Origin of the sequence: Gemmatimonas sp. (assembly GCF_027531815.1) — a bacterium.
Classification (GTDB): domain Bacteria; phylum Gemmatimonadota; class Gemmatimonadetes; order Gemmatimonadales; family Gemmatimonadaceae; genus Gemmatimonas.
On sequence record NZ_JAPZSK010000011.1, the window covers coordinates 56,799 to 114,469 of the forward strand.

Genomic DNA, 57,671 nt, shown 5'->3' on the forward strand with positions numbered 1-57,671 from the left:
ACGACCTCCTTGGCCCAGGCGGTGATCTTCTTGCGATCGGTGAGTGACACCCCGTTGATGTCGGCCTTGCCCGCCTTCACCCGCTCGTCGTACCGGATGCTCCGGGGGTCGTCGATGAACATGTTGAGCGAGATCTCCGGATCGTCGTGCAGGCCATCGGCCTTGGAGGGGTGCACCCCCTTGCTCTCCATGTGCTTGGCCACACTCGCGTAGTCGTAGTACTCCTGCACGTGGGCCACGATGGGCGCGCCCTTCCAGAGCATCGTGAGGGAGTCGGCCACGGCCCGCTGCCCCGCCTGATTGCCACCGCTGTCGCCAATGTAGATGATGGTTTCGAAGCCGTGCGCCTTGAGACTGGCGGCGATGTCGGTGAGCAGCGCGCGGAAGGTGCCTTCGCGCGCCGTGATCGTGCCCGGGCTCGTCATGTGCCCCGATGGCGGATCGTAGCTGCCCTCCGGCACGAACTTCACGATGGGCGCGCAGAGGGCGTTGCCCAGTTTGCGCGCAATGGCGTCACAGTTGGTGTGCAGCACGTAGTTGTGCTTGCCCGTCACGAGCCACGGGCCGTTGGGCTCCATGCCGCCGGTGGGCACGATCACCGTCTTCTTGCCGGCGGCGATGGCGTCGCGCACATCCATCCACGTCATTTCCTCGAGCCACACCGTGTTGGGGGCCGGCAGCGGGTTGGGCGTGTCCTTGCAGTTGTACGTGTTGTCGGCGCAGTTGCCACCGCCCATGCTGCGCGGGTCACGGGGACGCGGCTGCTGGGCGTCGGCTGCCGTGCTGACGAGGGTGAGGGCGCCAGCGGCCACGAGGGCGCGGCGCAGCAGCGTGCGGGACATGGGGAACGTGAACATCGCGGGCATGCGGGGAGCTCCCGAAGACGAGGGTGAAATCCGGACGCACGACAATGCGCCCCGCGCGGCATCTTCGCCAGAGTCGATGGGGGACAACGGCCGGTTGGCGAACGGCGTATTGCTGCGGGACACATGGCCCACGACCCTTTGCGCCGGAGACGGCTTTGCGCGAGCATTCAGCATGACCCGTACGCCCTCCCTCCCGTCGTACGCTGCCGCCGCGATGTTGGCCCTGATGCTTCCGGCCCTCGCCGCTGCGCAGTCCGCCACCGGCAGCGGCAGTGCTGCTGCTGCGCCCACCCGTCTCCCGTCGCTCGCCGAGGTGCGTCAGCTGGCCGAGATGCACCTCACGCTCAGCGCGGTGCACGATTCCGCCGACGCCAAGGCCGCACAGGCCAAGAACAAGACGCCTGATGCGCAGCTCGAGCTCGCCAAGCTGAAGCGGGAGGCGGTGTCGCGCGTGATCAAGGAACGCGGGCTTACCGATGAGCAGTACCAGCGGCTGCGTTTTCTCGTGAGCAGCAACGCCGAGGTGCGGGCCCAGTTCGATTCCATCGTGGGCAAGCTCACCGGCGCGCCGGTGCCCGGGCGGGTGGTCGCGGCGGCGGCGTCTGGGTTCGTGCCCGCCGCACAGCTGCCGGCCGGCCTGGTGGGCACGCACATCGGGCACGTCACCACCAGCTACGTGGACACGCCTGAAAAGGCCGGGCTGCTGGTGGTGGCCTTTGCCGAAGCGGCGGTCGCGTCGCAGCACGCCACGCTGGCCACCCGTACCCCCACCGATCTGGCGGCCATGAAGCTGCACGCGGGTCATGTGCTGCACGCACTCGACCCGTCGCTGCAGGCCACAGGACCGGGGAAGGGCTTCGGGCTGCGCAAGGCCGCCGGCGGCGTGGCGCAGCATATCGAGCTGGCTGCCAAGGAGAACGGCGCGTCGGGGAACGTGAAGATCCACGCCACGCACATTGCCGCGGCGGCGCGGGGTACGCTGTCGCGCGTGGATCAGGCGGTGGCGCTGATCAAGCAGATCCAGGAGGCCACCGAGGCGAAGGCGGCGGCTTCGCTCATTGCGCAGCTCGCCTCACTGTGCAGCCAGCTGGCCAGCGGCGCCGACAGCAACGCCGATGGGCGGGTGGACTGGGGCAATGGTGAGGGTGGCCTGCAGCAGGCGGAGGAGCATGTGAAGCTGATGATGGCGGGAGAGCGCAGGCCCTGAGATTGCGTGGGCGACTTCCTGCAGACCGCAGACGGCAGGAACCACAGGACGCAGAGCGCAGGAATTCGGAGAAAGAAAACGGGCGCCACCGCTTCGCGGGGCGCCCGATTTCCTTCTGCCGTTGAGAAGCGGAGACAGCCGAACGCCCCGCCCTCAGCAGCCCACGCACCGGTGATTGTTCCGTGCCCCCAGCTTCTCGAGCAGCTGGATGGTTTCGGGGAACGGACGCAGGCGCTGCACGGGACCATTGGCGAGGTCCACGGTGGTGCGGAAGTCGCGCCCCACCGCCTTGGGGTCGGCGCCCTTGCTCACGAGATACAGGATCATCTCGTTGTCGCCGCGCGACGCGGCGTGGTGGAGCGGCGTGTAGCCGTTCAGGTCGCGCTTGTTCACGTCGTGCCCCAGCTCTTCCACCAGGTACTTCAGGGCGGGCATCCAGCCGTCGGGCGCATGACGGTGTGCGTTACCGGCGAAGCCGTTGCCATACCCCACCCCCGCCGCAGCGTGAATGGGATACGTGCCGATCCCGGCCGGCACCGCCTTGGAGGCGCTGTCGAGCGAGGCGTCGGGCCGGAAGCCGCCACCCTCACCCTGCGTGGGCGGGCGACGACGTCCCAACTGCGGTGGCCGGTACGACGGCACCGTGTCGATGGCGCCCGCCTTCTTGAGGATCTTCATGGCCTCGAGATCGACCGCATACGTGGCACGCCAGAACGGTGACGTGCCGTCGAGCAGCTCGAGACCGCAGTTGGCGTTGCCGCAGTTGCTGTAGCCGAAGAACCAGATGTTCTTCTTCATGCGCACGTTCACATCGGCCCCGGCCTTGATGAGCGCGTTCATGAGTTCGTAGTGCGTCGTCTTCTGCAGCTGCACCGCCTGCGGCTGCGGGTAGCGCGACCGCGGATGCCAGAACGTGTTGATGGACGCGTACAGCGGCGACAGCCCGTGCGTGCTGGTGAGCTTCACGTTGGCGCCACGCTTCACCAGCTCCATCGCCAGGTCATAGTGCCCGTTGATGGTGGCGTGCAGCAGCGGCGTGACACTGTCGGTGGCCGACACTTCGTTGATGTCCGCGCCACCGTCGAGCAGCGCGAGCGCGGCGGCCATGTTCCCCTGACGCACGGCGTGGTGCATCGCGGTGAGTCCGCCCATGCTCCCCACGGTCGCCTCGTAGCCGGCCTGGAACCCGTTGGTGGTATCGCGCGGCACCACGGTCTCGGTAGTCTTGCCGAGATCCTTGCGCTCGTACATGGCGCGGCCGGCGAGAATGGCCTCCTCGATCTGCTTGGGCGTGAGCGCATTCACCGGCGGCGCAATGAGCCCGATGCGCGGGGTCCGCACGCTGTCCGCGCGCGGGGCCGCCGCGGCACGCGCGGCCGGAGCGGCCGGAGCGGCCGGAGCGGCCGTCGCCGCCGCGGGCGCCGCCTTCTTGGCCGTGTCCGCACCCGGCACCGGCTCCACGCCCAACCCGAACTGGCGGCGCAGCGCCGCCTGTTCGGCTTCCTGCTTCGCAATGGCCTTCATGGCCGAATCGCGCATCGCCGCCGGGAGGGCGGCGAAGAGCAGCTCGTTGCGCTTGCGGGCGGCTGCCTGCTGCCGCGCCAGCTCTTCCGTGAGATCGAGGGTGGTCGTCTTGAGCGACGGGTTGGCGCCGGCCTTGAGCAGCGCCGCCACGGCCCCCGGCCGGTCCGATGCGGCGGCGAACATGAGTGGCGTCTGCCCCCACGTCGTCTCGCGCGCATTGAGGTCGGCCTTCCTGGCCACCAGCGCGTTCACGCCGGCCACGTCCCCCGACTGTGCCGCCAGGTGCAGCGCCGTGACCCCGGTGGCGGTGAGCACCTTGTGGTCGGCGCCCCCCGCCAGCAGCGCCTGCACCACTGCGCCGTTGCCGGCCCGCGCCGCAATGTGCAGCGGCGTGTAGCCGCCATTGCGCGTCGTGGGCGTGACCTTGGCGCCGGCCTTGAGCAGCGCCGCCGTCATGGCGGCATCACCGCGCTCGGCGGCCCAGTGCAGCGCCGTCATGCCATCCCCCAGGGGGATGTTCACATCGTTGCGTTGCGCGACGAGCGCGCGCACCCGTTCGAGGTCACCCTGCCGGGCCGCCTCGGCCACCGCCGGCGACGCGTTGGTGGCGCGGGTGACACCGGCCGCCAGGCGCACCGGCCGTCGGCTGTCCCCCGCCGTGCCCTGCGCCAGCGCGGGCGCCGCGGCGAGCGCCAGGCTCGTCGCACCGACCATGCCGGTGCGCAGGTGATACCGCAACGATTTCGACATGCGGCGACTCCTCGGTCAGGCGTTGGTGTACAGCGCGAACGGCGTCACGCTGTCGCCGAAGCTCGGCGTGTCGATGTTGTACCGGTGCAGCAGCGAGAGGAACACATCGGCCATCGGGGTGCCGTCGGGCGCCTTGAGGTGCGTGTTGCCCGGGATCATGTTGCTGCCGCCCATCAGGATGAGCGGGCAGCGACGATGGTTGTGCACGTTGCCGTCGGCCATGGGCGAGCCGTACACGATGAGCGTGTTGTCCAACAGGTTGCTGTCCCCTTCCTGCGTCTCCTTGAGGCGCTTGAGGAAGTAGGGCATCATCGCCACGTGGTACTTGTTGATGAGGTTGAATTCCATGATGGCCGACTCGCGGCCGCCATGGTGCGACGCCGGGTGGAAGCCCTTGTTCGTGCCGCTCTCGGGATACACGCGGCTCGACGCGTCACGACCGGTCTTGAACGAGAAGACGCGCGTCATGTCGCTCTGGAAGGCGAGCACCTGGATGTCGAACATGAGCTTCATGTGCTCTTCGAACGAGTCGGGCACGCCCACGGGCGCCTCGGGCAGGGCGCGCTCCTCACCGCTCGAGTTCTTCGCCTCCACCTTCTGGATGCGACGCTCGAGCTCGCGCACGTTCTCGAGGTACTGATCCACCCGGCGACGATCGGTGGGGCCAAGCTGGCGCTTGAGCGCGCCCATTTCGCCCACCACCCAGTCGAGGATGCTGCCGTTGTCGCGGCGGCGCGCCGAGCGGTCGGCGTTGTCGCTGCCGGCACCGAAGAGCAGGTCGAAGGCTGCGCGCGGGTTGCGGATCATGGGCAGCGGCTCGTGCGGCGACGCCCAGCTGATCGTGTCGGTATAGGCGCACGAATAGTTGTACGTGCAGCCGCCGGCCTGGTCGAGGTTCTCGATGCACAGCTGCATGCTGGGGATCGGCGTGTCCTGTCCGATCTTGCGCGCCACGATCTGGTCGAAGCTGGTGCCCACGAACAGGTCACTCCCCTGCGTCTGCTTGGGGTGCGACTGCGTGAGGAACACGGCACTCGACCGGAAGTGGTCGCCCCCGATTTCCGGCGCCTCGAAGGCCTCGGCCATGCGACAGTCGGTGTTGCTGATGATCGAGAGGTGCTGCCGCCAGTCGGCGAGCGGTGAGAGCGCGCTGTCGTTGGACAACTCGAACTGCCGCCCCACCCCCTCGGGCGCCCACAGGTACTTGGACGCGCCCCACGTGTTGCTGCCGGCGGCGCCGTGCACCGACTCGATGCACACCAGGCGCTGGTGGCCGGCGGCCGCGGCGCGTCCCGAGCCGGCAAGGAATCGACCGGCCGGTTCCATGGCATCCAGGTATGGCAGCGCCACAGTGGCGCTCAATCCCTTCAGGAACGTGCGGCGTTCCAGTGTCTTCTGCGCGAGAAACTGCATCGTCGGTGCTCCGGAAAGGGTCAGTTCTGGTTCGCGTCGGCCGCGACCGGCTCGGCACGCTTGCTCTGGAAGGCCTTGCTGTTCACCACACCGATCACGAAGGCCGACATACGGTAGTTCTGCTTGGCGGCGTCGCGCACGATCGCGCGCACCGTGGTCATGTCATGGTCTTCCACGCGACGTCCGAGCGCGTAGGCCATGAGGTTCTCCGTGAAGTTCCGCATGAGCGGCAGGGGCCGCTTGAGCAGCGCCTTCGTGAGATCCGCCGTGGTGGTGATCGGCGTGCCGTCGTACAGGTTGCCCCGCGTGTCCAGCTGGGCGCCGTTCTCCCGGTAGCGGAGCTTGCCGGTCACGTCGAAGTTGTCGAGCGCGAGCCCAATGGGATCCATGAAGTTGTGGCACGACTTGCACGTGGGATTGTCGCGGTGCATCTCCATGCGCTCACGCGTGGTGAGCTGCTTGCCATCCTTCGCCCCCGCGGTCTGCTCGAGGTCGGGCACATTGGGCGGCGGCGGTGGCGGCGGCGCGCCCAGCAGCACTTCCATGACCCACTTGCCACGCAGCACCGGCGAGGTGCGGTTGCCCAGCGACGTTTGCACCAGCACGCTGCCGTGACCGAGCACGCCACGGCGCTGATCGTCGGCGTACGCCACCTTGCGGAAGTGCGTGCCACTGACACTGGGAATGCCGTAGTGCTTGGCCAGCCGCTCGTTCACGAACGTGGACTCGGCGGTGAAGGCGGTGAGCACGCTGCGGTCCCGGCGCACCATGTCCTCGAAGAACAGCTCCGTTTCCTTCTGCATCGCGTTGGCGAGCAGCTGGTCGAAGTCGGGGAAGAGGAACGCGTCGGGCTTCACCTTCTCGAGATCCTGCAGGCGCAACCATTGCGCGGCGAAGCGCGTGCTCAGCGCCTCGGCACGCGGGTCGGCGAGCATGCGCTTCACTTCGGCATTGAACACCACCGGCTGCGACAGGCGCTTCTGCCGGGCCAGGGTGAGCAGGCGCTCGTCGGGGATCGTGCTCCAGATGAAGAACGAGAGGCGCGTGGCCAACTCGAGATCGTCGATGCGGAAATCCTTCCCTTCGGCCACCCCGGCGGGCGTGCGCTCGAAGCGGAAGATGAAGTGCGGGCTGGCAAGCACGGCCTGCAGGCCGAGGCGCACACCATCCTCGAAGCCCTCCACGCCGCCCGTCTTGGCGCCGGTGTCGTAGAACTTCATGAGCGCCGCGCGATCGGTCTCGGTGAGCGGGCGGCGGTAGGCGCGCGTGGCCACCCGCTCGAGGATGCTCTGCGCGCAGACACGCTGCGCCGCCGGCGCGGTGGGAGCGCAGGTCAGGAGCTTGCGGCGGCTGGGCGAACTCGAGAGCCCGAGGATCTTGGTGGGCCCCGTGATGAGCACGTCCATGAGATACGCCGGCTCGGTGGTGCCGGCGGACCCGTTGCCCTGTGAGGCCCGCGACCACTCATGCGGCTTGATGAGATCCTCGTACGGACCGTCCACCTTCTTCACGAAGCTCACGCTCACCGTGCGCTGGCCGCCGGTGATGGTGAGCGGTTCGGTGAGCAGGTAGTCGGCACCGAGCGGCAGGTCGGCCGACTCGCTGTTGCGATTGACGCCGCGGTCGTAGCGCAGCAGCGCCACGCGCTCGCCATCGATGGAGACGTCGACATCCTCGATGGGGCGCCCCACACCGCCGCCCACGTTCACCCGCAGTTGATAGATGCCGTCGGCCGGGAAGGTGTGCTTGATCACCATACCGCCGCGCGTGCCATAGGGCGTGCCTTCGACCTGGTCCCACGGGTGCTGCGAGGTGAAGGGCGAGGTCTTGTAGAGCACCTGCGCCAGCCCCGCCTTGCGATCGCCGATCGCCATGCGGCTCACCGCCGACGCCGCGTTGAGGTAGCCCTCGAGCAGCGTGGGGGAGAGCGCCTGCACGTCGGAGATGTTGTCGAAGTTGGCGCTCTTCTGGTCGAGCGGCAGCCAGTCACCGGCGGTCACGTCGAGCCCAAGCAGGTCGCGCACCACGCGCTCGTACTCGGCACGATTGAGTCGCTGGAAGGAGCGTGTCCCCGGGTTGATGGGACGCGCGTCCATGGTCTGCTCGAGCGTTTCCGCGAGGGCGAGGAGTGTATCGCCGCCGGGGCGCTTGGAACCCGGCGGGGGCATCATCTCCGCGCGCAGCTTGCGAATGATCTTTTCGGTGGCGTCGCTCTCGGTGGCTGTCGCGAGGCTGTAGCCGCGCAGGTTGAGATTGCCGCGGCGCATGGTGGGGTTGTGGCAGGAGCCACAGTACTTCTGCACCGTGCTGTCGAGCGCGGCGATCGCCACGCCGCGCGCACCGAATTTCGCCGGCGCGCGCGTGGGGGTTATGGAACGCGACAGCACCGGATGCGTCGCTGCCACGCCGCCAGCGGCGGGACGGGCGGGCGCGCGATCACGAACTGCGGGGACCGGATTGGGGGTGAGCAGTGACGAGACCATCGTCACCGTCGCCGTGATACCCGACCATGCCAAGAGAACCTTCATGCCAACCACTCCACGGAGTGCGCATCCGCGTGGGTGTGCACCGGAGATGGTGGCACACGGCGAAACGGACGCGCGTCGTCTACCTGCGGGACCTGCTGCGGTGACACCGGTACCACGACCGGGAGGAAGGAGCCCGGTGTGGATGAAACACAGACACGTGGAACAGGCACCCCGTCACGACCGCATGGCCGCCGAGCATGTTCCACGACGAATTTACGCAGCAGGAGCCGAAGATGCTGCAACTGCCGTTGCGTACGCGTGTTACAGGAAACACGCGACGCCGCGGTGTGGTCTAGAGCGCGGCGATCACGCGCGGCCGCAGCAGGGCCGCGAGCACATCGTGCACCGGCGTGGGCACACCGAACGAGCGGCCAAGACGCCCCACCGCCGCGGTCTGCGCCTCGAATTCGCTGGGGCGCCGCGCCAGCAGGTCGCGCGCCATGCTCGTGCGTTCGTCCGGCGGCAAACCATCGTAGCGCTGCCACACCGTGCGCTTGGCATCGGCTGGCCACGTCACACCCACGGCCTGCCCCACGGCGATGACTTCATCCAGCGCCCGGTCCACCAGCTCGCGCGTCTCCGGCACGGTTCGTACGGGGCCGAACGATTCTCCCGTCGCGGCGCACACCACGCCAATGGGTTCGATGAAGAGGAATTTCTCCCAAAGCGCCACCGCCATGTCGGCCGGTATCAGCGCCTGGAGGCCGGCTCCTCGCACCGCCTCGGCGATGGCGGGAATGGCGGCCGCCACGGCCGGCGCCGGCGGGTGACCCGCCCGCGGACCGAACTCGAGCAGGGGGGTGACCGCCATATGGCGGACGTGACCGGGCGCCGCCTGCTCGGCGATGACCCGGCACAACCCCTCGAGGATGTGGTCATTTCCCAGCGCCGCCGCCAGCTGGACGCTGGCCTCCACCCCGTTCTGGAGGGGGATCACCGCGGTGGCGGGCCCCAGCAGCGGCGCCAGCGTGGGCGCGATGGCCACCACCTGCGTGGCCTTCACGCCCACCAGCACCAGGTCCACGGGCCCGACGCTCGAGGGATCGTCGGTGGCCTGCACCGCCGGCAGCTGCACGTCGCCGTGTACACTGTCGAGCTGCATCCCGCGCGCACGCAGCACCGCCAGCGTGGCGCCGCGCGCGATGAACGTCACGTCGTGGCCGGCGGCGGCGAGCCGAGCGCCGAACACGCCCCCCACCGCGCCGGCGCCAACCACGGCGATACGCATCAGCTCAGGGCGTCTTGGTGACGGCGAATCCGGCAATGTGCGCGTCGGTGTTGTGCCCCATACGGAAGCCCACCACACCGTCGGTGCCCTTCAGCTTGCCCGCGCCCACCACGTCGCTCTTGGGGTAGCTCGCCACTTCCTGCCCGTTGATGAGGCAGGAGACCTTGTCTCCCTTCACCTGCAGCGCGATCTCCTGCGTCACTGGCTTGCCCTTGGCTTCCGCCTTGTTCACCGCCGGGTGCGTGCCGCCGCGCGGGCCGTTGAGCTGGAAGGGCGCCGGGCCGAAGCCGCGCACGATGAAATTGCCGTTGCCGTAGGCGGCGCAGTACAGGTAGCTCGCGTTCTCGGTGCCCATGTCATTTCCGCCCATCACGATGCCGTACGGATGCGGGTGATTGTTGAGCCCCATGTACTCGCGCTCGGAGAAGGTGGCCTTCACCGTGTAGTCGCCGGTGCCCTTCATGCCGGGGTTCCAGTAGGTGATGGCCGGACCGGTGGTGGCATGCATGTCCTTGCCCATGCCCCAGAACTTGGCGCTGTCCACGGTAAGGCCCGCCTTGGCTTCCTTGGCGTCGACGACGCCCATCCAGCCCTTGAGCTGAATACCGCCCTTCACGGCAATCGACTTCTCGTTGTCTTGCGCGCTGGCGACAGACGAGGCGGCGGCAAGGGCCAGCAGGGCGGCGGGAATGATCCGCTTCATGGCAACTCCTGATTCGGTGGGAACAGCGGGAGGAGGAGGAGAGAAGGGGAATACACGTCGGCAATGGGAATTCGCGCAACTGGCGGAATTGACCCACGGCGTCCAGGCAGGCTCGGCTGCCGCGCCGTCAGCACCCCTCGCGCCGCCATCGTAGTCTCAGTGGCAGCGGCAGCCTCCCCACCTCCCCGACCTCCCACCGCCACGGCCATGCCCAACATCGACGCGCCCGTCGTGAACCGCCCTTGCTGGTTCGATCTGTCCACCGCGGACCTCAGCGCTGCCAAGGCGCTGTATGGTGAGCTGTTCGGGTGGAGCTACATGGATGGTGGCCCCGAGCTGGGGCACTACACCATGGCCTTCAACGCCGCCGGCCGCGCGACCGCGGCCCTCGCCCCCAAGATGCCCGGGCAGGAACAGATGCCCACCGTGTGGACCGTGTACTGGGGCACCGCCGATATCACGGACGCGGCGGCGCGGATCGTGGCGCACGGCGGCTCGATGATGGTGCCGCCCATGCACATTCCCGGCAACGGGCACATGGCCGTTGCGATCGATCCCGACGGCGCCGTCTTCGGTCTCTGGCAGGCCGACCCGTTCGGCGGCGCACAAGTGGAGGGCGAACACGGCGCCATGTGCTGGAGCGAAGTGAATTGCCGCGATGGCGCGGCGAACGCGGCGTTTTACGCCGCGGTGTTCGATCTCGACGTGCACAAAATGGACATGCCCGGCGTGGTCTACCACACACTGTATCCCAAGTGCGGCGGCGAGGCGGTGTGCGGCGTACTGCAGATGGATGAACGCTGGGTGGGAATCCCGCCCAACTGGATGCCGTACTTCGCCGTGGCCGATCTCGAGCGCGCCAACACCGTGTGGACCCAGCACGGCGGGACGCTCGTCACCGGACCCATCCCGTCACCCTACGGCCGGATCATGGTGGTGCAGGATCCGCAGGGGGCGTACCTGTCGTACATGGCGTCGTGAATTCGGAAGGTTTATGACAAGGGAGGGGGCAGGAGGCAGGGGGCAGGAGGCGGGAAGCAGGGGGCAGGGGGCAGGGGGCAGGGGGCGACTACGCGTTGGTGCTCCCTGCGACCCGCTCCCTGCCTCCTGCCCCCTCTCTTGTCAACCAAAACGGGGCGATCTCCGCAGGAGACCGCCCCGTCGTCCATCAATCCATCAATCCATCAATCCGCGCCCGCCGGCAGCTGCGGCACCCCATGCGCCGCATTGCTCTGCAGCAGCCCCGCTCCCGTGTAGATCGCCAGCTTGTCGCGCGTATCCACGATGTCGAGGTTCCGCATGGTCAGCTGCCCGATGCGATCGAGGGGCGAGAAGTACTCCTGCCCCTTCTCCATCGTCAGCCGCTCGGGCTTGTACGTGAGGTTCGGGCTCGTGGTGTCCATGATGCTGTAGTCGTTGCCACGACGCAGTTCGATGGTCACCTCGCCGGTCACGGCGCGCGCGACCCACCGCTGCGCGCTCTCGCGCAGCATGAGGCTCTGCGGGTCGAGCCAGCGTCCCTGATACAGCAGGCGCCCCAGCTTCTTGCCATTGATGCGGTACTGCTCGATGGTGTCTTCGTTGTGGATACCCGTAACCAGGCGCTCGTACGCGATGAACAGCAGTGCCAGCCCCGGCGCCTCGTAAATGCCGCGGCTCTTCGCCTCGATGATGCGGTTCTCGATCTGATCGGTCATGCCCAGCCCGTGGCGACCGCCGATCACGTTGGCTTCGGTGAAAAGCTCGAGCGCGCTGCCGAACTCCTGGCCGTTGATGGCCACCGGATACCCTTCCTCGAAACGGATCGACACGGTCTCCCGCGCGATTGACACCTCATCCTTCCAGAAGGCCACGCCCATGATGGGCTGCACGATGTGCATCCCCTTATTCAGGAACTCGAGGTCCTTGGCCTCGTGCGTCGCGCCCAGAATGTTGGAGTCGGTGGAGTACGCCTTTTCCACCGACATCTTGTATTCGAAGCCGCTCCGGATGAGGTACTCCGCCATCTCGGTACGGCCACCCAGTTCGTCGATGAACTGCTGGTCGAGCCACGGCTTGTACACACGCAGGTTGGGATTGGTGAGCAGCCCGTAGCGGTAGAAGCGCTCGATGTCGTTCCCCTTGAAGGTGCTGCCGTCGCCCCAGATGTTCACATCGTCGTCGCGCATGGCGGCCACGAGCATGGTGCCCGTCACGGCGCGGCCGAGCGGCGTGGTGTTGAAGTACGTCTGTCCGGCCGTGCTGATGTGAAACGCACCGCACTGCAGCGCCGCCAGCCCTTCGGCCACCAGCTGCGCGCGGCATTCGATCAGCCGCGCCTTCTCCGCGCCGTAGGCCATCGCCTTGCGCGGGATCTCCTCGTAATCCGACTCGTCGGGCTGGCCGAGATTGGCGGTGTAGGCGTAGGGCACGGCGCCCTTTTCGCGCATCCAATGGAGCGCGGCGCTGGTATCGAGACCGCCGGAAAAGGCGATCCCCACCTTTTCGCCCACGGGGAGACGCTGGAGAATGTTGGCCACGGGAAGACTCGGGTATCGGTGAGGGGCACCAGGGTGGGTGCCCGTCGGGCACAGCCTCGAAATTTAATTCGTTGGCCCCGAAACGCCGTCCGGGTGCGTCCTCGATATTCACCGTCGACGGACGCCCCGCCATCCCCCACGCGCCGCTCGTCACGCGGCAGGAATGCCTGCGGCGCCGCAAGTTGTGCCGGCCCCCCTGTGTCCCGCGCCCCGCACACCGCCCGCTGAGGAGCTGCCCCATGCCGCTGGAGCGTCCGTACTTCCCTATCATCTACGTACGCGGCTACGCCATGACCGGCGGCGAAGTGGAGCACACCGTGGCCGATCCGTACATGGGCTTCAACGTGGGCTCGACGAAGCTGCGCCAGCAGTACCCGCGGCGCGTCGTGCGCCACGTCTTCGAGTCGCCACTCGTGCGGCTCATGAAGGACGAGGGGTACGGCGACAGCTTCGTGGACGGCAGCGAGCTGCCGGCTCATGCGGTGCCCAACGCACGCGCGGTGTGGATCTACCGCTACTACGAGGACGCGTCGAAGGAGCTGGGCAGTGGCACACGCCACGACATCGAGACGTATGCGCGGGGATTGCTTGCGCTCATCGACGAGCTGCACGATCGCTACGTGCCCGGTGACCGCGCGCGGCACGGCGCGCGCTCGAATGCCTTTCGGGTGTATCTCGTGGCGCACTCCATGGGTGGGCTCATCTGTCGATGCCTGCTGCAGCAGCTGTCACGCCACGATGCCCGCATCGACAAGGTGTTCACCTACGCCACGCCGCACGGCGGCATCGATCTGCGCGGCATCGGCAACGTGCCGGGGTTCGGCATCAATCAGTCGGAGGGGTTCAACGAGGGGCGCATGCGCGAGTACCTGCAACTCGCGCCCGGCACGCCGGTCAACTCGCTCGACGGTGCCTTTCCCGAGGAGCGCTTCTTCAGTCTCGTGGGCACCAACCACGACGATTACGGTCTCGCGCGCCTCGCGGTGGGGCCCATGAGCGACGGCCTCGTGCGCATCCCCAACGCCTATGTGGCCGATGCGCCGCGCGCCTTCGTGCACCGCTCGCACTCGGGGCACTACGGCATCGTCAACTCCGAGGATGGCTACCAGAACCTGCGCCGCTTTCTCTTTGGCAACGTGCGCGTGGACGCCTTTCTCGACATCGAGGCGCTCACCCTGCCGCCCGCAGTGCAACGCGAGAAGGATGCGGGGCACGCCATTCGCGCCGACTATCACATCGACGTGATCGCCCGGGTGCGCGGCGCCCGCTGGGACCTGCACCGCCGCACCACCAACGAGGGGTCGGCCGTGCTGGTGGATTACGACCGCCACGTGAAGGGCCGTCAACCGCTGCATCTGGCCAGCGCCTTTCTCTCCAATCAGGCCCGGGTGGACCCGGCCCGTCCCACGCTGGGCTTCAGCCTCGACGTGGGCGTGCAGGTACCGGAGTACCAGATCGACGGCAAACCCTTCTGGACGCGCGATCACTACGACGGCGGGTTCCTCTTCCGCGACAAGGTGAACCTCGAGGCCATCGTCGACGACGACGGCCGCTGGTCGCTGCGCTACGGCTGGGACAGCGCGGCGCCCAATGCGGCGCAGCACGACGCCGTCGCGGTGTCGCCGATCCCCGGCAGCTGGACCTTTGCCGTCCCGGTGGTGCAGGACACCCAACCCGGGATCCGCGCCGTGCTGCGCCTCGAAACGCGCCCCTGGAACGAGGAGTAGCTTTCTCCGCATGTCTCTGTCGCGTCGTGATGCGCTGGCTCGGCTCAGCGCCCTGTTCACCGTCCCCCTCGCCGCGCGCGGCGCGTGGTGGTCTGCTGCCGAGTTCAGCGCGCACGCCGATGATCCGCTGCGCGGCACCATGGCCCTGTACCAGGCGGGAAGGCTGCGCGGTGAGTACTCCGCCGTGGAGGTCACCACCCAGGCGCTGGCGCGCTGCCGCACGCTTGGCGCACAGCTGCGCGCCATCGATCTGCTCGCCGAGACGGCGCTGGCCGAGGCGCGCGCCTCCGACGACCGCTTGCGGCAGCGTGCGCTGCGTGGCCCGCTCGATGGGGTGCCGCTGTTTGCCAAGTCGATTTACGACATGCAGGGACTGCCCACGACCGCATCGAGCAGCGCGTGGGCGCGGCTCTTTCCCGGCGCGGTGCCGCGTGACGCCATCGAAGTGGAGCGGCTGCGTACGGCCGGCGCCGTGCTGTTGGGCAAGACGGCCGCCGACGACTTCGCGTATCGCGGTAACGGCACCGCCAGCGCCACCGGCCAGGTGCTCAACCCGCACGATGCGGCCAGGCGCATCACCCCCGGCGGGTCGAGTGCCGGGTCGGCGGTGGCCGTGGCCTGCGGCATGGCGTTCTGCGCCCTGGGCACCGACGATGGCGGATCCAATCGCATTCCGGCGCAGTTCACCGGGGTAGTGGGGGTGAAGCCCACCTTCGGGCTGGTGCCGCGGACGGGCGTCATTCCCACCTGGCCGGTGCTCGACACGCACGGACCGCTGGCCCGTACGGTCGCCGATGCCGCGCTGATGCTCGATGCGCTCGCCGGACACGACGGGGGCGACGGCCTGTCGTTACGGACGCGCTGGCAGCGCGGCGCCCTGGGCGCACTCGATGCGAACGCGCTGCGGGGCGCGCGCCTGGGCGTAGTGGAGGTGCATGCGCCGCGGACGCAGATGACGGCCGAGTGTCTTGCGGTGTTCGACGGCGCCCTGGCCGACTGCGCACAGGCCGGCGGCATCATCGAGGCGTTCGTGCCGGCGGTGGATCGTACCAACTATCGTGAGCAGTTCGCGGCGGCGGCCACCGCTCGGGGCGATGTGCCCCCCAACGCCAATGCGCCGGGCGCCACCGCCAATGCCCTGCAGCGCTACTTCGAGCGGCAAGGGGTGAACGCCACCGAGGCCATGCAGCGCGGGCTCGAAGCGTATCGCGCCTTTTACGATGTGCTGCCCGCCAGCTGGCGCGACTTCGCGCCGCTCACGCGCGTGCCCTACGAGCGTGATGCGGCCTCGGTGAGCTTCCTCGCGTCACGCGAGACCGTGGTGGCGGCGCTGGCCCGCAGCATGACCGAGCGGCGCATCGACGCCATGATCTATCCCACGATGCCCTTCAAGGCGCCCGAGGCCACGCAGCCCTGGCCCGACGTGCGAACGCCATTGGGCTACGGCAACTGGCTTGGCTTGCCGGAAGTGTCGGTGCCGGCCGGATACGGCGCCGACGGGCTACCGGCGGGGAACCTGAGCTTCGTGGGACTCCCCGGCAGCGACGCCAGACTGTTTGCCCTGGCCCACGCCTACGAGCAGGCGAGTCGGCGCTTCCGCATGCCGAACGTGGGCTGACACGAAGCCGGCGCGGTTCAGAACACCGCGTGCTCGCCGCGGTCGTCGGCCACTTCGCCGCGTAGCAGGCGCGCGTAGTGCCCCTCGAGCGTATCGCGTCCGTAGGAGGGGGTGGCGTTGGCGTCGTAGCGCTGCGCCACCGGGTCCCAGAGCAGCATGGACTCCGTGGCGTAGTAGCGCCCGATGCGCGCGAACTCCGCCTTGTCGCGCAACGGCGGAATGACCGTGCCCAGAGCGCCAAGCACACCGGCAATCACATCGAAGAGCTTCACCGGCACGCTGGTGAAGCGCGGCGGCTTGCCGGCCACCCGAAAGAGCAATTCGCCCTGCTCGCGCAGGGTGATGGCGTCTCCAGGGCCACCGATGGGGAGGATCCGATTGGCCCGTGACGGGTCGGTGAGACAGCCGGCGAGATAGTCGGCCACGTCATCGTCGCTGATGGGCTTGCAGGCGGTGAGCGTGCCGTCGCCGAAGAGCAGGAACGGCTTGCCCTGCTGCACCCGCTTCACCTGCCCCGAAATGCTCTTGAAGAAGGCGGTGGGGCGCACGATCGACCAGGTGAGCCCCGAGGCCATGAGCGCCGCTTCGAAAGCCAGCTTGGCGTGCTGAAACGCGAGCCGTGGCTTCTGGACACAAATGGCCGACAGCAGCACGAAGTGCGTGACCCCCGCCGCGCGCGCCGCCTCGAGCACGTGCCGATGCGCCTGGTGGTCGATGGCCCAGGCGTCGGTGGGGCCGCCCGTACGCGAGGCAAGACAGCTCACCACGGCATCGAACGGTTCCCCGCGAAAGACCTCGCGCGCCAGGCTGGCGGGGCTGGTCACCTCCCCGGTGCGTACCGTGGTACCCGGAATGTCCGGGGCCGCGCCCGGCTTCGGCCGCACGACGCTCACCACCTCGTGACCGTGGCGCACCAGCGCCCGCGCCGTGGCCCGACCGATCGTACCGGTGGCACCCAACAGGAGAACTCGACGGGACATGGCAGCGGTGCGGCGAAGGCGGGCGAGGGGAGTGCGGTGCGACGCTCAGTGCGCGCCGGGAGCCGCGCGAGGCCGGGAAAGAATTCCGGCGACCTCGAGCACCAGCGCGCGCTCCGTGGCCGCACCGCGATTGGGGATCTTGTACCCGGTAATGAAGATCCAATCGCGGGGCAAATTGAACTGGACCGCTGGAATTGCCGCCGCCAGGTCATGCCGCCCCGAGTACCAGTCGGCCACGAGGCTCACGCGGCGGCGAAATGCGCCCCCCAGCGGCTGCTCGATGCCGGCCATCATCCCCAGCTTCTCCTTGCCGAACAGCTGCGGGGTGCCGTACGTGGGGCCGGCAGTCAGTCGCGTCTGGACGTGGGGCAGTCGCACACTGCCCGACGAGAAGATCCAGCTGCCGGCGCCGGCGCCGTCGAGTGAGACCGGAACAAGCGCCCCCAGCGTGCCGCGCACCTGCCAGGCCTTCCCGCGTCCGGAGGGGAGCTCATAGACCGACTTGAATCCGGCTGCGATGGTCCGGTTGCCGGTGGCCGGACGACCGAAGTTGACGAACGACAGGGCGATTTCGGTGTCGAAGCCGCCGGGAAGCAGCCCCTTGCCCAGATGTCCCGCGCCGTAGGTCAGGAACTGAAAGGTGTTCCAGGCATTGCGCTTCCCGCGCTCGATCTGGCTTTCGTGGGTGAAGAACCACGCGCCCTTCGGGGTGGCTTCGGCGTTGGGGATGCCCACGATGAGCGACTGTGCGGCGCCTCGGGCGAAGGGAACGGCAAGCAGCGTCGCAACGGCAACGGCGACGCAGCGCGATTTGAGGGTGGCAAACAGCATCCAGGCGGTCGGCGGCATGACATGAGGTGATATTCACCGACAGAATGTGTCGGATTTGCGCGAGATACGGTGTTTCGTGTCAGATTGTTCCCTCCGGGGAACGGCTTTCCGGATCCGTCGCCAGCAGGGCACCAGCCACCTCGAGACCTCGGAGTGCGACCATCGTGCTGCTCCTTCCCACGCCGCTCATAAGTACGAGCTGGCTCGCCACGCATCTCGGCCATCCGCAGCTGCGCGTGATCGACGCCAGCTGGTACCTGCCCGCCATGGGACGCAACGGCCGCCTCGAGTACAAGGCGGCGCACATCCCGGGCGCCATCTTCGCCGATCTGGAGCAGCTGGCCGACGAGACGGCCCCCTACCCGCACACCATGCCCGCCCCCACCGTGCTGGCGACCCGCCTGGGCGCCCTGGGCATTGGCGATGAACACGCAGTAGTCGTGTACGATGGTTCGGGGCAGAACTTTAGCGCTCCTCGGCTCTGGTGGATGCTGCGCACCATGGGACACGAGCAGGTGGCAGTGCTCGACGGCGGCCTCGACGCCTGGCAGCGGGCTGGGCACACGGTCTCGGCAGAGGCGACATCGTTCGCCCCCGCACAGTTCACACCCCGCTTCGACCCATCGCGCTGGCGCGACCTCGCCGCCATGCGCGCCACTATTGCCGCACGGGATGAGCAGGTAGTGGATGCCCGCTCGGCTGGCCGGTTCACCGGCACCGAAGCCGAACCGCGCGCCGGCGTACGCGGCGGACACATGCCGGGCGCCCATCACGTGCACTACGCCAGCCTCGTGCACCCGGACGGTACCATGAAGCCCGCCGAGGAGCTGCGCGCCACATTCGAGAAGGCGGGCGTGAATATCCACGCGCCCATCGCCGCCAGCTGTGGCACCGGCATCACCGCCTGCGCCGTGTTGCTGGGACTGGAGGTGGTGGGGGCACCGCACACCGCCCTGTACGACGGCAGCTGGACCGAATGGGGCAGCCAACCTGATACGCCGGTGGAGACCGGACCATGATCGCTCACGCCTTGTCCGCGGCCGCCGCCGCCCTCGTCGCGCTCGTCGGCTCCGCCGCCGTGCCGGCGATGCTGCACGCGCAGCCCACGCGCACCGCCGCCCTGCCGCTCTGGAAGCAGGGCGGCTCGGCCTTCGGCATCTTCGTGCCCAGCGAACGGGCCCCCAACGCCACCGACGCCGCCGGCAACCGGCTGCCGCCGCTCTACACCGAACTGGGGGCGCAGGCCCTCGGCGCGAACCCCCTGCTCGACTACCTGTTCCTCAATCTCGAGGGACAGTTCGACATGGGTGCCGTGAAGAACATGGTGGCCGGCCTGGCCCGGCACCCCGCCGGCGCTCGCCCAACGCTACTGGTGCGCATTCCCACCATCGAGGCGGCCGGGGCCGACAGCACCCGGGCGCGCGTGAAGGCCATTCTGTCGGCCGGCGCCGACGGTGTGGTCATTCCCCATGTGCGCACGGCGGCCGAAGCGCGCCTGGCGGCCGGGTTTTTCAAGGAGGCGGGCGCCAACGTGTGGTCACCGGCCAATCCGTCGGGCACCGTGGTGGCGATGCTCATGATCGAGGATCCCGGCGCCGTCGCGGAGATGGAGGCCATGGCGGCAATTCCCGGCTACAGCCTGCTCTCGTGCGGCATTGGCAGCCTCACCATGGCCATGGGCGGTCGCGAGAAGGCCCCCGACGCCGAGGCGGCCTGTCAGCGGGTGCGCGATGTAGCGCAGAAGGCCGGGATGCCCAGCATGATGACCGCCAATGCCGCCACCCTGCGTGACCGCATCACGCGTGGCTATCGGGGGCTGCTGCTCATGGGGGCTACGGCGCAGACCGACAGCCTCATTCGCGTGGGGCGCGAGACGGTGGGTCGCCGGTAGGCACCGACGGCTCGATGACCGCCGTGACGATGGAGTCGAGCGCCGGAAACCACTGCTGCAGGTAGCGGTTCCCCTGGCGCACGATGCGTGAGGGGTTGGGTTCCTCGCCGTACTCGGCGTTGAGCGCGCGCACCACCGCCATGCCGTCCACGACCGAGCCGAAGGGTGAGAACAAGCGCTGCCCATCGAGCTTGCGTGCGTTGTTGCCGGTGTTGATGAACAGCTGGGTGGCGCGCGTATTGGCGCCGCTCGCGGCAAAGGCGATGGTGCCGTCGGCGTTGCTGGAGCGGATGGGATCGTCGGGAATGGCTGCCGTGTCCCACAGGGTGTTCACGGCCGGGTCGCCGTGAATGCCGAACTGCACCACGAAGTTGGGCACCAGGCGAAAGAAGCGCACGCCGGTGAAGTAGCCAATGCGCACCAGCTCGTGAAAGCGATCGGCGCCGCGCGGCGCGAGTGAGCGTTTCACCTGCACCACGAATGCCCCCTTGCTCGTTTCGAAGCGCACGCGGTAGCTGTCGGGGCTGCGCTCCGGCTCGAGCGACGGTGGGGGAATGCGCGGCACCGCCGCGGCGCCGGCAGCGGTCGCCGCCACTGCGTTGTCGGCGGGGCGCGGCGCGTCACCGCCGCAGGCGCCCAGCAGCAGCAACAGGGGCGCAGGCACGAGCCGCGCAGCCAGCGAAGGGGGCAAATGGCGGTGCATCGGTGCAAGCTAAGGCGCCCGCAGCGCCAAGGCATGCGGCTACCGGCAATGGCGCGGTCGCGTTTTCGGTCGCGACGGCCAGGCCCCGTTACATTTGCTGCATGACCCAGCCCAAGCTCTATCGCCTCGTCGGTGCCGACGGCAGCACGGTGGCCAGCCCCACCCCCGGTACGCTGGGCGGACACCGGAAGACGCGCGTGTACGGCCGCCTCGACTGCAAGGCGGCGCGGCGGGCGCTTGGCACCGGCCGCAGCTACGAGCAGCAGCGCGTCTTCTTCGCCGACGAGGCCACCGCGGTGACCGCCGGATACCGTCCCTGCGCTTCCTGTTTGCCCGAGGCGTACGCGCAGTGGAAGGCCAGGGGCGGCAAGTAGCGCCTCAGCTGCGGCGACGTCGCTCCAGTTCCCGCCGTACGGCGCCGGCGCGAATCACGAAGGGCACCAGCGCGATCCCGGGCAGCAGCAGCACCGGAATGAGCGCCACGATGGGCGTCTGCGGTCGCGTGACGAGGATCCACACGAAGACCCCCACCACGACCGCATCGATGACGCCGATGTACACGATCCAGTTGGTGAGACGCGCCTTCATGGCCGACAGCGTCTCGGTCGACAGCGAAGCGAGGTCTTTCATGCGGTCAACGATGCATCTGGTGCAGCGCCCGTTCAAGGGAGCGGGGTGAGCGCCGAGCGCCAGGCGCCGGCCGCGGCCTGGCGGCCCAGACTCGCGTCGTTCCACCTGCGCGGAGAGCTGTTCGAAGTCGTCCGCGATGCAGTTGAAGGCAGGCACGACGCCGCTCACCGCCTTGGCGCGAAAGGCGGTTGGCATGGCGATGCCACAGCTCCTGCATGCGGGTATAGAGCCGCTGCCATGTATTGTGGTTCTCTGGCGAATAGAGCGCAGGAGGCTGTTCGCTGTTCCTGTGCCTCGTTGCCGCGATACGCGGCTCCCCAGTCTAGCGGGAAGAGCATGGCGCGTGATCCCGCTACCTTATCGGCATACCGCGTCGACGCCGCTTCGTCCCCCGGGCTTGGGTCGAACGGGTACCCTCCTGCATACCGTGCGCATGACGATTGCCAGCGACCGTGCCGTCTTCCACATCTGCTCGCGCACCGCGCTGCAGCACGCACGCGCAGCGGGCGTCTATCGCGCGGACAGCCTGCAGCACGAGGGGTTCATCCACCTGTCGCAGGCGCACCAGGTGTTGCCCACGGTGCAGGCCTACTTCGCCGGCGTGCCCGACCTGGTGGTGCTGGTCATCGATCCCACCCGGCTCACGTCACCCCTGCGCTACGAGCCACCGGCACCGCTGCCGTCCCACGCGCCCAAGCCCCCCAGCGACGACCTGTATCCGCACTGTTACGGTCCCCTCGACCTCGCGGCCATCGTGGACGCCGTGGAGGTGGCGCACTTCACCGGCGCGCCGGTGCACGCCGACACGATGGCCGTGCTGCGCCGGTATGCCTTCGAGCGCCTGCCCGTGGAGGGCACCCTCTTCCGCAGCAGTTGGCGATCATCGCGCGACGATGCGCAGGGCGCACCGGCCGGAACGGCCATGATCGGGCTCTATACCGACAGTCCGCGTAGCGTGTCGCTCTTTCACCGGCTCGCCCACGATGAAGTGTGGCACGCCTACGGCGGCGACCCGTTCGTGCTGCATCTGCTGTATGCCGACGGACGCACCGACACGGTGACCATGCACGCCAACGCGGGCGACGATGCGTTGGTGCAGTACGTCGTGCCGGCTGGCACCTGGCAGGCCGGTGAACTGGTGCCGGGTGGCCGCTACGCACTGTTCGGCTGCACCATGGCACCCGGCTTCACCGGCGCCTGCTTCGAGGCGGGGCGTCTGGATGACCTGCGCGAACGCTACCCTGCCGCCGCGGCTACGATCGAGCGCCTGGCGTTGGCCCACGGCGACACCCGCATGCCGGCGGATTTCGCGACGTAGGGTGGACGGGACGAGCCGTCCGTGTCGTCCGTGGTGCGGTACGGCGGCGGTGCGGGGGTGGTGCGGGGGTGGTGCGGCCATGCCCCAAGGCGGCGGAGTCGCGCTAGCTTGCGCGAGTGGCACGTCGCGAGTCCCCCTCTCCTCTCCCTGACGCATTCCATGGTCCTCACCAAAGACGAACTGATTGGCGCGCTCACGCACGAAGTGCAGGTGCTGCGCCATCTCCTCACCAAGATCGACGCCGAGGCGGTGAACTACCGCCCCACGCCGAAGCAGCGCAGCAGCATCGAAGTGGTGCGCTACCTCGTAGTGCAGGGGCCGGTACTCACGACCGCCATCAAGACCGGCACCTTCGACGGGGCGGCGTGGGGCGCCGCGCAGGCGGCGGCCGAACAGGCCGATCTCGCCGGGCTCGATGCCATGCTCGCCACGCAGCCGGCGATGTACGCCGAGCAGTTGGGCGCCATGACCGACGAAGACTTCCGCGGCACCATCCAGCTGTTCGGCGGCCCCATGTCACGCGGCCTGCACTTCGTGACGCTGGTCCTCGCCAACTACGCGGCGTACCGCACGCAGCTGTTCTGCTACCTCAAGCTGTGCGGACGTGAAGAGCTCGGTACCGCCAACCTGTGGCAGGGTCGCGACCCCAAGCCGGCGGCGTAAGCCCGTGCCCATCCCCACCGCCATGCCGGCGCGCATGCGGGCCGTGCGACTCGTGCGCCCCGGCCACCCCGTCGAGATGCAGGAGGTGGCCGTCCCGTCGGTTGGCCCGCACGACGTGCTGGTGCGCGTGCGCGCTGCCGGCATCTGCCACTCCGACGTACACTACCGCGCCGGACGCTCGCGGGTGGAGCCGTTGCCGCTCACCCTCGGGCACGAGGTGGCGGGCGACGTCGTGGCGGTGGGAAACGGGGTGCACACACACGCCGTGGGTGACCGGGTGTGTCTGCACTACCTGGTGATCTGCGGGCAATGTCCGCACTGCGTTGCCGGCCGGGAGCAGTTCTGTCCCACGGGGCTCATGCTGGGGCACTTCACCGACGGCGGGTGGGCCGAGTACATCGCCGTGCCGGCACGCAATGCCGTGCGCTTGCCCGCAACGGTGCCCTACGAACATGGCGCGGTGATGATGTGCTCTTCGTCCACCTCGCTGCACGCACTGCGCAAGGCACGATGCCTACCGGGCGACACGGTGCTGGTGGTGGGCGCCGGCGGCCTGGGGATGTCAGCCATCCAGATCGCGCAGCAGCTGGGGGCGACGCGGGTCATTGCCGCCGACCGCGATCCCACCAAGCTGGCGCTGGCGCAGCGTTTGGGGGCGGTGCCACTCGATGTGCGTGGCCTTGGTCCCGACGCAGGCGCCGCTGCTGTGCGCGCCCTCACCGAGGGACGCGGCGTGGATGTGGCGGTGGAGCTGGTGGGCCATGGGGACACCGTGCAGCTCGCCCTCAAGAGCGTGGCCCCGTTGGGACGCGCCGTGGTGGTGGGGCTCAACGATGTGCCCGTGCCCATCGACAGCTACCGCGATCTGATTGGCCGCGAGGCGGAGCTCATCGGCTCCAACGATCACCTGTTGGGTGAACTCGAGGAGCTCACCGAAATGGCCGCCCGCGGCGCGCTTGTACTGGACGACGTGGTCACCAACCGCGTGGCGCTCGACGCCGACGCCATCAACGCCGTGCTCGATGCCCTCGAGCAGCACCGCGCGCCGGTGCGCACGGTGATCGTGCCCGACTCCGCCGGATAGCGACTGGTGGTGGGCTGGAAGGTACGCCAGCTGTGCCAGAACTCCTGACTCGCCACCAACGCGGTGAGCGTGTCGCTCGCCCCCTGTCCATTGAAGGCGTACGCCCGTCGCGTGCCGCCCTCTCCGGTAACGAGGGAATCGTCTTCCACGCGGAACAGGGCGGTGGCACTCGGCCGCTCGAAGGCGAAGAAGCTGAGACTGTCGCTGGCCAGCGCGATCACCAGCGGCGTGCCGTCAAGCACATCGTTGATGGCCTTCGTGTGCTCGAGATGATTCCAATCGTAGGCGCGACTTTGTGCGCCGATCGTGATGCCCACCACCCAGCTCTTCTCGCCCCAGGAACTGGTGTCGGTGCCGGTGAGCTTCTTGCGACTGGTGCCGCGCTCGTAGGCATAGTCCTTGGCGTACTCGGTCAGGAAGGTGCTGTCCGCCTGCATGATGCGACTGGCCGGATACAGCGACAGCCAGCGCGCGAGCGTCATCTGGCGACTGGGAATCTCGGGGAGCACGGTCCCCTGGCGCGGGCCCACCACGGCTTCGCCGTTGGCCTGGCGCCACCAGCTGCCGGTGCGCTCATCCTCGAGCATGGCGTTGAAGTTGTCCATGCCCACCAGTCGAAACGTCTGCTCCTCGGCGCCCACGAACGGCGAGAAGACCCGGCCGGTCCGGCAGACCGTGCAGTAGGTGACCAGTACGTCCTGTCCACCCACCCGGTCGCGCAGGTGATGATGGTAGCCGATGTACTGGAGCGGGTAGGCACGCGCTTCACCATTCACCACCACGCCCACCACGAGGCGATCGAGCGCCACGCCGTTGTCGGCGGCACTGGCCATGCGCAGCACCGTGGGTGGGCGGAACATCTGGTCGGCCGCCATGCGGAAGTTCACGTACCACGCGAGAGCCGCCACCAGCCCGGTGAGCGGCGCCAGCACCCACCAGCGGCGGGCCGACCGGTCACGCAACAGCGCCAGCGCACCAAGCGCGAGCAGCGTGCCGGCGATACCGCGCACCACCCACCGCGCTGACCACAGCGTGTAGGCCAGGTCGAGACTGCGCATGCGCTGACTGCCCGGCAGCGGCATGATGAAGTACACATTGGCCAGCTCGAACAGGGCCAGCAGCGCCAGCCCTACGGCATAGAATCGTCGCATGCCGAAATGAATATCAGCGCATGCGCCGGTGCCACGCCCCTCCGGCAACACCCCCGTGCACGAACCGTCGCCGGCGTCGCCGGCCTGCGCTATTCCACGCGGAGACGGTCACGCCGATAGCGCTGCCGCAGTCCCCCCGGCACCCACATGGCGTGCTTGAGCAGAAAGACGATGAGCTTGAACCGCTTACCCGGCACACACACTACGGCGCCGCGGGATCGCGCCTGCGCGAGGCTCTCGTCCACCACCCGCTCGGCCGACAACCACGCCCACCCGGGGATCCCCTTGCGCCCACTCCCCAGCCGGTCGTGGAACTCCGTGTAGGTGAAGCCGGGGCACAACGCTTGAATGTGTACGCCGCTCCCCTCCAGTTCCGTGGCGGCGGCCTCGCAGTACACGCGCTGGTACGCCTTGGTGGCGTTGTAGTTCACGTTGCCGGCGGTGGGCGACCAGCTGGCGACACTGGCCACCACGATGATTGTGCCGGCGGCGCGCTCGGTCATGCCGGGCAACGCAGCGCTCACCAGCTCGTGCGTGCAGGTGACGTGCAGGCGCAGCATCTGCCGCTGCTTCTCCGGATCGGCGGTGAGCAGCGTCCCGCGCGTACCGAACCCGGCGTTGCTCACGAGAAAGGCCAGCCGCGGCTCCGCGCGCAGGCGGTCGGCAAGCCGCGCCATGTCGGTGTCGACGGAGAGGTCGGCCACGAAGGGCTCCGCCGCCACGCCGTGCGAGGCAGCAAGCGCGGCGCATACCGCATCGAGGCGCACGTGGTCACGCGCCACCAGCAGCAGGTCGTGTCCCGCGGCGGCCAGTCGCTGCGCGAAGACGTGCCCGATGCCGGCCGTGGCGCCGGTCACGACGGCGAGCGGCCGGGGTGACATCACGCGAGCTCCGCCGCGCACATCACTCCGGGCTCCAGCGCACCTGGAACTCCAGCTCCTCGGTTCCGTCGGTACGTTCGTGTTCGATGGTGAACTCCGCGTGCGCGGGAACACGCAACCGTTCACCGGCTACCTGGATGGTGAACGGCGCTTCCGACTCGATGGCGTCGGCAAGGCGGCGCAGCTTGGCAACGAACTGCGAGCGCGAGTAGTGGCGCTCGAGATCACGGTCACGGCGAGCGGGCATGGGCAGTGAAGAATGAGGAGCCGGGCCGTCGCCTCGTGCGACGGCAGGTGGTGGAAAGATGACGCCAACGCGTGCCGGAACCTACGTCGCCCCAGCGGCCCCCCGCCGCCTCACTCCTGCTGAAACTCCGCCACCACCAGGCGGCGCCGGTCCTGCGGGTGGGTGCGCACGACGATGGTTTCGGCGTTGATGGTGGCGCGAACGGTGCGGGCCGTATCGGCGGCGAACCAGCGAAGCGCCCGGTCGACGGTGGGCACCCCCGGGGTGATACCCGCCGCCGGGACCCCATCGAAGTGCACCGTATCGCGCGAGGCGCCCAGGTATCCGCGCGGCCGCGTCATGAGCACGCTCACGCTGTCGCGACGCGGTGCCAGTGGCGCCGGCAGGCGGAAGTTCACCACGGCGCTCGAGCGGGAAAAGCTGCTGCGATATACGTGCAGGATGACGCTGCTGTCGGGCATTGCCACTTCGAATTCGTACCGGGCGGTGGCGCTGGCCCGAAACGGGCCCCAGCGGCCGTCGTCGCGCGTGACGGCGCGATGCACGGCCACACGCGTACGTACCCCGCTGGCGGCATCCACCTCGTGCACCGTGACCACGGCGCGCGCGAGCGGCACGTTGGTGGGCTGGCCGCCGGCATTGGCGCTGACCATGCCATCGAGCACCACCGCGCTGTCGGGCACGATGGCGAGGGTTCGCGCAGGCCGCCCCACGATGAAGCGATACTGCGCGGCAAAGGCCGCCGCCCCGAAGGCCACTTCCCGATGATCGGTTCCGGGGAGCACCACGTTGGTCGCGCCTGCCAGTGCCGGCGAACGCGCGTCCACCCCGGTCGCCATGGTGGGCGCGCCCATGGCGGCACCGGTGGGCTGCGCGTACTTGTCGAGCGAGTCGCTGCGCAGGGCAAGAAAACGCACACCGGCCACCACTTCACTGCCCGCGTTGAGCGCGCGCAGATACGGGGACAGGCCGTTGAATTCACTCTCGGGCGTCATGGTGGCCAGCGCCATGACGCCATGATTGGGGGTGCCGCAGGTGATCACGTGCGACACGTGGGCCGCGCCGCCACCGAAGCGCACGTAATGGCGCATGGTGAGGCCGCCACGCGAACTGCCCACCAGCGCCACCCTGTTGGCGCCGGTGCGCAGCAGCACCCGCGTGACGAAGGCGGCGAGCGCGGCCGCCTGATCCTCGGGGGTACTGCGGTTGCTTTCGCGCGCGGTGGGGGTGCTGGACGCCGACGGATGCGGGAGGTCGACCGCAAAGAGCCGGTCGCGCGGATAGCCGTTGCTTTCGAAGCGCCAGATGGTGTTGTCCCACAAGCCGGCGTGGTCGCCGTTGCCGTGCACGAATACGATGGGAATGGGTGCCGCTGCGGCAGCACTCCGACGCGCGGGCGCCGGCCGCTGCGCCGCCTGCTGGGCCGTCAGCGGCGTGACCATGGCGCCCGGCGTGGCGACGCTCAGGGCAAGCAGTGCGCGGGTTCGTGCGACCCGCGACGCCCACCACCTCATGGCGCCACCGGCTGTACGCGCACGGCCGTGCCGTAGCAGAGCACCTCGGTGACGCCTGCCATGAGTTCGTTGGCGTCGTAGCGGATGCCGATCACCGCGTCGGCACCGGCCATCTCGGCCTGCACGATCATGGTGTCGAACGCCTGCTGCCGCGTACGCTCGGCCAGCTGCGTGAACAGCGAGATGTTGCCGCCGATGAGCGTCTGAAAGCTGGCGCCGATGGTCCCGAACACCGACCGGGAGCGCACGACCACGCCCCGCACCACCCCGAAGCTCTCGACGATGCGATACCCCGGCAGCTCGAAGGTGGTGCTCGTCATGTTGTACGGAATGTCGATGGCCTGCGCGTGTATCACGGAATCCATGGGGACCATCGGGTGTGAGTCAACGTGTGTGGCGAATCCATCGCCAGGTGTCCGCGAGCGAGGGTTCCTTGCCGTGCAGCAGAATGCCAAGGGCGAAGATCGTTCCCGCCGCGCGACGAAAGGCCCACGCCGCCGTGGCCAGGAGCAGCACGGCCAGGGTGGGCTCCCACCACGGCACGCTGGTAAGCAATAGCCGTACGGGAAGTACCGCCATGCTCGTGAGCGGAAAGACCGACAGGACCTGAGCCACGACCGTGTCGGGGCGCGAGAGCAGGCTGAACGCGAGACCCAACGGGAGCACGGGTACCAGCAGCAGCGACGAGCGCGGCGACGAGTTGGGATCGTCGATCGTGGCGGCGACGGCAGCCATGAAGGAGAACCACATGATGATGCCGAGGAGCGTCACGAGCGCCACCACCGCCACCATGCCAGCGTCCCCCGGCATGGCCGGCATGGTGAAGGTGCTGGAGCCAAGGAGCCGTGGCAGTGTGGCCAGCAGCACGAGACTGGTGGCGCCAAGCAGCAAGGTGCTCGCCAGCGCTGCACTGGCGAGTCCGAGGATCTTGCCATCCATCCAGGTTTGCGGCGTCACGATGGCAATGACCTGTTCGGTGATGCGCTGCTGCTTCTCCCCGGTGATGCCGGTGAAGAGTGAGGCGAAGCCGTTGAAGAGCACCAGGATGCCGCAGGCGAGAATGCCGCCGGTAATCAACCGACTGGACGCATCACTGCCCCCCTGCCCACGCGACACGGTGGAGACCGCAACGGAGAAGGGGGTGAGGAGCGACGCGCGCTGTGCGTCGGTGATGGGCAACGCGGCGAAGGCGGCGCCCTGGCGCGCGCCGGTGAGCGCCGTCTCCACGGCGCCGGTCCATGCCGCGCGCTTGCGGACCACGATTTCCGCGGCCTGGGCGCTGCGCACGAGCAGGACGCCGCCCACCGAATCGGCGGCAACGGCCGCACGCGCCGCCTCCTCCGTGGCGTAGCGGGCGGGGAGCCAGACCACGTCGTCCACCACGGGTAGCGGGAACCCCAGGGCGGCCCCGTTCACGACGGCCACCTCGGTGGCCTTGGCTTTGGCGTCGTTCACCAGCTTGGTGAGCACGCCCGAGGCGGTGCCCACCGCCGCCATGATGGCAATGCCGATGACCTGCTGCCGCCACTTCACGAACCGGTTGAACTCCCAGCTGGCGATGCGGCGCACCTGCTGCCACCGCGATTGCTCATGGCCGCTCGTGCTGCTCGTGCTGCTCATGCCACCTCCGCCAGAACGGGCGCCGGCACGGCGCCTACCGTGTTGATGTACACCTCATGCAGCGTCGGTTGCTCCGTGCGCACATCGACGATGGTGAACAGCTGGGCACAATGGGCCAGCAACTCGCCCACGGGCGAAGCCGCGCCCAGCGTGATCTCCATGCTGCCATCATCGTGGACCACCACACCCGTGGCCGCCGGGTGCGCCCGCACCTGTTGCACGGCCTCGGCGGTCACCGACGTCGCGTGAAGCACGACCTTGCGGTCGCCCCCCCACCGCGCGCGCACATCGGGAATGGTTCCGTGCAGAACCTCCCGTCCGTGCTGCATCACGAAGAGGCGGTCGGCCAGCCGTTCCACGAGCGCCATCTGGTGTGCGCTGAACAGCACGGTCGTGCCTTCGTCGCGCAGCCCCTGTACCAGCGACAGGAACAGCTCCTGATTGAGTGGATCGAGTCCGCTGAACGGTTCATCGAGGATCACGAAACGCGGCCGGTGCAGCACGGCGGCCGCGAACTGCACCTTCTGCTGGTTGCCCTTGGAGAGCGCGCCCACCTTGTCCTTGAGTCGGCCTCCCAGCTCGAGGCGCTCCAACCACGCGGTCGCCGAGGCGCGAGCGTCGGTGCGGGTCATGCCACGCAAGGTGCCGAAGTACTCGAGCACGGTGACGAGCGGCTGGTCCTGGTACAGGCCGCGATCTTCCGGCAGGTAGCCGATCTGACTGGCGGGCAGACGGGACGCGGTACTGCCGCCCTGCTGCCACTCAATGCGGCCGCTATCCGGGTACGTGATGCCCACCAGCATGCGCAGCAGAGTGGACTTGCCGGCACCGTTGGGGCCGAGCAGGGCAAAGATCTCGCCGGCCGTGACATGGAACGAGATGTCGTTCACCGCATGCACCTGCGCGAACCGCCGGTGCACGTGCGCTACGTTCAGCATGGTCGCTCGTGGAGGAGGAGTGGACGCGTTGAACCCGGAGATCATACGCGACAGGCCCCCCGCGGTTTCCAACGGTGCGCCGGAGTCGCGCCCCGACGGCGGCGACGCGACATTGCAGGCATGACCGCGCTGAGCGACGACCCCTCCTGCCCGGAGAGTGACCGATGAGCGAAGTGAAAGTGGCCGCGGACAAGCTCAAGTCCACCCTGAAGCAGCTGCTGCGCGAGGGGAACGTGCGGCGGGTGATCATTCGCAACGCCAGCGGCCGCACGCTGCTGGACATGCCGCTCACCGCCGGTGTGGCAGGGGCGGTGCTCATGCCGTTCTGGATGGCCGTGGCGGGCGTGGTTGCGCTGGCCAAGGAGTTCACCGTGGTGATCGAACGCGACCCGGATACCGCGGTGGTGCGGGCCGATCCGCCGTGAACGGCAACGCCGTGCGCGGCAACGCCGTGCGCGGCGCGCGGTGCCTCAGTCGGCCGCGCCCAGCAGCCGACGAATGGCCTGCGCCAGCCGCTCTGCCGCCGGTGGGTCCACGTTGGCCAGCACGATCACGTCGCGCCCGCCCGGCAGGTCCCCTTCGATGATGGCGTTCACCCCGGGGCTCCCGCCGGCCACGCCGATGCCGGGTGGTGGGGCCTGCGGCAGCCGGCGTTCGCGCAGCGCCTGCACGAAGCGCACGAGGTCGGCGGCCGACGCGTAGCCGCCGCCGGCCGACGACCCGCGCGCCGGCAGCGTGGCCACGTTGCTGCGCGGCGCCGAGGGGGGGACACCCGGTTCCGCGCCGCGCGTGCTCCCACGCGCCGCGAAGGCCGGCAGCGAATCGCGTCGCCAATGGGCGCTGCGGGTCATGCCGGCCGGCCCGTACACGCGCTCCGCGACCACGTCGAAGTACGAGCGCTGGGTCCGCTGCTCGATGAGCAACCCCAGCAGCACGTAGCCGGCATTGGAGTAGGCGTCGCGCGAACCGGGGGTGAACTGCAATGGTTCGTTGACGAACAGTGGCAGGAAGTCGCGCAGGGTGCGCAGCGAGGCACGCGCCGCCGAATCACCGGCGAAGATGTTCCCCTGGACGCCGCTGCGGTGCGTGAGGAGCTGGCGAATCGTGATGGCGCGCGCGACGGCGGCGTTGGGATATTGCGGCCAGAGCGCCGCCAGAGTGGTATCGAGCGACCACCCCTGTTCGGCCGCCAGCTGCCGCACGACGATCTGGGTGAACAGCTTGTTCACGGAACCCAGGTTGAAGGCGGTTTCTGCGGTCGGCGATGGCCCGCCCGGCGCGATGGTGCCCGCGGCAGCGAGGTGCACGACGACACCGCCACGACCGATCGCCACGACGCCGGAAAAGCCGGGGGTGGCCGCGACGAGTGAATCGACGCGGCGGAAGAGCTGGGAATCCGGGATTGCCGGCGGTTGAGGAACTGACTGGGCGCCGGCGAGCGTGGCGGGTGCCAGGAGACCGGCGAGAACACCGGTGCGGGCGAGCCAGCGCGCGGTGCGCGAGAGGGAGGAGGAGGGCCTTTCCGGAGGACCCTGAGGCCGTGCGCAGGAGTCGCCTCGCACCGACAGCGCCGGCACCAGGCGGTTCGCACGCCACCTGAACGGGCTACCGGTTCTCGCCATGTCCGCGAAAGCCGAGGCGGGTGTTTACGGCGCGGCGCTCGTCGAGGGACATGGCCGACCAGCGCGCAATCTCCGTTCGCGTGCGCCCGCAGCCATGGCAGCGGTCGTGCACGTCGAGACGGCACACCTTGATGCAGGGGGATTGCGTGGACGACGACGCGGCATTCAGCCGACCGCGGCTCGCTCCGACGTCCTGTTCAACCGGGGGTACCATCCTCGCAAGGTAGCGGGCGTCCATGTGGAATTCACGGCGGGGCGTGCGGGCGCAGCGCGTGGATGGTCACATCGACCGGCTGCGCCGCCAGCGCTGATGCGGGTGGCCCCTCGAGAGTGAACCCCGCCAGTGTCGCCGGTCCGGTATCGAACGCCTGCAAAGTGGGGGTGTGCACGGCGTACGGGGCGTGCGATACCGTTCCACGATAGAGGCGCTGCCGCGCGTTGGCGCAGTAGAGGGCATACCGCTCCACCAGGAAGTGCTCCAGTGAACCGACCATCACGGGCGCGCCGTCTTCGCGGGTACTCCATGCATAGCGCCATGGCGACCGCGCCTGCCCCCAACGGCGACACTGGTACTGGAGCGTTTCGCCCGCCTGGTCGCGCCCGCGTCGGGCGCGCATGCGCGCGTGCTGGTACGGCAAATGAAAGAGCGAGCGGGCGAGCGCCACGGCCACAGGCTGATTGCAGTCGAGCGAGTAGAACCACACCCCCGGGTTGCCGGCGCGGTCGCGCACGTAGGTGCGCACGTTCAGTTCGAGGAACCACGAAAGCCACGGCAGCGGCGGCAGGAAGCGCGGGCGCACGCGCGCCATGGCGAAGGGCACGATGCCCACCCACGCGTTCCCGTGGAACGTGTCCACGGAAAGACCGGGCGGCAGCGTGGCCTGCACGGCCGCCGGGTGTACCGGCCAATGCAGAAAGAGCAGGTCGCGCCATTGCTGCGTACCCACGGCGACCGTGCTGGGCAGGGCGGACCATGAGGGGGGTGCCGAACGCACGGCGGGCGCGGGAGTGGCAGGCATACGAAACCATGGGAAGGTACAGGGCGTCCTCCGTCCCGCCAGGCACAGGCGTCCGCGCGTTGTGCCGTCGGGTCGGCCCTGCCAGACGGGACAAAGCGTTTCGGAGACATCGTGTCGTCACCAACAACCAGACAGGACACTGCGTTGAGCGATACCCCCGACCGCCCTCGATCGTCTGACCGTTGTCCGCACTGAGTAATCTCGACATTACCCGGCACGCCATTCTCCGTCGCCTATGATTGCGCCTCCCGCTTCTGCCCAATGGTTGCGTCGAACCGAGCCGTCGGTTGCGGCCATCGGTGCGGCCATCGGCGCCGCCAGCGCAGCGAGCGACGGCGGTCGTCCGCCGATTACGGCGGCACCGGGGAGCGATCGGCACCCAGACGAGGTGGAGGCCGTCCGGGAGTGCCTCATGCTGCTCGGGAAGGCCGTGCGGTGTTTCCAGACCCTGCCCGCGAGCAGCCCGATTTGCGTGGCGGCTATCGCCGCGGTGCACGCGGCGCTCGGCCGGCTCCCCGGTGGCGAACCTCTGGCGTTCCGCGTGGGTGCCTCGTGGGTGACGATCCACGAGACGGTCACCATCACGCTCAACGGTGGCGAGGTCGATCTCGCGCGCCGCCTGCACCGCGCCCAGGTGGAGGCCGTGGAGATCGCGCGCTCCGTCACACCCGCCGAGCTGAGCCGCTTCTGTGCCGAGTTGGGAGGACTCAACGAGACTGCGCTGACTGCAGGCGCCTTCGCAAGCAGCTGGAGTGGGCAGCGGGGTGAATGGATCACCGTACGCGCGGCGCATCGCCCGGTGGTGATCGATGCCGGCACCCCACCAGCAGTGGTCCAGCGACTGGTTGACGCCGCGCAGCGCCAGCGACAGGAGCAGCAGGCCGACAGCGGATCGGTGCGTCATTGCTATCCGCCGCAGCGGGGATGGGTGCGCGTCGATCCCTCCGTGACCTGCGACGCCGTGACGATGGCCGACCTGGCGCTGCTGCTCGGTGATCCCGTGGAACTGGCAGTGGCCTTGACGCGCCTCACGGACGAGGGGCCAGCCACAGCCATCGATCGGCAGACCGCCTTTGCCGACCGGTTCACCGAGTTGGCGGCGCTGTTCGCGACCTTCGATCCGCAAATCGGGGAGCTGCTCTTCTCGAAACTGGCCCGGTCGCTGCTCGACCTCGACGAGAGTCGCCGGATCGCGCTGTTGCGAAACACAGTGCTCCCCGGCCTCCTCGATGGCGCGCTGGAGGGCTCCGTGCTTGCCAGCTTTCCTGATGTGGCCTTGGCCGACGCGCTTTGTCTGCTGCTCGACCTCGAGACGGCGGCCCCCGAGCTGCTGGCCACGGCGGTGGATCGCCTGGGCCTCCCCTCGGAACGGCGTGAGGCACTCGACCCGCTGCTCCGCGATCGCCTGGGGCGGCGCGTGGCCACCGGCCCGGCGGCATACGGGCCCGACAGCGCCATGGAGCGGTTTGCCCGGAGACTGATCGCGGTGGATCCCGCAGGCCGGCGCCACTTCGCCGACTATGTAGCGTTCGATCTCGCACTCACGGACGCGACGACTGAGGAGACGCGGTGCCTCGCACGCGACATCGCGGCCATGGATGAGACCGATACGCACCTCGAGACCGTCTCCCGCCTGTTGCGGGTCGTACCCGATTCCACCTCGGCGGCACGGTTGCTGGCGCAGGCGGATGCGTTGCTGGACACGCTTGGTCGGCAAGGGCGGTGGATGACGGTGGCGCAGTGGGGTTGCCACCTGCGCACGCTGGCCGAGAGCGACCAGCCATCGCATCCGGAGGTGATCGCGGAGATCACGGTCGCGTGGCGCCACTTCTGGACCCTCGATCGCCTCGCCCTGCTGGTGCGACAGGACGCGCACGAACGTCTTTCCCCAACCACCACCGGCGCGCTCCTCGACGGGTTCGGGGCGCACCTGATCACCGCGATCGTCGCCGGCTGCCATGATCCCGTCATGGCCGATCGCGCCCGCGCGTTGTTGGCCGGGTTGGACGACCATGCCTCCACCGTCGCGCCCATGCTGGCCCCACAGCTGACGTCGGCGAGGGGCGAGTTCCGCCTCGCGATCATCCGTTTTCTCGGTCGCGCGGGGACGGCCTATGGCAGCAAGGTTGCCGCCGAGCTGGCCTCGGGCGACGACAACGCGGTTCGGGAAGCGCTGGACGCGCTGGCCACGATGGGGAGCTCGGTGGCAGCAATCACGGTAGCGCGCCACCTGGTGACTGGTCCCGCGTCGACGCGGGACGCGGCCGCGGAGGCGCTGCTGCGCTTCGCACCAGCCCAGTTGCAGCCCCGTCTGCACGACCTGCTCGCCAATATGGAATTCGTTCGGCGACATCCCGGCCTGGCGCAGCAGTTGCTTGACCGCGTCAGCCGTCCCGTCTCCGCCGATATAGCGCCGGCGCTCCGTGCGCTGACGGCGTTGCGTTTCCACCTCTGGAACCCCGCCCTGGTTCGCGTAGCCCGCAGCGCCTCGCAGCTCCTGCGGGCATGACCCCCTGTCGATGACCCTTCCCGTTCGCCCGCCCACCCCAGTCGGCAGCGCGGCTCCCGCCGCCGGGCCAGTGGCCATTTTGCGAGGCATCGGCACCGTGCGCCGTCTGATTGGACTGTATCCGCACGGGCACCCGCTCGTGGAGGAGCGGCTGCGGGTGCTCCACGAGGCGATACGGGCGCAGCTGCGCCGCGAGTCGCCCGTCAGCATCGATATCGTCGAGGGGGGGATCACCGTCGACAGGGAGTCTGGGCCGCTGGAGCTGGAGACCGGCGGCCAGGTCATCGACGACCTCCTGGCCCTCGGCGTCCAGAGCATTCAGCTCGATGTGGGCGTGAACCACGAGGAATTGCGCGCGCTGGCCCAACTGCTCTGGGACATGCAGCACCATCCGATCGAGGGCACCGTCGCGGCCCAACTCGCCGACCGTGGGATACGACATGTTCGCCTGAGCCGGCTGGTGCCGCTCGACACGCGCCAGGTGGTGCCGGATTGGCCCGACGCGCCATCCGGGGTGCTCGATCCTGACTATGCGGAATCGATCATGATGTCCAAGGCGACCTTCGACGAGTTCTCCAGCGGCGGTGAGATCACGGCCAGCACCGTGCGGGACTTCGTCCAGCTGCTGATGTACAAGGTCTCGCGCAGCAACGCCGTGCTCAGCCAGATCCTCGCGGTGAAGAAGTACGAGAACCAGACGTGGCTCCACTCGGTGAATGTGGCGATGCTCAGCCTGCTGCTCGGACGGCAGGTCGGTCTCCGTGACGAGTTGTTGGGCGCGCTCGTCGAGGCGGCGCTCCTGCATGACATCGGAAAGACGCACGTGCCGCTCGATATCCTGCGGAAGCCGGGCGCACTGGACGACCGGGAACGACGCCTCGTCGAACGCCATCCCGCGCATGGCGCCGAGTTCCTGTTGCGCACGCCGGGATTGCATCCGCTCACGCCGCGCCTGGCGCTCGAGCATCACCGTACCGTGCGGGGGACCGGCTACCCGGATCTCGGCGACGGGGTCATTCCGCACCCCATGAGCCAGCTCCTCTCGGTGGTCGACATCTACGAAGCCGTCACGGGTGTGCGCACGTACCGCCGCCCTGCCCCACCCGAGCAGGCGTGCCTGCTGCTTGCCCGGCTCGCCGGCGACACCCTCAACACCTCGCTGGTCAAGACGTTCGTGAACGCGATCACGTTCTTTCCGCTGGGCTCGCTGGTCCGCACCAGCGACGAGCGGCTCGGGGTCGTGGTCCGTATCACCGAGGGCGACCTGCTGCATCCGGTCATTGTGCCGGTCAACGACCGGTTCGAGCGCGTGGGAGACGAAATCGACACGAGCTCCCGTGATGGGCGTGGGGCGTATCGCGTCCATATCGTCGAGAGCGTCGCCCCTCCGGACGAAACGTTCGACGTTGCCGCCTACCTGACCGATCGCGCCGCCTGATTCGTCGCTGGATGCGCCCCATGGCGCCGGTCACCCGCTCTCGTGAGCGGTGGCCCCGAACGTCTGGCCCCCCTCATCCGTTTGTTAATGGGCGCGTCGGGCCGCATAGTTTACCGACGGTTTGGTGCCCGTGCACCGCACGCGCCCCCGGCGCCGTGCTGCTTTTTCACCCCTCCGCCACTGACGGCGTGCCCCTGTGGGCGCCGTCTCGGGAGTCCTTCGTGAAAGTCGTCCGTTCCCTGTTGAGCCTGGCCCTCGTAGCCGGCGGCTCTCTCGAGGCCCAGCAAGCCACCCGCACCGAACCAATCGCCGGCCTGCGCGCCAACGCGACCGGCTTCCATGCGCTCATTGGCGCTCGTGTGGTCACCGCCCCGGGCCAGGTCCTCGACAACGCGACCATCGTGATCCGCAACGGTGTTGTGGCGGCGGTGGGGGCCGGTATGGCCCCGCCGGCGGGCGCCCGGGTTTGGGAGCTCAAGGGGCTTACGGTGTACCCGGGCTTCATCGATGCGCACGCCGATCTGGGCGGTGACGCCCCGCAGCAGGGGGGCGACGTTGGCCCCACGCACTGGAATCCACAGGTGCGTGCGTGGTTCAGCACCACAGCGAACCTCAAGGACGACACCACCCGCCGCACCGCGCTCCGCTCACTCGGCTTCGGCGCGGCACTTGCCGTGCCGCGTCAAGGGCTGTTCCGCGGGACCGCCTCCGTCGTACATCTCGGCGACGCCGGCGTCCGCGAGCGGGTGCTGCGCCCCGATCTCGCACAGAGCGTCGGCTTCTCACGGTCCTTCGCGCTCGGCGGCACCTACCCCAACTCGAGCATGGGGACGATCGCCCTCATGAAGCAGACACTCCTCGACGCGGAGTGGTACGGCCGCGCGTGGGGCGCCTACGAGACGAGCGGCCGCTCCATCCTGCCGCCCGAGACGAGCGAGGCGCTTGCGGCGCTCGGCAAGGCCGTGAAGGGACAGCAGCCGGTGGTCTTCCAGACCAACAACGAAGAGGAGTACCTGCGCGCGTTCAAGCTCGCGAGCGAGTACAAGCTCACACCATGGTTCCGCGGCAGCGGCCAGGAGTACCGTCTCGTCGACGTACTCAAGGGACGTGCGGAGCCGCTGATCGTACCGCTCAACTTCCCGGACGCGCCGAATGTGGCGAACCCCGAAGCGGCGAGCGACGTGTCGCTGGCCGACCTGCGGCACTGGTACCTCGCGCCCACCAACCCGGCGCAGCTGGCCACGAACGCCATCCCGTTCGCCATCACGGCCGACGGGTTATCGTCGCTCAACCAGTTCTTCCCCAACCTGCGGGTGGCCGTGGCACGTGGCCTCGCGCCCGAGCGGGCGCTGGCGGCCCTCACCACGGTACCGGCGGGCTTCCTGGGGATCGAGAAGACCCACGGTACGATCGCGGTGGGCAAGGTGGCCAACCTCGTGGTGAGCGAGGGCGATCTCTTTACGGAGGAGGGCGCCATCCGCGACGTGTGGGTGCAGGGTACCCGCTACGGCGTCACCCGTGCGCCGCAGGTCGACCCGCGCGGAACGTGGACGATCGCGTCCGAGGATCAGGGCACCTTCCGCAGCGCCACGCTGCGCCTCGAGGGACCGCTCAACCGCATCCGCGGCACCATTGAAATGCCGAGCCGCCGGCCGGTGAACCTCACCGGTGTGCGCATCATTGCCGAGACGGGCCGCCTTGAGGCGACGTTCAACGGCGAGCAACTGGGCCTCGAGGGCGCGGTCCTGCTCTCGGGCTCGGTGCGTGGCGAGGAGTTCTTCGGCTGGATGTCGCTCCCCACCGGCACCGATGCGAACTACAAGGGCACGCGCACCGAAGCCTATCAGGGGCCCGCGCGCGGCGCCGTCGCGGTGAAGGTCCCGAAGATCGACCTGCCGTTCATTCGCCCGTCCATGGAGTATGGACGGAGCGCGCCGCCCGCGCGGCCGGCGGCCGTGCTGGTGCGCAACGCCACCGTGTGGACGTCCGGTCCGCAGGGGAAACTCGAGAATGCGGACCTGCTCGTGCAAGCGGGCAAGGTCGTACGCGTGGGCAAGGGGCTCACTGCCCCCGCTGGGGCCACGGTGATCGACGCCACCGGCAAGCACGTCACGCCGGGGCTCATCGACCCGCACACGCATGGCGGCGTCACCGACATCAACGAGAGTGGGTTCGCGATCGTCCCCGAAGTGCAGATGGGCGACGTGGTCACGCACAACAATATCTGGTTCTATCGCCAGCTCGCCGGTGGCCTCACCACCACCATGATCAAGCACGGCTCCGCCAACCCGATCGGTGGCGAGAACGTGTTCGTGAAGACGCGCTGGGGCTCGCTCCCCGACGAGTACAAGATCCAGGGCGCGCCGCGCACCGTGAAGTTCGCGCTGGGGGAGAACCCGAAGCGCAGCCCGACGCGCTACCCGAACACGCGCATGGGTGTGCAGGAGATCATCCGTGACCATTTCATGGCCGCGCGTGATTACGAGAAAGAGTGGAAGAACTGGGAGAAGACAAAGACCGGCATTCCACCGCGCAGGGATCTGCGCATGGAGGCGTTGCTCGACATTCTCAACCGGAAGCTGCTCGTGTCGTCACACGGCTATCGCGCCGACGAATTCCTCGCGCTCGTGCGCCTGACCGAGGAGTTTGGTTTCAAGGTGCAGACGCTGCAGCACGGTGTGGAAGCGTACAAGATTGCCGACGAGCTGAAGAAGTCGGGCGTGGCCGCGGTGGTGTGGAGCGACTGGGGCGCGTTCAAGATGGAAGCATACGACGCGACCAGCTACAACGCGCGCCTGCTCATGGAGGCTGGCGTGGTCACGTCGCTGCACTCCGACGACAACGAGATCTCCACGCGCATGAACTGGGAGGCGGGCAAGCTGCTGCGCAGCGGCGTGAACGAGATCGACGCGCTCAACACGGTCACGATCAATGCGGCCAAGGCCGTCGCGATCGACAGCCGAATCGGCTCGCTCGAGTCCGGCAAGGATGCCGACTTCGTGATCTGGAACGGCAACCCGCTGTCGCAGTTCACCAAGGCCGAGCAGACCTGGGTCGACGGCCGCCGGTACTTCTCTCTCGACGAGGACAAGGTGCTGCGCGACGAGGTAGTGAAGCAGCGGGCGCAGCTGCTGCAGGCCGTGATCGCGGCGAGCGCCACCGACGCCCCGGCGGCGGGCGGCGCGCCGACGCGCGGCCGCGGTCCGGGAGGCCGCTGAGCATGCATCCCATCACGAAGCACTTCACGATCAGCTCCGGGGCCCACACCATGAACACTGCCGCGCGCGTAGCGGCCCTCTCCGCATCGCTGGTCGCGGGTGGGCTGCTCGCCACCGTCATCACGCCCCGGTTGGCCGAGGCGCAGGTCGTCATTCCCACGGCCGAGCAGAGCCAGCCGGTGGTGCTGAAGGGAGCGACGATCCACACGGTCACCAAGGGCGAGATCGCCAATGGCATCATCGTGATGGATCGCGGCAAGATCACCGCCATTGGTGGTCCCGAGGTGGCCGTGCCGCGCGGCGCGAAGGTGGTGGACTACACGGGCAAGCACATCTATCCCGGGCTCATCGACGCGTACAGCACGGTGGGCATCTCCGAGATCGGTGCAGTTGACATGTCCAACGACGTGAACGAACTCGGCGACTTCAACCCGAACGTGCGCGCGGAGGTGGCCGTGAATGCGGAGAGCCGGCACATCGGGACCACGCGCAATGCGGGTGTGCTGGTGGCCTTTGCCACACCGGGAGGCGGACTCATCTCCGGCCTGTCCAGTGCGATCTCGCTGGAAGGGTGGACGTGGGAGGAGATGAGCATGAAGGGCGCCGCCGCGCTCAACGTGAACTGGCCCGACCCCAACGCCCGGCCGCGGCGGTTCGGCGGCGGGCCGCCGCCGGGCATGGGCGGACGCGCGCAGCCGGCGCCCAAGACGTACGCCGAGCAGGTGGAGGAGATCCGCAATTTCTTCGGCGAGGCGCGCGCGTATCGCGACGCCATCAAGGCGGGGCAGATGGTGCGCACTGACTCGCGTTTTGCCGCCATGATCCCCGCACTCAACGGCGAGATGCCGGTGGTGGTGGCAGCCGAGGGTGTGGCGCAGATGAACGACGCGCTCACGTGGGCCCGGCAGGAAGGGGTGAAGCTGGTCATTCGCGGCGGTCGGGACGCCGTGAAGGTGGCACCGCGCCTCAAGGCGGAGAACGTGCCGGTCATTCTCACCTCCACCATGTCGGCGCCGGCGCGCAGCGACGACGGCTACGACGAGGCCTACGCCACCCCGGCCGCGCTCTTCAAGGCCGGGGTGCGCTTCGCCATCGCCGGTGAGGGGAATGCCCTGTACAGCTATCGGCTGCCATGGGATGCGGGCGTGGCCGTGGCGTTTGGCCTCCCCGAGGAGGAAGCGCTCAAGGCGGTGACCATCAATGCCGCCGAGTTCATGGGGGTGGCGGACAAGGTGGGATCCCTCGAGGTGGGCAAGGAAGCGACGCTGGTGATCACCACCGGGACGCCGCTGGACATGACGACCAACATCATTCAGTCGTATATCCAGGGGCGCGAGATCGACATGAACGACATCCAGAAGCAGTTCTTCAAGAAGTACCTGGAGAAGATCAACCAGCAGAAGAAGAAAATCGCCAGCTGATGTCGTGGTGCGCTTCTCCAGCCCCGTCCGGGGACTCGGCAGGGAGCGCGTGACCACACGGGTGCGGCAGCCAGCGTAGCGGACCGGTTCCCCCTCCTCAGCCGTCGTTCGTGCGACTAGGGGCGGGGGGCATGGCGCTGGACCTGCTCGGCCATAAGGCGCAGCAGCTCCTGGTTGCTCCACGGCTGCCATCCGTGCGGCTTGAGCGGGCGGCCGTAGTCGAAGCGGCCGGCGTAGTATGGCCCCTTCCCCGGCTCCTTCGTGCTCTCGAGAAACGCTTCGAGCTTGTAGACGGCGAGGTTGAGGAAGTAGTTGTCCATGTCCCCCACGGCGACATGCAGCTTGCCCACCAGCTGCGGCCCCACGGTGGACCAGTGGCGCTCGAGGTAGTCGCGCAGATCGTAGCCTCTGGCGCGCATTGATTCGGCCACACGGTGGTCGAGGACCCCGGTGCGCTTGTCCCAGAGCGGCTTGGGGTAGCCATCGGTGCCCACGGGCGCCCACGCCGCCTGCCAGCCATCCCATTGCCCGCCCGAACGCCCCTTGCTGGCGATCACCGCCTCCGCCGCGTTCTCCTCGCGCATGGTGAGTTCGGTGAGCCCTTCCGGCGTGCGGTTGGCAGGAATCTCCCGGGGTGGCAGCCACGCGTTGTCGCGCACCGCGTAAGCGTTGGAGTCGGCGTACACGTTGCCGAACTGGTAGTGGCGAAAGTCCACCTGATCAGGATACAGCGACCAGGCACCCCCGAAGACGCCGGGATAGTGAATCTGCAGCGCCAGCACATCCCACCCACCGGTGGAGCCACCGGTGAGCGTGCGCGCGTACGCACTGGGAATCGTGCGATAGCGACGGTCAACCTCAGGGATGAGCTCCTGCGTGATGGCGTCGCCATACGGGCCGTTGTTGGCCGAATTGAGAACGTAGCTGTCGTCGTAGAAGGGCGTGGGGTGCTGAATGAATACCGCAATGAATTCGGGTACGCGGCCACTCGTCCACGCCTGTTGGAACTCGCATCCCGGCTCGCGCGCGCTGCGGGCCAGACGCGCGGCGCGTGCGGCTGGCGCCTCGGGACGATCACAGCCGTCGAAGGTGAAGCCGAAGGGCGCGCGCTCGCTGAAGTGCCCCACCGTGTACACCACCGGGTAGCGCTTGCCGGGATTCTGGGCGTACCCCTTGGGGAGCAGCACCACCGCGCCCAGCGGCATGTCATGACGCCAGAAGGCGCTCACCCGCTTGGAGGTGATGCGGAACCGCTGCACCCACTCGGTGTCGGCGATTCTGGGCACGGGCGGTAGCGTACGCACCAGCGGCAGCGCGAGGTGCGTGGCCGCGTCGATGCGCACCTTCTGTACGGCGCTGACGAACGAGCCCGGGGCGTCGTTGAAGCGCTGCCCTTCCCACTGATCCATGTGCGCCCATATGGTGTGGCCGTCGGCGCGCGCGAACTGCGTATACGGCAGCAGCAGCCCCTGCACGTAGTACTCACCGGGCGGCAGCTGACCCAGCGATGCCACCGGGAAACCCGGCACCTCGGGGCCGATGCGCACGCTACGCCCGGGAGCCAGCTGCTCCACATCCACGCCGAAGAACGGTTCGCTGGCGCGGCGTGCTCCCGCCTGCAGGCGCGGCTCGGCGCGGTCGGTGCGCGCCACAAACACGAAGGCGCGCCCCGTGACCGGCGCGGCGCTGCTCCCGGCCGGCAGCGTGAGCGTGACCGTTTGCGCGGCGGCCCGCGACGACGGCGCGAGGGCCAGCAACGAGGCCAGTGTCGAGGCTCGCACCGCTGCAAGCACGGCGGGAAGTAAGGCGGGCAGCGCGACGGGAAGCCGCCGGACTGCGCGGCGGCTGAGCAGGGCAGAGCGAAGGGGACGCATGCGGAAAAGATGCACCCGCATGGCGTTTGCCGCCCTGACGTTACGGCGCCGAGTTCCGCACCCGGAAGAGATAGCTGAACTTCACGAAGGCGCCGTCGCTGGTACGCTCGATATCGCCGGGGCGCATGGTGTCGGAGGCATCGACGGCGGTGCCGTACCCAAAGAAGACCACGGTGCCTGGGCTCGGCAGATAACTCACCAGCCAGTCCGCGCGCCCGAGGAACGACTTGCGCGCCCCCTGCGCCGTGAGCGCGCCGGTGGATGACCGGCGGAAGAGCGGCTGTTCGGTGCGCGGGTCGCGCAGCGCCGTGCGATCGCGTGATTCCACCTGCCCGATGAAGCGCAGGAAGAGGGCGCGAGAGAACTGATACTCGAGTCGCAACCGCGGCACGACCTGCGTGCTGAACACCGAACCGTCACGCTCCCGAACAAACCGCTGATAGCGCAGCAGCGCTCCCACGCGCACCTGCGAGGATGGACGCAGATCCACCTGTGCCTCCACTTCGCGTCGCCGCACGGTGGATGTCTCGAAGAACTCCGGTTCGGTGCCCATCGTGGCGGTGAGACTGGCGCCCGCCTTGCGCCACTGCGGGGTATTCACCGCCAGGGCCGTGTTGCTGGTGATCTGCGCACCGCTGGGGGTGAAGCGCAGCGTGTCCCGGCCATTGGCTCCTAGTACGGCGTACGAGGCGTAGCGCCGCGGATCGAAGGCGACCCGCTGCAGATCGGGGGTGACGCTCACCCGCCAGCCGCCGCGAATGGTCATGGAGTTGTCGAGCGACACGCGCGCCTCAAGCGGCGTATCGCGGCTGGCGAATCCATTGTAATTCCACAACGAACTCGCGCTCACGAAGTGCTGCCGCTGATCCCACCAGCCACCCTTGGCGCCGAACATGGTGAAGCGCTGGTTCACCTGGGCGCGCACGAAATCCACGCGGTTGACGAACCCGGTTTGTGTTTCGAACTCGGGGCTGAACCCCTGCAGGTTGTAGCGGTAGCCGTAGCCGCGCCCGGTGCGCCCGTGGCTCACTTCCCAGAGCGACCCGGTGCGCGTGCTGCTGTCGCGGGTCATGCTGGCCGCGAAGCGAATGTCGGCGCTGTACACCTTGGCGAACTGCAGGCGGGTGTCGAAACCGGCCACGCGGTTGAAGCGCGCCCCTTCGCTGCGATCGGTGAAGACGATGCCGGCGGTGCTCTGCTCCCCAAGATCGCGGCGCAACCGCACGATGTTGAAGCGCGGGCTCGTCGTGCCATCGCTGCCGCTGGTCGGCGCGTCGATGGCCGACAGCAGCCCCACGTCGGTACGCGGAATCTTCCCCGTGAGCTTGAGCGCGCCGAGCGGTTGCACGATGGCGCGCGTGTTGACGAGGCGGTTGGGGGCGTCGAACTGCTCGCTCCCTTCCACGAAGAAGGGACGCAGTTCCGGGAAGAAGAGCGCGAAGCGCACGTCGCCCGGAATCTGCCCGACGTCGGTCTCTACCTGGGAAAAGTCGGGATTGGCGGTGGCGTTGACGGTGAAGTTGGAGGTAATCCCCCACCGCACGTCGCCACCGAACTCCCCGCGGGTCCCGTAGCGCCACGACTCGGGTGCGGCGCCAGCGGCCGGCGCGCCCGTGGTGGAGGTGACCGAGGTGGGGGTGAGGTCGAGCACCAGTCCCCGCTTCATGCCCGTGAGCCCGCGCAGGAACCCGCTCTGCGGCGTGAACGCCTGCAAGGCCCGGGACGTGGGCGCCCAGGTGTCCTGATACCCGGTGCGCTGCGTCTGGCGCACGACCTGCACGCCCCAGTCCTGCGTATTGCCCATCTGGTACCGGATGGACTTGAAGGGAATGCGCAGCTCCACCACGAATCCGTCGTCGAGCAACTGTCCCTTGGATTGCCACACGTAGTCCTGCGACAGATCGACCGCCTGCAGCGACGCGCGCGACACGCCGGGCCCCGCCGACACATCGCTACGCATACCATCGGCCTGCACCCCGTACGCGTTCACCGCGAAGACGAACGAGCGCCTCCGGTCGAGGAAGGTGTCCAGATGCAGAGCCACCCAGTCCTCACTGCCAATGCGGTCGCGTTCGGCCAACGTGGCGCGCACCGTGCCCGGCGGTGCCCAGGCGCGGATCGCCACGTACAGGGCATCCTCGGCATACCAGACGCGCACCTCGGTGTTGTCCTGGGCCGGGCGGCCGTCCACCGGGCTGTACGACGTGAAGTCGGTCAGCACGGTGGCCTGCTTCCAGACCGGCTCGGAGAGCGTCCCGTCGATGGTCACGGACTCGCGCAGCCGAGGCGCCTGCGCCGACAGCTCGCGGGCGCGCCCCGAGAACGAGCGCGCGACGACCGGCGTGGGGTCTGGCGCCGGCGCAGCGGGGGCGGTCGCGGGGCCGTTCAGTTGTTGGATCAGCGCCAGCAGGACCGGAAGCATTGTGGGATGTTAACGCCCCCCCGAACCCCAACGTTGCCTTTTTCCGTTTTTTAGAACGTCAGAATCCTTGGACAGTCGGCGCGTCGGTCGTGCATGATCTGTCCCATGACCCGACTTCGTTCTGCACTTGCCGGCGGCCTGGTGGCCGCCCTGTTCCTCCAGACGGATGCCGCGGCGGCACAGGGGAGTACCCCCGCAGCCCCCCCGGTGCGGGTGGCGCCCGTGGACGCCGCTCTGCGCGACCCCGGGGTGACACGGGCGCTGGCGGCACTCGACGCCGGGGCGCCGGGCATGGCCGCCGGGCTGGCAGCGCTGGGGGCCATCGAATCGCCCTCGGGGCGCGAACACGAGCGGGCGGCCGAGGTGGCCCGGCGCCTGCGCGCGATGGGGATGCCGGAGGTGCAGCTCGACAGCCTCCCCAACGTGGTGGCGCGCATTCCCGGGCGATCGGGGCGCGCCATCGTGTTCGTCTCCACGCTCGACGATCTGGGCTCCATTCCGGCGCTGCAGCGCGCGGCGGGCACACCGCCACGGGTGGAGGGCAACCGCGTGGTGGGGCCGGGGACCAACACGTCGGCCACGACCGAGGCGATGCTCGCGGCGGCCCAGGCTTACCTGGCCACGGGGCGCCGGCCGCAGCACGACCTCGTTTTTGCCGCCGTGGCGCAGGAAGAAACCGGACTGGTGGGGATGAAGGCGTTGTATGCCCGGTATCGCGCGTCGGCGCTGGCGTTCGTGGATATCCTGGGCGACGGCCGCTCCATTACCTACGGGGCGCTGGGCATCCACTGGTGGCGCGTGGTCGCCCGGGGGCCCGGCGGCCACTCGCTGGGCGGGGGCACGCCCAACGTGAACCAGGCCATTGGCCGTGCGGTGGATCGCATCCTGTCGCTGCCGCAGCCGCCCGCGAGTGACAATCCGCAGCGCACCATTCTCAACGTGGCCATGCTGCAGAGCGGCGCCGTGTTCAACCACAAGCCCGACAGCGGCTGGTTCTCGGTGGATATCCGCTCGCTCGACGCGGGGGTGATTGCCCGCACTGAAGCCGAGGTGCAGCGCATCATGGCGGAGGTGGCGCGGGAGACCGGGCTGTCGCTCAGCCTGCAGCCGGTGAGCCGCACGCCGGGCGGGCAGATCGCCGGCGCCGACACGTCGTTGCTGGTGCGCGCCTCGACGGCCATTGCGCAGGCGCTGGGGCTGTCGCCGCGACTGGGGAATGCCGGCTCCGCCAACCTCAACGTGCCCATCGGCGGCGGCTCGCTCGCCATTGGTCTGGGTGGCGAACGCGGGGGCGCGCGCGGCCAGCCTGGCGAGTTCGCCGACATCCCCGCCATGGTGCGGACCGCCAAGCACGTGCTGCTGCTGGCGGTGGTGCTGGGCGACGCGGGCAGCTGAGCGTCTTTACCGGATCGCCGCCGCGACACCAGCGGACACATGACCGTATCGTTCCCGGAGGAAGTCGCCAGCCCCATCGGCCGTGGCTTCCTCGTCGAGTTCCATTCATTTCCCAGGGTATCCACATGCGCCACCTCCGCGCGCTGGTCGCCGGACTGCTCACCGCCTCGCTCGCGTTCGCGCCACGACCCGCTGCGGCGCAGCCGCGCACGCTGACCCCCGGCGACCTCTTCGACCTCGAGTACGTTGCGGAACCGGCCATTTCGCCGGACGGCGAGTGGATCGTGTACGTGCGTCGCTGGAGTGATCGCGCCACCGACCGCCGATACGGCAATCTCTGGATCGTGCGCAGCGATGGCACCGGACACCGGCCGCTCACCACCGGCCGCACGACCGAAAGCGCCCCCGTGTGGTCACCCGACGGGTCACGCCTCGCCTTCATCTCCACCCGCGGCGGGACGCCGCAGCTGTGGGTGCGATGGATGGATCGCGGTGACGAGCTGCCGCTCACGCACGGGGCGGAAGCGCCCAGTGCCCCCGCGTGGTCGCCCGACGGGCGACAGCTGGCGTTCCTGCAGCTGGTGCGCACGCCGCCGCTGGTCATCGGGACACCACTCACGCCGCCGCCGGGCGCCACGTGGGCCGCGCCGCCCAAGTACACCGACCGTCTCGTCTTTCGGCAGGACCAGATCGGTGAGCTGCCAACGGGCTTCGTGCATGCCTTCGTGATTCCCGCCGATGGCGGAACGCCGCGCCAGGTGACCCGCGGCGACTACCACCACGGGGGCAATGTGTACGGTGGCGGCGCGGTCACGTGGAGCGCCGACGGTGCGGAGCTGCTCATGGCCGCGCGGCGCGGTGACAACCCGGAGTGGAATGCCCGCGAGACCGACCTCTTTGCCTTCACCGTGGCGAGTGGCGAGGTGCGCCGCCTCACCCAGCGCTTCGGGCCCGACCAAAGCCCGGCCGTCTCGCCCGATGGCCGCTGGATTGCCTACACCAGCTTCGACGATCGCAAGCAGGGCTACCAGAACACGCAGTTGCACCTCATGGCGCGCGACGGCTCGGGCATGCGCGTGCTTTCGGCACGGCTCGACCGGAGCGTGTCCGCCCCCGTGTGGAGCAGCGACAGCCGGACGATCTACGCCCAGGTGGACGACGAAGGCAACACCAAGGTGGCCCGCTTCTCCCTCGACGGGGCCTTCGAGTATGTCGCGCGCAACCTTGGCAACGGGAACTCGGCCTACAGCGGCGGCAGCTTCTCCGTGGCGCGCGACGGCCGACTGGTAGTCACGGCAAGCACGCCCGCCATGCCCTCCGAACTCGTGCTGGTGACACCCGGCACCGTACGCGGCGGCAAGACAGTGCCGCCACGCACGCTCACCGCGATCAACGACGACGTGCTGAACGGCAAGACGCTCGGCGCGGTGGAAGAGATCTGGTACACATCGGCGAAGGATGGACGCCGCGTGCAGGGGTGGATCATCAAGCCGCCGGGGTTTGCGCCTGACCGCAAGTATCCCCTCATGCTCGAGATCCACGGCGGCCCCTTTGCCAATTACGGCGACCGCTTCGACGAAGAGAAGCAGCTCATGGCGGCAGCAGGCTACGTGGTGCTGTACACCAATCCGCGCGGCAGCACGAGCTACGGCGAGGAGTTCGGCAACCTCATTCACCACGCCTATCCCGGTGACGACTTCGATGACCTCAACAGTGGCGTCGATGCCGTGGTCGCCAAGGGGTATGTGGACGCGAACAACCTGTTCGTGACGGGGGGCAGCGGCGGCGGCGTCCTCACCGCGTGGATGATTGGCCGCACGAACCGCTTTCGCGCGGCGCTCGCTTTCTATCCGGTCATCAACTGGGAGAGTTTTGTGCTCACGGCCGACATGTCGTCCATGGCCGTCAACAACTGGTTCCCCGGTTTCCCGTGGGACCACCCTGAGAACTACGCCAAGCGTTCGCTGCTCTCCGTCGTCAAGCAGGTGCGCACCCCCACGCTCATCATGACCGGCGAGGAAGACTTCCGCACGCCCATGTCGGAGTCGGAGCAGTACTACAAGGCGCTCAAGATGCAGGGCGTGGAAACGGTGCTCGTGCGCGTCCCCGACGAGCCGCACGGCATTCGGCGATATCCCAGCCACGAGGCCGCCAAGATCACGACGATGGTGGGGTGGTTCGCGAAGCACCGCGCAACGGTACCCTGATACCGCAAGAACGCGCAGCGGGAGAGCGCGCCGTCAGACAACGACCCGGCGGCGGTTACCGTCGCCGCCGGCCACTGCACTTCACCTCCACCAGCGCGGTCGGCCGCGGCAGCGCCGTCACGGCCAGCGTGGCGCGCGCCGGTGGATTGCTGGGGAAGAACTTCATGTACTCCGTGTTCATGGCCGCGTAGTCGGCGATGTCCTTGAGGTACACGGTGCACTCGGCCACATCGGCCATGCGGACGCCGCCCGACTCCATCGCCACCCGGATGTTCTCCATCGTCTGACGTGTCTGCGCCGCGATCCCGCCCCCCACGATGTCCTGAGTACCAGGCGCGATCCCGGTCATGCCGGACACGAACACCCATTCGCCTTCGCGAATGGCCACCGAGTAGGCAGGGACCAGCGGGGCGAGCCCCGGCGGGTTGAGCACCGTGCGCTCGGATTGCGCCGCGAGGGGCGCCGCGAGCCCCACCCACCCTGCAAGCAGAACCGCACCAGCAACACGACTGAACATCGGACACACTCCGGAGAGGGGAAGCGCAACGCCGACCACGGCACCAACACGCCCCGAAGGTACCTCTCACGTCCGACGATGCCAGACGCCACAATACAGCAGCGCCGGTTGTTCGCGTCCCGCTCACCCGAGTCCCCATGCCCGCTGTGCGTTTTCCGGCCATCGCCGGCCTGCTGCTGTGCATGTCCGCCGCGCCGCGGCTGCGGGCACAGCCGGTCGACCTCGATGCGGCCACCATTCAGCAACTTGCCGCGGCTCTCGATGCCGGAACGCTGACCAGCGAACGACTGGTCACGCTCAGCCTGGCGCGCCTCGCCGCCTACGACGACAAGGGGCCCCGACTCAACAGCATGCTGGCGATGAACCGCAGCGCGCTGGCCCAGGCACGGGCGCTCGACGCCGAGCGCCGCGCCACGGGAAAGCGATCGCTGCTGCACGGCATTCCGGTCATCGTCAAGGACAACTACGACACCAAGGACCTGCCCACGACTGGCGGGTCGATTCTGCTCGAGGGGTCGATCCCGCCCGACGACGCGTTTCTCGTGAAGAAGCTGCGCGACGCGGGGGCGGTGATTCTCGGCAAGGCCAACCTTTCGGAGTTCGCCTCCGGCAGCGCCTTCAGTTCGCTGGGTGGACAGACGCGCAATCCGCACGATCCACTGCGTACACCGTCCGGATCGTCGGGGGGTACGGGGGCCTCCATCGCCGCCGCGTTCGCGACGCTGGGCATGGGCACCGACACCGGCGGCTCCATTCGCGGACCCTCCACGGTGAATGGCATCGTGGGGCTCAAGCCTACTCTGGGGTTGTTGAGCCGCGATGGCATCATTCCGCTGGCGCTCAGCTTCGACACCGGCGGTCCCATGGCGCGTCACGTGAGCGACATCGCCGTCGCCCTCGATCTGCTGGCTGGCGTCGACGACGCCGACACGGTGACCTGGCGCAGTCGCGGCAAAGCGGACACCGCGTACGTGCGGCACCTGCGGGCCAACGCGCTGGCGGGAGCGCGCATTGGGGTGGCGCGCGACTTCATGGGGCACGACGCCGAGGTGGACTGGGTCACGGAAGCGGCGCTGGCCGGCATGCGGGCGGCCGGCGCGACGATCGTGGACGTGCGGTTGCCACGATGGCTCATCGACGCCAAGGGAGAGTTCTACAGCGCGGTGCGGTACCCCGAGTTCGCCGCACAGATTGCCACGTATCTGGCCACGTTGTCACCGGGGTATCCGCGTTCCCTGACCGCGTTGAGTGCGCGCGCTGACAGCATCGTGGCGCCGCGCGCCGACGGCGCCGGCCCCAACGCCATGCGCTGGTCGCTCTTCAAGCGCGAACTGGCGAGCGGCACGCTCAGCGATCCGCGGTACACCGCGGTGCGCGAGCAGGCGTTGCCGCTGGTCCGTGCGCTGCTCGATGGGCTGTTCGCATCACAGCGGCTCAACGCCATCGTATATCCCACCGGCTCGCGTCGCCCGGATCTCATCAGCGCGCCCCCCGAACCGCCGGGTGGTGGCGCCGCGAGCGGCTCCAACCTCGCCAATCTGTCGGGGTTTCCCGAACTCGTGGTGCCCGCCGGCTTCACCACGGATCAGTTGCCCGTTGGCGTGTCATTTCTCGGGCCTGCGTTCAGTGAGGGCACGCTCCTTGGCCTGGGGTTTGCGTTCGAGCAGCGCACGCGCGCGCGGCGCCTGCCGCGCTTCACGCCGCCGTTGCCGGGGGAGAAACTGATCATTCGGTGAGGCCGTGCAGGTGGCGCTTCAATGTGCGCCTGGGCGCGCTCCGCGAACGCGCTCCGCGAACGCGCCACGTGAGCGTGACGGGCGTGCGGACGGATCGCGGAGGGGGGATATCACGGGTGGTACGCGTCGGCAACGTCTTCGTACACCCGCTTCGACTCGACGATCGCGCCCAGATCACGCAGCGTCTTGCCGTCCACGAGGACGGGGGTGTGGGCGCGACGGATCGTTTCGAAAGCCTCCGCGATACCATCGTAGCCCCGGGCGTCCGTGTACGTCACCGCCACCAGCACATTCCACGGCCCGTCGTCGGTCCCGGTGTCCATCACCGTAAAGCCGCGCATGAGTCCCTGCTCCACCGCAATCCGGTCCATCGCAAACCAGTTGCGCACGATGAACTGTTTCAGCGGCTCGCGCTGTCCCGGGGTGGACTTGAGAAAAGTCAGTTCGACGGCGCGGCGGTCCTGCGGCGGCGTCGCGCGGGCTGGCGGCGCCCTTGCTGAGGCCCGAGTTTCGACGGCGGTCCCCTTCTGGTTCTTCCGGCTGACCGGGCCCTGATCCGGTCCGCGCATGGGTCTACCGGACTCAGCCATTACCGTGAAGGGGCATAGGACCAACTGGTCATACTCGTCGGCTCGGGTGTGGTGATGGTGATCGTGTCCGGATTCGCCGGCACGGCCTGACCATCTCCCGTTGATGATCACCATGCTCCAATCCTTGAAGTTGCTTTCGCGGCGCGCGGCCGTGGCGTTCTCTCTTGCAGCGCTGACCTCCACCCTGGTGGCGTGCGGCGACGACAGCGACACCCCCGTCGCTCCGGCGGGCCAGACGATCACGCAGACGGCGGCGGCCACGCCGCAGCTCTCGACACTCGTTTCCGCCCTGCAGGCGGCCGAGCTCACGGCCACCCTGAATGGCCCCGGGCCGTTCACGGTGTTCGCCCCGATCAACCCCGCCTTCAGCGCCCTCCCGGCCGACGTGCTGCAGCGCCTGCTGGAGTCGGGGAACCGCGCGATCCTGACCAAGCTGCTCACGTTCCATGTGGTCCCCGGGCGCCTCACCGCCAGCCAGCTGCAGAACGGCCAGACGCTGACCACGGTGGAAGGCACCACGCTCCCGGTGACGGTGGCCGGCGGGGTGGTCACGGTGGGTGGCGCGCGCGTCACCACCGCTGACATCAGCGCGTCCAATGGCGTCGTGCACCTCATCGACGGCGTGCTGCTCGGCAGCCTGGACATCGTGGACAACGCCATCATTCGCGGGTTCAGCTCGCTGGTGAGCGCCGTGACCACCGCGAACCTCGCCGGTGCGCTGCGCGGCGGAAACCTCACGGTGTTCGCCCCCACCAACGCGGCGTTCGCCGCCATCCCCGGTGGCGCCCCCACCACGGCCGCGGCGCTGACCCCGGTACTGCAGCTGCACGTGATCGGCTCGCGCGCGCTCTCCACGCAGCTCACCAACGGGCAGCAGCTGCCCACGCTGCTCACGGGCGCCAATCTCACCGTCGGTCTCGCGGGCGGCACGGTGCGCCTTACGGGCCCGCGCAACACGGTGCAGGTGGTCACCGCAGACATCGTGGCCAAGAACGGCGTGATCCACGTGATTGACAACGTGCTGCTCCCGGCTGCCGCACCGCAGACCATCACGCAGACCGCCATTGCCACGCCGCAGCTGTCGACACTGGTCGCGGCGCTGCAGGCCGCTGAACTCACCGGCACGCTGAGTGGCACCGGCCCGTTCACGGTGTTCGCCCCGGTGAACGACGCCTTCGCCGCGCTTCCCGCCGGCGTCGTGCAGCGTCTGCTCGAGACGGGCAACCGCGCCATTCTCAGCAAGCTGCTCACGTTCCACGTAGTCCCCGGCCGCATTACCGCGAGCCAGCTGCAGAACGGCCAGACGCTTACCACGGTGGAAGGCACCACGCTCCCGGTGACGGTCGCCGGCGGTGTCGTCACGGTTGGTGGCGCCCGTGTGACCACCGCCGACATCAACGCCTCCAACGGCGTCGTGCACCTCATCGACGGCGTGCTGCTGGGCAGCCTGGACATCGTGGACAACGCGATCATCCGCGGCCTCAGCTCGCTGGTGAGCGCGGTCACGGCGGCCAACCTTGGCACCGCCCTCCGCGGCGGCAATCTCACCGTGTTCGCGCCCACCAACGCGGCGTTCGCGGCAATTCCGGGTGGCGCCCCCAGCGATGTGGCGGCGCTGACGCGCGTGCTGCAGCTGCACGTGGTGGGCGCGCGCGCGCTCTCCACGCAGCTCACCAACGGTCAGCAGCTGCCCACGTTGCTCGCGGGCTCGAGCCTCTCCGTCGGACTCGTGGGTGGTGGCGTGCGCATCACCGGTCCGCGCAACACGGTGTCGGTCGTCTCGGCAGATATCGTGGCCAAGAACGGCGTCATCCACGTGATCGACAACGTGCTGCTCCCCGCGCCGCCGCAGCAAACCATCACGCAGACGGCCGTCGCCACGGCGCAGCTCTCCACGCTGGTCGCAGCGCTGCAGGCCGCCGAACTCACCGGCACGCTGAGCGGCACGGGGCCGTTCACCGTCTTCGCCCCGGTCAATCAGGCGTTTGCCGGCCTGCCGGCGGGTGTGCTGCAGCGTCTGCTCGAGACCGGAAATCGCGCCATCCTCAGCAAGCTGCTCACGTTCCATGTCGTACCGGGACGCATCACCGCCAGCCAGCTGCGGAATGGCCAGACGCTCACCACGGTCGAAGGCACGACGCTGCCGGTGACGGTCGCCAGCGGGTTCATCTTCGTGGGCGGCGCGCAGGTGACCACCGCCGATATCGAAGCCTCCAACGGGGTGGTGCACCTCATCGACGGCGTGCTGCTGGGCAGCCTCGACATCGTCGACAACGCCATCATCCGCGGCTTCACGTCGCTGGTCGGCGCCGTGACGGCGGCGGGGCTTACCAATGCCCTGCGCGGTGACAACCTCACGGTGTTCGCCCCCACCAACGCCGCGTTCGCTGCCATTCCCGGTGGCGCGCCCAGCAACACCGCTACGCTGGCGAACGTGCTGCAGCTGCACGTGACGGGGTCGCGGGCCCTGGCAGCCCAGTTGACCAACGGGCGGCAGGTGCCCACGCTGCTCGCGAACACCAACCTGTCCGTGGGGCTCATCGGCGGCACGGTGCGGCTCACCGGACCGCGCAACTTTGCGACGGTACTGACCGCCGATATCGTGACGAAGAACGGCATCATTCACGTGATCGACACCGTGCTGCTGCCCTGAGCATTGGCACGCGTCTCGCGCCCTGACGCGTGGAACGGCCACCCGGCATGTCAGCCGGGTGGCCGTTCGTGTGTGAAGCGCCGATGGCCCCACAGCAGCTCTTGCTGCTGACTATCCCGATGGGCACTATTCCGGACAGTAGAACCAATGCCCCGCGGGCAAGGTTCTCTGCGCTCGGCCGGTGGGCGAAGTCTCCTCATGTGAGGTCTGTTGCCATGACCAATGTCAGAACCACCGCGCACCGCGTGGCGTCAATGCTGCTCGCCGCCGGGGCCGGCGCCGTTGCCGCCTGTGGTGACTCGCCCGTCGGCCCGACGCCGCCACGCGTGGTGCGCAGCATCCTGGATACGCTCACGCCGAGAGGGTACGTGTCCATCGCGGTCGACTCCATGCGCGGGCGCTCCGTGAACACGGCGCGCGTGAACTGGACCGATTTTCGCAGCCGATATCTGGCCCGGGCGGCCGCCGTGCCGACCCTGCGAGACAGCTACTCGATCATCTCCGCGGCGCTGCGCGAACTCGATCCGCACAGCAGCATTTCGCCCCCCAATCAGCTGCCCGGCTCGACCGACGCACCGACCGATCGCCCGGACCAGCGTGTGAACGGACGCATGATCACGCCGCGCCTGGGCTACGTGTGGATTCCCGGTTTCATCGGTCGCAGCCAGTCGGGACGGGTGGACACCACGCACACGCTGTTGCGCGAACTCGACGCCAACCGCCCCTGCGGATGGATCGTGGACCTGCGGCACAACAGCGGCGGATTCGTCTTTGCCCTCATGGCGAGCGTGGGGCCGCTGTGGAACACCGACAACGGCTTCGCGGGCGGGCTGCAGTACAGCGGTACCTATCGCGAGCTCTGGTACTATCGCGATCGCGGGAACAATGGGGTCTTCGGCCTCAGTAACCTGCGCGACTCGGCGGAGTTGGTGGTGCCCAACCCGTTCCGCCCCACGCGACGCGGGCTGCCGGTGGCCGTGCTCATTGGCAGTTCGCAGGTCACCTTGCCCGACGGCCGTGTCGCGCGCTCCGTAACGGCCAGTGCGGCGGAAGCCATCACGCTCGCCTTCCGCGGCGGCCCGCCGTCACGCGTGTTCGGGCTTCCCAGCATCGGTGTCGCCAGCGGGCGCGACTTCTTTTTCATGCCCGACACGGCGCGCGTGGATATCACCGACTCGTACATGTTCGCGCGCGACGGCTTCACCCCAGGCGACCGACCGATTGCGCCGGATCAGGAGGTGGCGGGCGGCATTGCGCGGACCATCACCGGCGATCCCGCCGATCCCACCGTGGCTGCAGCAATCACGTGGCTCCAGGCCCGCAACGAGTGCACCGGCTCGACCGCGACCCCGCCGCAACGGGATGCCGGCGTCCGCTCGGCGCTCGACCTGCTGCAGACCGCTCCGCCGGCAGCCACCGACCGTCGGCGACCCAAGGGCGTGGACGTGGTGTTTCGGCGTGGCGGGACGTCGTAGGGTCCCCACCGGTCGGTTCACTCAGCCACGGCGGGCCGTGTCGCACTACACCAAGGTCGCCCGTTACGATGGCGCCGAGTGTCGTGCCAAGGCGGATGATGCAGGCGACGGCCGATCACCACGTTCGCGTAAGTTGCCCATACTTGGCTGTGAATGTGCCATCCCCTCTGTCCGATCTCGTGTCCATGCCCACTCCCCCGTCTGCTCGTCTGGTTCGTCCGCGTCGCTGGCTCACCTGCTCTCTGCTGGTGCTCGCCGCCACCACTGCCTGCGGAGGCGGGGATCCGTCGACGTCGGCGCCGCCAGCGCCCACCCCGCCGCCGCCCCCGGCGCTCACGGGGGCCACGGCGTCGGTGAATGCGCTGACGCTTACCGCGGGGCAGTCGGGATCGCTGACGATTACCGCCACCGTCGCCGCCGGCGCGACCGCGACCTTTGCCCTTGTCTCGGCCAACACGGCGGTCGCCACCGTGTCGGGGAGCGCGGGCCAGTATACGATCACGGCCGTGAGCCCCGGCAGCACGACGCTCACGGCCCAGATAAGCGCGGCGGGGCCAGCACTTGCCAGTGCAACGCGCACGCTGGACATCCCGGTGACCGTCGTCGCGCCCGTGGCGGTGACGCTGACGCCCGGCACACTGGCGCTGCGTCCCGGCGGCTCAGGCGTGTTGACGGTCGCCATCTCCGGTGGTTCGCCGACCCCCACGGTGCAGGCGTGTACCTCCGGGAACGTGGCGGTGGCGACGACCGCGTTGAGTGGAAGCGCGTGCACCGTGACCGCGGTGGGGCCGGGGAGTGCGACGATCACCGCGGCCGCCTCCACCGGCCAGTCGGCGCAAGCCACCGTTTCAGTGGCCGCGGAGTCGGCGATCACCGCGCTGACGGTCGCCCCGGCCTCGCCCGCGCTCACGATCGGCCAGCAGCTCACACTCGTGCCGTCGGTCACGCGCGCATCGAGCACCGTGGACGTCACGTATGGCTTTCGGGCCGTGGGCACCGCGGCCAGCGTCAGCGCGAGTGGTGTGGTCACCGCACTCACCG

General features: G+C 68.8%; 45 protein-coding genes and 1 pseudogene (2 of these 46 cut by a window edge). 21 read left to right on the forward strand and 25 right to left on the reverse strand.

Translation table 11 applies throughout. The features are described from left to right. Positions 1 to 866: the 5' portion of a creatininase family protein gene (locus O9271_RS14330; protein ID WP_298271020.1), read on the reverse strand. The gene continues 94 nt to the left of window position 1, outside the view; only the first 866 of its 960 coding nucleotides appear in the window; it begins with the start codon at positions 864 to 866; its stop codon lies off the left edge, out of view. Positions 867 to 1,038: 172 nt separating this feature from the next. On the opposite strand from O9271_RS14330, the gene O9271_RS14335 reads away from it, so the two are divergent. After that, the gene (locus O9271_RS14335; RefSeq protein WP_298271023.1) at positions 1,039 to 2,073 is read left to right on the forward strand and encodes a hypothetical protein; all 1,035 of its coding nucleotides are present in this window, start codon (positions 1,039 to 1,041) and stop codon (positions 2,071 to 2,073) included. A 153-nt stretch (positions 2,074 to 2,226) separates the two neighbouring features. Here the strand turns inward: O9271_RS14335 and O9271_RS14340 are convergent, their stop codons facing one another. The 5 genes from O9271_RS14340 to O9271_RS14360 form a co-directional block, all read right to left on the reverse strand. Next, positions 2,227 to 4,347, reverse strand: coding sequence for an ankyrin repeat domain-containing protein (locus O9271_RS14340; RefSeq protein WP_298271026.1), 2,121 nt, complete (start codon positions 4,345 to 4,347; stop codon positions 2,227 to 2,229). A gap of 15 nt (positions 4,348 to 4,362) precedes the next feature. Continuing rightward, positions 4,363 to 5,760 carry a DUF1552 domain-containing protein gene (locus O9271_RS14345; RefSeq protein WP_298271029.1) on the reverse strand — a complete coding sequence of 466 codons (1,398 nt, stop codon included), beginning with the start codon at positions 5,758 to 5,760 and terminating at the stop codon, positions 4,363 to 4,365. Positions 5,761 to 5,780: 20 nt separating this feature from the next. Next, positions 5,781 to 8,288: a DUF1592 domain-containing protein gene (locus O9271_RS14350; protein ID WP_298271032.1), complete on the reverse strand. Its 2,508-nt coding sequence runs from the start codon at positions 8,286 to 8,288 to the stop codon at positions 5,781 to 5,783. A gap of 292 nt (positions 8,289 to 8,580) precedes the next feature. After that, a complete protein-coding gene (locus O9271_RS14355) occupies positions 8,581 to 9,516 on the reverse strand; it encodes a 2-dehydropantoate 2-reductase (RefSeq protein WP_298271036.1) in 936 nt (311 codons plus the stop codon). A gap of 4 nt (positions 9,517 to 9,520) precedes the next feature. Then, a complete protein-coding gene (locus tag O9271_RS14360; protein ID WP_298271039.1) occupies positions 9,521 to 10,219 on the reverse strand; it encodes a hypothetical protein in 699 nt (232 codons plus the stop codon). A 207-nt stretch (positions 10,220 to 10,426) separates the two neighbouring features. On the opposite strand from O9271_RS14360, the gene O9271_RS14365 reads away from it, so the two are divergent. Then, positions 10,427 to 11,200, forward strand: a complete 774-nt coding sequence (locus O9271_RS14365; RefSeq protein WP_298271041.1) for a VOC family protein — start codon at positions 10,427 to 10,429, stop codon at positions 11,198 to 11,200. Positions 11,201 to 11,403: 203 nt separating this feature from the next. Here the strand turns inward: O9271_RS14365 and argG are convergent, their stop codons facing one another. After that, positions 11,404 to 12,738 carry an argininosuccinate synthase gene (gene argG / locus O9271_RS14370; protein ID WP_298271044.1) on the reverse strand — a complete coding sequence of 445 codons (1,335 nt, stop codon included), beginning with the start codon at positions 12,736 to 12,738 and terminating at the stop codon, positions 11,404 to 11,406. A gap of 239 nt (positions 12,739 to 12,977) precedes the next feature. On the opposite strand from argG, the gene O9271_RS14375 reads away from it, so the two are divergent. Together O9271_RS14375 and O9271_RS14380 are read left to right on the forward strand one after the other, a co-directional pair. Next, positions 12,978 to 14,465 carry a hypothetical protein gene (locus O9271_RS14375; RefSeq protein WP_298271047.1) on the forward strand — a complete coding sequence of 496 codons (1,488 nt, stop codon included), beginning with the start codon at positions 12,978 to 12,980 and terminating at the stop codon, positions 14,463 to 14,465. Positions 14,466 to 14,475: 10 nt separating this feature from the next. After that, positions 14,476 to 16,083, forward strand: a complete 1,608-nt coding sequence (locus tag O9271_RS14380; RefSeq protein ID WP_298271051.1) for an amidase — start codon at positions 14,476 to 14,478, stop codon at positions 16,081 to 16,083. Positions 16,084 to 16,100: 17 nt separating this feature from the next. On the opposite strand, the gene O9271_RS14385 is transcribed toward O9271_RS14380, so the two are convergent. Next, on the reverse strand, positions 16,101 to 17,063 hold the full coding sequence (locus O9271_RS14385; protein WP_298271054.1) for an NAD(P)H-binding protein: 963 nt from the start codon (positions 17,061 to 17,063) through the stop codon (positions 16,101 to 16,103). Between the two features lie 45 nt (positions 17,064 to 17,108). Further along, positions 17,109 to 17,912: a hypothetical protein gene (locus O9271_RS14390; protein ID WP_298271057.1), complete on the reverse strand. Its 804-nt coding sequence runs from the start codon at positions 17,910 to 17,912 to the stop codon at positions 17,109 to 17,111. A gap of 146 nt (positions 17,913 to 18,058) precedes the next feature. Here O9271_RS14390 and sseA point away from each other — a divergent pair, with 146 nt between their 5' ends. Then, entirely contained in the window at positions 18,059 to 18,913 is an 855-nt protein-coding gene (sseA, locus tag O9271_RS14395; protein WP_298271059.1) for a 3-mercaptopyruvate sulfurtransferase, read from the forward strand. After that, positions 18,910 to 19,785, forward strand: a complete 876-nt coding sequence (locus tag O9271_RS14400) for an aldolase/citrate lyase family protein (RefSeq protein ID WP_298271061.1) — start codon at positions 18,910 to 18,912, stop codon at positions 19,783 to 19,785. Before sseA ends, O9271_RS14400 begins: the two co-directional genes overlap by 4 nt. Here the strand turns inward: O9271_RS14400 and O9271_RS14405 are convergent. After that, entirely contained in the window at positions 19,748 to 20,488 is a 741-nt protein-coding gene (locus tag O9271_RS14405; RefSeq protein WP_298271063.1) for a peptidylprolyl isomerase, read from the reverse strand. The genes O9271_RS14400 and O9271_RS14405 overlap by 38 nt on opposite strands. A gap of 101 nt (positions 20,489 to 20,589) precedes the next feature. Here O9271_RS14405 and O9271_RS14410 point away from each other — a divergent pair, with 101 nt between their 5' ends. Further along, entirely contained in the window at positions 20,590 to 20,862 is a 273-nt protein-coding gene (locus O9271_RS14410; protein WP_298271066.1) for an Ada metal-binding domain-containing protein, read from the forward strand. A 4-nt stretch (positions 20,863 to 20,866) separates the two neighbouring features. Here O9271_RS14410 and O9271_RS14415 read toward each other — a convergent pair whose 3' ends face one another. After that, positions 20,867 to 21,118, reverse strand: coding sequence for a hypothetical protein (locus tag O9271_RS14415; RefSeq protein WP_298271068.1), 252 nt, complete (start codon positions 21,116 to 21,118; stop codon positions 20,867 to 20,869). Between the two features lie 433 nt (positions 21,119 to 21,551). Between O9271_RS14415 and O9271_RS14420 the strand changes: the two genes are divergently transcribed. The 3 genes from O9271_RS14420 to O9271_RS14430 all read left to right on the forward strand — a co-directional run bounded on the left by O9271_RS14420 (position 21,552) and on the right by O9271_RS14430 (position 24,183). Further along, positions 21,552 to 22,436 (forward strand): DUF952 domain-containing protein, encoded by an 885-nt coding sequence (locus tag O9271_RS14420; RefSeq protein WP_298271070.1) that lies wholly within the window; start codon positions 21,552 to 21,554, stop codon positions 22,434 to 22,436. Between the two features lie 159 nt (positions 22,437 to 22,595). Continuing rightward, entirely contained in the window at positions 22,596 to 23,099 is a 504-nt protein-coding gene (locus tag O9271_RS14425) for a hypothetical protein (RefSeq protein WP_298271072.1), read from the forward strand. A gap of 4 nt (positions 23,100 to 23,103) precedes the next feature. Next, the gene (locus O9271_RS14430; protein WP_298271074.1) at positions 23,104 to 24,183 is read left to right on the forward strand and encodes a zinc-binding dehydrogenase; all 1,080 of its coding nucleotides are present in this window, start codon (positions 23,104 to 23,106) and stop codon (positions 24,181 to 24,183) included. A 17-nt stretch (positions 24,184 to 24,200) separates the two neighbouring features. Here the strand turns inward: O9271_RS14430 and O9271_RS14435 are convergent. From O9271_RS14435 to O9271_RS14465, 7 genes and pseudogenes are all read right to left on the reverse strand, one after another. After that, positions 24,201 to 25,334, reverse strand: a pseudogene (locus O9271_RS14435) (DUF3179 domain-containing (seleno)protein); the annotation flags it as partial. Positions 25,335 to 25,423: 89 nt separating this feature from the next. Beyond that, on the reverse strand, positions 25,424 to 26,215 hold the full coding sequence (locus tag O9271_RS14440) for an SDR family NAD(P)-dependent oxidoreductase (protein WP_298271279.1): 792 nt from the start codon (positions 26,213 to 26,215) through the stop codon (positions 25,424 to 25,426). Between the two features lie 22 nt (positions 26,216 to 26,237). Next, positions 26,238 to 26,462: an amphi-Trp domain-containing protein gene (locus O9271_RS14445; RefSeq protein ID WP_298271076.1), complete on the reverse strand. Its 225-nt coding sequence runs from the start codon at positions 26,460 to 26,462 to the stop codon at positions 26,238 to 26,240. A 110-nt stretch (positions 26,463 to 26,572) separates the two neighbouring features. After that, complete coding sequence (locus O9271_RS14450) at positions 26,573 to 27,976, reverse strand: alpha/beta fold hydrolase (RefSeq protein WP_298271078.1); 1,404 nt, start codon at positions 27,974 to 27,976, stop codon at positions 26,573 to 26,575. Further along, complete coding sequence (locus O9271_RS14455; RefSeq protein WP_298271080.1) at positions 27,973 to 28,341, reverse strand: heavy metal-binding domain-containing protein; 369 nt, start codon at positions 28,339 to 28,341, stop codon at positions 27,973 to 27,975. Before O9271_RS14455 ends, O9271_RS14450 begins: the two co-directional genes overlap by 4 nt. 19 nt (positions 28,342 to 28,360) lie before the next feature. After that, complete coding sequence (locus tag O9271_RS14460; RefSeq protein WP_298271083.1) at positions 28,361 to 29,596, reverse strand: ABC transporter permease; 1,236 nt, start codon at positions 29,594 to 29,596, stop codon at positions 28,361 to 28,363. Next, a complete protein-coding gene (locus O9271_RS14465) occupies positions 29,593 to 30,534 on the reverse strand; it encodes an ATP-binding cassette domain-containing protein (RefSeq protein ID WP_298271086.1) in 942 nt (313 codons plus the stop codon). Before O9271_RS14465 ends, O9271_RS14460 begins: the two co-directional genes overlap by 4 nt. A gap of 164 nt (positions 30,535 to 30,698) precedes the next feature. Here O9271_RS14465 and O9271_RS14470 point away from each other — a divergent pair, with 164 nt between their 5' ends. After that, positions 30,699 to 30,959, forward strand: a complete 261-nt coding sequence (locus O9271_RS14470; protein ID WP_298271088.1) for a DUF4342 domain-containing protein — start codon at positions 30,699 to 30,701, stop codon at positions 30,957 to 30,959. A 45-nt stretch (positions 30,960 to 31,004) separates the two neighbouring features. On the opposite strand, the gene O9271_RS14475 is transcribed toward O9271_RS14470, so the two are convergent. The 3 genes from O9271_RS14475 to O9271_RS14485 are packed head-to-tail and all read right to left on the reverse strand — an operon-like array spanning position 31,005 to position 33,175. Next, on the reverse strand, positions 31,005 to 32,156 hold the full coding sequence (locus tag O9271_RS14475) for a serine hydrolase domain-containing protein (protein ID WP_298271090.1): 1,152 nt from the start codon (positions 32,154 to 32,156) through the stop codon (positions 31,005 to 31,007). After that, positions 32,140 to 32,370 (reverse strand): DUF1289 domain-containing protein, encoded by a 231-nt coding sequence (locus O9271_RS14480; protein ID WP_298271092.1) that lies wholly within the window; start codon positions 32,368 to 32,370, stop codon positions 32,140 to 32,142. The genes O9271_RS14475 and O9271_RS14480 overlap by 17 nt, the downstream gene beginning before the upstream one ends. 31 nt (positions 32,371 to 32,401) lie before the next feature. Continuing rightward, complete coding sequence (locus O9271_RS14485) at positions 32,402 to 33,175, reverse strand: DUF2071 domain-containing protein (protein WP_298271095.1); 774 nt, start codon at positions 33,173 to 33,175, stop codon at positions 32,402 to 32,404. Positions 33,176 to 33,587: 412 nt separating this feature from the next. On the opposite strand from O9271_RS14485, the gene O9271_RS14490 reads away from it, so the two are divergent. The 4 genes from O9271_RS14490 to O9271_RS14505 all read left to right on the forward strand — a co-directional run bounded on the left by O9271_RS14490 (position 33,588) and on the right by O9271_RS14505 (position 41,761). Beyond that, positions 33,588 to 35,684: a hypothetical protein gene (locus O9271_RS14490; RefSeq protein ID WP_298271097.1), complete on the forward strand. Its 2,097-nt coding sequence runs from the start codon at positions 33,588 to 33,590 to the stop codon at positions 35,682 to 35,684. A gap of 97 nt (positions 35,685 to 35,781) precedes the next feature. Further along, positions 35,782 to 37,122, forward strand: coding sequence for an HD domain-containing phosphohydrolase (locus tag O9271_RS14495; protein ID WP_298271099.1), 1,341 nt, complete (start codon positions 35,782 to 35,784; stop codon positions 37,120 to 37,122). A 221-nt stretch (positions 37,123 to 37,343) separates the two neighbouring features. Next, positions 37,344 to 40,340: an amidohydrolase family protein gene (locus O9271_RS14500; protein ID WP_298271102.1), complete on the forward strand. Its 2,997-nt coding sequence runs from the start codon at positions 37,344 to 37,346 to the stop codon at positions 40,338 to 40,340. 2 nt (positions 40,341 to 40,342) lie between these two features. Continuing rightward, entirely contained in the window at positions 40,343 to 41,761 is a 1,419-nt protein-coding gene (locus O9271_RS14505) for an amidohydrolase family protein (protein WP_298271104.1), read from the forward strand. A 116-nt stretch (positions 41,762 to 41,877) separates the two neighbouring features. Here the strand turns inward: O9271_RS14505 and O9271_RS14510 are convergent, their stop codons facing one another. Together O9271_RS14510 and O9271_RS14515 are read right to left on the reverse strand one after the other, a co-directional pair. Then, positions 41,878 to 43,635, reverse strand: a complete 1,758-nt coding sequence (locus tag O9271_RS14510) for an alpha/beta hydrolase-fold protein (RefSeq protein ID WP_298271106.1) — start codon at positions 43,633 to 43,635, stop codon at positions 41,878 to 41,880. Positions 43,636 to 43,675: 40 nt separating this feature from the next. Beyond that, a complete protein-coding gene (locus tag O9271_RS14515; protein ID WP_298271108.1) occupies positions 43,676 to 46,057 on the reverse strand; it encodes a DUF5916 domain-containing protein in 2,382 nt (793 codons plus the stop codon). 105 nt (positions 46,058 to 46,162) lie between these two features. Between O9271_RS14515 and O9271_RS14520 the strand changes: the two genes are divergently transcribed. Beyond that, positions 46,163 to 47,452 carry a M20/M25/M40 family metallo-hydrolase gene (locus O9271_RS14520; protein ID WP_298271111.1) on the forward strand — a complete coding sequence of 430 codons (1,290 nt, stop codon included), beginning with the start codon at positions 46,163 to 46,165 and terminating at the stop codon, positions 47,450 to 47,452. A 125-nt stretch (positions 47,453 to 47,577) separates the two neighbouring features. Continuing rightward, the gene (locus O9271_RS14525; protein WP_298271113.1) at positions 47,578 to 49,659 is read left to right on the forward strand and encodes a S9 family peptidase; all 2,082 of its coding nucleotides are present in this window, start codon (positions 47,578 to 47,580) and stop codon (positions 49,657 to 49,659) included. Positions 49,660 to 49,714: 55 nt separating this feature from the next. Here the strand turns inward: O9271_RS14525 and O9271_RS14530 are convergent, their stop codons facing one another. Further along, the gene (locus O9271_RS14530; RefSeq protein ID WP_298271117.1) at positions 49,715 to 50,176 is read right to left on the reverse strand and encodes a RidA family protein; all 462 of its coding nucleotides are present in this window, start codon (positions 50,174 to 50,176) and stop codon (positions 49,715 to 49,717) included. 137 nt (positions 50,177 to 50,313) lie between these two features. Here O9271_RS14530 and O9271_RS14535 point away from each other — a divergent pair, with 137 nt between their 5' ends. Continuing rightward, the gene (locus O9271_RS14535) at positions 50,314 to 51,912 is read left to right on the forward strand and encodes an amidase family protein (RefSeq protein ID WP_298271120.1); all 1,599 of its coding nucleotides are present in this window, start codon (positions 50,314 to 50,316) and stop codon (positions 51,910 to 51,912) included. Between the two features lie 110 nt (positions 51,913 to 52,022). Here the strand turns inward: O9271_RS14535 and O9271_RS14540 are convergent, their stop codons facing one another. Further along, on the reverse strand, positions 52,023 to 52,616 hold the full coding sequence (locus tag O9271_RS14540) for a hypothetical protein (RefSeq protein ID WP_298271122.1): 594 nt from the start codon (positions 52,614 to 52,616) through the stop codon (positions 52,023 to 52,025). Between O9271_RS14540 and O9271_RS14545 the strand changes: the two genes are divergently transcribed. From O9271_RS14545 to O9271_RS14555, 3 genes are all read left to right on the forward strand, one after another. Then, on the forward strand, positions 52,615 to 55,155 hold the full coding sequence (locus O9271_RS14545) for a fasciclin domain-containing protein (RefSeq protein WP_298271125.1): 2,541 nt from the start codon (positions 52,615 to 52,617) through the stop codon (positions 55,153 to 55,155). The two genes, O9271_RS14540 and O9271_RS14545, sit on opposite strands and share 2 nt — an antisense overlap. A gap of 215 nt (positions 55,156 to 55,370) precedes the next feature. Then, positions 55,371 to 56,630: a S41 family peptidase gene (locus tag O9271_RS14550; protein WP_298271128.1), complete on the forward strand. Its 1,260-nt coding sequence runs from the start codon at positions 55,371 to 55,373 to the stop codon at positions 56,628 to 56,630. Between the two features lie 185 nt (positions 56,631 to 56,815). Continuing rightward, positions 56,816 to 57,671: the 5' portion of a M6 family metalloprotease domain-containing protein gene (locus O9271_RS14555; protein ID WP_298271130.1), read on the forward strand. It continues 1,418 nt past the right edge of the window; only the first 856 of its 2,274 coding nucleotides appear in the window; the start codon lies at positions 56,816 to 56,818; its stop codon lies off the right edge, out of view.

Coding starts and splice junctions, on each gene's coding strand:
- O9271_RS14545 (WP_298271125.1), top strand. CDS start 52,615: ATGCTCCAATCCTTGAAGTTGCTTTCGCGGCGCGCGGCCGTGGCGTTC.
- O9271_RS14335 (WP_298271023.1), top strand. CDS start 1,039: ATGACCCGTACGCCCTCCCTCCCGTCGTACGCTGCCGCCGCGATGTTG.
- O9271_RS14385 (WP_298271054.1), bottom strand. CDS start 17,063: ATGTCCCGTCGAGTTCTCCTGTTGGGTGCCACCGGTACGATCGGTCGG.
- O9271_RS14465 (WP_298271086.1), bottom strand. CDS start 30,534: ATGCTGAACGTAGCGCACGTGCACCGGCGGTTCGCGCAGGTGCATGCG.
- O9271_RS14355 (WP_298271036.1), bottom strand. CDS start 9,516: ATGCGTATCGCCGTGGTTGGCGCCGGCGCGGTGGGGGGCGTGTTCGGC.
- O9271_RS14550 (WP_298271128.1), top strand. CDS start 55,371: ATGACCAATGTCAGAACCACCGCGCACCGCGTGGCGTCAATGCTGCTC.
- O9271_RS14380 (WP_298271051.1), top strand. CDS start 14,476: ATGTCTCTGTCGCGTCGTGATGCGCTGGCTCGGCTCAGCGCCCTGTTC.
- O9271_RS14390 (WP_298271057.1), bottom strand. CDS start 17,912: ATGCCGCCGACCGCCTGGATGCTGTTTGCCACCCTCAAATCGCGCTGC.
- O9271_RS14425 (WP_298271072.1), top strand. CDS start 22,596: ATGGTCCTCACCAAAGACGAACTGATTGGCGCGCTCACGCACGAAGTG.
- O9271_RS14470 (WP_298271088.1), top strand. CDS start 30,699: ATGAGCGAAGTGAAAGTGGCCGCGGACAAGCTCAAGTCCACCCTGAAG.
- O9271_RS14405 (WP_298271063.1), bottom strand. CDS start 20,488: ATGCACCGCCATTTGCCCCCTTCGCTGGCTGCGCGGCTCGTGCCTGCG.
- O9271_RS14345 (WP_298271029.1), bottom strand. CDS start 5,760: ATGCAGTTTCTCGCGCAGAAGACACTGGAACGCCGCACGTTCCTGAAG.
- O9271_RS14490 (WP_298271097.1), top strand. CDS start 33,588: ATGCTGCTCGGGAAGGCCGTGCGGTGTTTCCAGACCCTGCCCGCGAGC.
- O9271_RS14485 (WP_298271095.1), bottom strand. CDS start 33,175: ATGCCTGCCACTCCCGCGCCCGCCGTGCGTTCGGCACCCCCCTCATGG.
- O9271_RS14415 (WP_298271068.1), bottom strand. CDS start 21,118: ATGAAAGACCTCGCTTCGCTGTCGACCGAGACGCTGTCGGCCATGAAG.
- O9271_RS14455 (WP_298271080.1), bottom strand. CDS start 28,341: ATGGATTCCGTGATACACGCGCAGGCCATCGACATTCCGTACAACATG.
- O9271_RS14450 (WP_298271078.1), bottom strand. CDS start 27,976: ATGAGGTGGTGGGCGTCGCGGGTCGCACGAACCCGCGCACTGCTTGCC.
- O9271_RS14350 (WP_298271032.1), bottom strand. CDS start 8,288: ATGAAGGTTCTCTTGGCATGGTCGGGTATCACGGCGACGGTGACGATG.
- O9271_RS14505 (WP_298271104.1), top strand. CDS start 40,343: ATGCATCCCATCACGAAGCACTTCACGATCAGCTCCGGGGCCCACACC.
- O9271_RS14530 (WP_298271117.1), bottom strand. CDS start 50,176: ATGTTCAGTCGTGTTGCTGGTGCGGTTCTGCTTGCAGGGTGGGTGGGG.
- O9271_RS14525 (WP_298271113.1), top strand. CDS start 47,578: ATGCGCCACCTCCGCGCGCTGGTCGCCGGACTGCTCACCGCCTCGCTC.
- O9271_RS14460 (WP_298271083.1), bottom strand. CDS start 29,596: ATGAGCAGCACGAGCAGCACGAGCGGCCATGAGCAATCGCGGTGGCAG.
- O9271_RS14475 (WP_298271090.1), bottom strand. CDS start 32,156: ATGGCGAGAACCGGTAGCCCGTTCAGGTGGCGTGCGAACCGCCTGGTG.
- O9271_RS14480 (WP_298271092.1), bottom strand. CDS start 32,370: ATGGTACCCCCGGTTGAACAGGACGTCGGAGCGAGCCGCGGTCGGCTG.
- O9271_RS14440 (WP_298271279.1), bottom strand. CDS start 26,215: ATGTCACCCCGGCCGCTCGCCGTCGTGACCGGCGCCACGGCCGGCATC.
- O9271_RS14360 (WP_298271039.1), bottom strand. CDS start 10,219: ATGAAGCGGATCATTCCCGCCGCCCTGCTGGCCCTTGCCGCCGCCTCG.
- O9271_RS14520 (WP_298271111.1), top strand. CDS start 46,163: ATGACCCGACTTCGTTCTGCACTTGCCGGCGGCCTGGTGGCCGCCCTG.
- O9271_RS14510 (WP_298271106.1), bottom strand. CDS start 43,635: ATGCGTCCCCTTCGCTCTGCCCTGCTCAGCCGCCGCGCAGTCCGGCGG.
- O9271_RS14365 (WP_298271041.1), top strand. CDS start 10,427: ATGCCCAACATCGACGCGCCCGTCGTGAACCGCCCTTGCTGGTTCGAT.
- O9271_RS14420 (WP_298271070.1), top strand. CDS start 21,552: ATGACGATTGCCAGCGACCGTGCCGTCTTCCACATCTGCTCGCGCACC.
- O9271_RS14340 (WP_298271026.1), bottom strand. CDS start 4,347: ATGTCGAAATCGTTGCGGTATCACCTGCGCACCGGCATGGTCGGTGCG.
- O9271_RS14375 (WP_298271047.1), top strand. CDS start 12,978: ATGCCGCTGGAGCGTCCGTACTTCCCTATCATCTACGTACGCGGCTAC.
- O9271_RS14400 (WP_298271061.1), top strand. CDS start 18,910: ATGATCGCTCACGCCTTGTCCGCGGCCGCCGCCGCCCTCGTCGCGCTC.
- O9271_RS14515 (WP_298271108.1), bottom strand. CDS start 46,057: ATGCTTCCGGTCCTGCTGGCGCTGATCCAACAACTGAACGGCCCCGCG.
- O9271_RS14535 (WP_298271120.1), top strand. CDS start 50,314: ATGCCCGCTGTGCGTTTTCCGGCCATCGCCGGCCTGCTGCTGTGCATG.
- O9271_RS14540 (WP_298271122.1), bottom strand. CDS start 52,616: ATGGTGATCATCAACGGGAGATGGTCAGGCCGTGCCGGCGAATCCGGA.
- O9271_RS14445 (WP_298271076.1), bottom strand. CDS start 26,462: ATGCCCGCTCGCCGTGACCGTGATCTCGAGCGCCACTACTCGCGCTCG.
- O9271_RS14410 (WP_298271066.1), top strand. CDS start 20,590: ATGACCCAGCCCAAGCTCTATCGCCTCGTCGGTGCCGACGGCAGCACG.